Annotated in this window: 57 protein-coding genes and 1 pseudogene (1 of these 58 cut by a window edge); 36 read left to right on the top strand and 22 right to left on the bottom strand. The window is 59.0% G+C overall.

The window, feature by feature from the left end; all coding sequences use genetic code 11:
• Positions 1-1134: the 3' portion of a ubiquinone-dependent pyruvate dehydrogenase gene (gene poxB / locus ACYVJT_RS01340; protein ID WP_343958774.1), read on the top strand. 588 nt of this gene lie to the left of the window's left edge; 1134 of the gene's 1722 nt are visible here — the last part of the coding sequence; its start codon lies off the left edge, out of view; its stop codon occupies positions 1132-1134.
• Between the two features lie 36 nt (positions 1135-1170).
• Entirely contained in the window at positions 1171-1650 is a 480-nt protein-coding gene (locus ACYVJT_RS01335) for a hypothetical protein (RefSeq protein WP_343958776.1), read from the top strand.
• A 23-nt stretch (positions 1651-1673) separates the two neighbouring features.
• On the opposite strand, the gene ACYVJT_RS01330 is transcribed toward ACYVJT_RS01335, so the two are convergent.
• Positions 1674-2162, bottom strand: coding sequence for a nucleoside deaminase (locus ACYVJT_RS01330; RefSeq protein ID WP_343958778.1), 489 nt, complete (start codon positions 2160-2162; stop codon positions 1674-1676).
• Positions 2162-2293, bottom strand: coding sequence for a hypothetical protein (locus ACYVJT_RS01325; RefSeq protein WP_343958780.1), 132 nt, complete (start codon positions 2291-2293; stop codon positions 2162-2164). The genes ACYVJT_RS01330 and ACYVJT_RS01325 overlap by 1 nt, the downstream gene beginning before the upstream one ends.
• Positions 2294-2466: 173 nt before the next feature.
• Here ACYVJT_RS01325 and ACYVJT_RS01320 point away from each other — a divergent pair, with 173 nt between their 5' ends.
• From ACYVJT_RS01320 to ACYVJT_RS01305, 4 genes are all read left to right on the top strand, one after another.
• Positions 2467-3891, top strand: a complete 1425-nt coding sequence (locus tag ACYVJT_RS01320; RefSeq protein WP_343958783.1) for a dihydrolipoyl dehydrogenase family protein — start codon at positions 2467-2469, stop codon at positions 3889-3891.
• A gap of 146 nt (positions 3892-4037) precedes the next feature.
• Positions 4038-4667, top strand: a complete 630-nt coding sequence (locus tag ACYVJT_RS01315; protein ID WP_343958785.1) for a hypothetical protein — start codon at positions 4038-4040, stop codon at positions 4665-4667.
• 72 nt (positions 4668-4739) lie between these two features.
• Positions 4740-5276 carry a hypothetical protein gene (locus tag ACYVJT_RS01310; protein WP_343958787.1) on the top strand — a complete coding sequence of 179 codons (537 nt, stop codon included), beginning with the start codon at positions 4740-4742 and terminating at the stop codon, positions 5274-5276.
• Between the two features lie 184 nt (positions 5277-5460).
• A complete protein-coding gene (locus ACYVJT_RS01305) occupies positions 5461-6669 on the top strand; it encodes a hypothetical protein (protein WP_343958789.1) in 1209 nt (402 codons plus the stop codon).
• Between the two features lie 88 nt (positions 6670-6757).
• On the opposite strand, the gene ACYVJT_RS01300 is transcribed toward ACYVJT_RS01305, so the two are convergent.
• Both ACYVJT_RS01300 and ACYVJT_RS01295 read right to left on the bottom strand, forming a co-directional pair.
• Positions 6758-8389, bottom strand: coding sequence for a monocarboxylic acid transporter (locus tag ACYVJT_RS01300; RefSeq protein ID WP_343958791.1), 1632 nt, complete (start codon positions 8387-8389; stop codon positions 6758-6760).
• Positions 8386-8778 carry a DUF485 domain-containing protein gene (locus tag ACYVJT_RS01295; RefSeq protein WP_343958794.1) on the bottom strand — a complete coding sequence of 131 codons (393 nt, stop codon included), beginning with the start codon at positions 8776-8778 and terminating at the stop codon, positions 8386-8388. Before ACYVJT_RS01295 ends, ACYVJT_RS01300 begins: the two co-directional genes overlap by 4 nt.
• Before the next feature lie 198 nt (positions 8779-8976).
• Here ACYVJT_RS01295 and ACYVJT_RS01290 point away from each other — a divergent pair, with 198 nt between their 5' ends.
• The 6 genes from ACYVJT_RS01290 to ACYVJT_RS01265 all read left to right on the top strand — a co-directional run bounded on the left by ACYVJT_RS01290 (position 8977) and on the right by ACYVJT_RS01265 (position 15703).
• Entirely contained in the window at positions 8977-9711 is a 735-nt protein-coding gene (locus ACYVJT_RS01290; RefSeq protein ID WP_499418014.1) for a sensor histidine kinase, read from the top strand.
• Positions 9708-10472, top strand: a complete 765-nt coding sequence (locus ACYVJT_RS01285) for a LytR/AlgR family response regulator transcription factor (protein ID WP_343958798.1) — start codon at positions 9708-9710, stop codon at positions 10470-10472. Before ACYVJT_RS01290 ends, ACYVJT_RS01285 begins: the two co-directional genes overlap by 4 nt.
• Positions 10473-10475: 3 nt before the next feature.
• Positions 10476-11003: a DUF485 domain-containing protein gene (locus ACYVJT_RS01280; protein ID WP_343958800.1), complete on the top strand. Its 528-nt coding sequence runs from the start codon at positions 10476-10478 to the stop codon at positions 11001-11003.
• Positions 11003-12496: a sodium/solute symporter gene (locus ACYVJT_RS01275; RefSeq protein WP_499418038.1), complete on the top strand. Its 1494-nt coding sequence runs from the start codon at positions 11003-11005 to the stop codon at positions 12494-12496. Before ACYVJT_RS01280 ends, ACYVJT_RS01275 begins: the two co-directional genes overlap by 1 nt.
• Before the next feature lie 420 nt (positions 12497-12916).
• Positions 12917-15178 carry an HNH endonuclease gene (locus ACYVJT_RS01270; RefSeq protein WP_343958806.1) on the top strand — a complete coding sequence of 754 codons (2262 nt, stop codon included), beginning with the start codon at positions 12917-12919 and terminating at the stop codon, positions 15176-15178.
• Between the two features lie 126 nt (positions 15179-15304).
• On the top strand, positions 15305-15703 hold the full coding sequence (locus ACYVJT_RS01265; protein WP_343958808.1) for a hypothetical protein: 399 nt from the start codon (positions 15305-15307) through the stop codon (positions 15701-15703).
• A 10-nt stretch (positions 15704-15713) separates the two neighbouring features.
• On the opposite strand, the gene ACYVJT_RS01260 is transcribed toward ACYVJT_RS01265, so the two are convergent.
• On the bottom strand, positions 15714-16982 hold the full coding sequence (locus ACYVJT_RS01260) for an MFS transporter (RefSeq protein ID WP_343958810.1): 1269 nt from the start codon (positions 16980-16982) through the stop codon (positions 15714-15716).
• Between the two features lie 133 nt (positions 16983-17115).
• Between ACYVJT_RS01260 and ACYVJT_RS01255 the strand changes: the two genes are divergently transcribed.
• The 5 genes from ACYVJT_RS01255 to ACYVJT_RS01235 all read left to right on the top strand — a co-directional run bounded on the left by ACYVJT_RS01255 (position 17116) and on the right by ACYVJT_RS01235 (position 21986).
• On the top strand, positions 17116-18045 hold the full coding sequence (locus tag ACYVJT_RS01255; RefSeq protein ID WP_343958812.1) for a siderophore-interacting protein: 930 nt from the start codon (positions 17116-17118) through the stop codon (positions 18043-18045).
• A 95-nt stretch (positions 18046-18140) separates the two neighbouring features.
• The gene (locus ACYVJT_RS01250) at positions 18141-19190 is read left to right on the top strand and encodes an iron-siderophore ABC transporter substrate-binding protein (protein WP_343958814.1); all 1050 of its coding nucleotides are present in this window, start codon (positions 18141-18143) and stop codon (positions 19188-19190) included.
• 23 nt (positions 19191-19213) lie between these two features.
• Positions 19214-20179: a FecCD family ABC transporter permease gene (locus ACYVJT_RS01245; protein ID WP_343958816.1), complete on the top strand. Its 966-nt coding sequence runs from the start codon at positions 19214-19216 to the stop codon at positions 20177-20179.
• Positions 20176-21207 carry a FecCD family ABC transporter permease gene (locus ACYVJT_RS01240; RefSeq protein WP_343958818.1) on the top strand — a complete coding sequence of 344 codons (1032 nt, stop codon included), beginning with the start codon at positions 20176-20178 and terminating at the stop codon, positions 21205-21207. Before ACYVJT_RS01245 ends, ACYVJT_RS01240 begins: the two co-directional genes overlap by 4 nt.
• Positions 21207-21986 (top strand): ABC transporter ATP-binding protein, encoded by a 780-nt coding sequence (locus ACYVJT_RS01235; RefSeq protein WP_343958820.1) that lies wholly within the window; start codon positions 21207-21209, stop codon positions 21984-21986. The genes ACYVJT_RS01240 and ACYVJT_RS01235 overlap by 1 nt, the downstream gene beginning before the upstream one ends.
• A gap of 18 nt (positions 21987-22004) precedes the next feature.
• On the opposite strand, the gene dctP is transcribed toward ACYVJT_RS01235, so the two are convergent.
• The 5 genes from dctP to ACYVJT_RS01210 are packed head-to-tail and all read right to left on the bottom strand — an operon-like array spanning position 22005 to position 27655.
• Complete coding sequence (gene dctP, locus ACYVJT_RS01230; protein WP_343958822.1) at positions 22005-23018, bottom strand: TRAP transporter substrate-binding protein DctP; 1014 nt, start codon at positions 23016-23018, stop codon at positions 22005-22007.
• A 15-nt stretch (positions 23019-23033) separates the two neighbouring features.
• Entirely contained in the window at positions 23034-24308 is a 1275-nt protein-coding gene (locus ACYVJT_RS01225; protein ID WP_343958824.1) for a TRAP transporter large permease, read from the bottom strand.
• Positions 24305-24862, bottom strand: coding sequence for a TRAP transporter small permease (locus ACYVJT_RS01220; protein ID WP_343958826.1), 558 nt, complete (start codon positions 24860-24862; stop codon positions 24305-24307). The genes ACYVJT_RS01225 and ACYVJT_RS01220 overlap by 4 nt, the downstream gene beginning before the upstream one ends.
• Before the next feature lie 52 nt (positions 24863-24914).
• The gene (locus ACYVJT_RS01215; protein WP_343958829.1) at positions 24915-26756 is read right to left on the bottom strand and encodes a bifunctional sugar phosphate isomerase/epimerase/4-hydroxyphenylpyruvate dioxygenase family protein; all 1842 of its coding nucleotides are present in this window, start codon (positions 26754-26756) and stop codon (positions 24915-24917) included.
• Positions 26753-27655 carry a shikimate dehydrogenase gene (locus tag ACYVJT_RS01210; protein WP_343958902.1) on the bottom strand — a complete coding sequence of 301 codons (903 nt, stop codon included), beginning with the start codon at positions 27653-27655 and terminating at the stop codon, positions 26753-26755. The genes ACYVJT_RS01215 and ACYVJT_RS01210 overlap by 4 nt, the downstream gene beginning before the upstream one ends.
• A gap of 155 nt (positions 27656-27810) precedes the next feature.
• On the opposite strand from ACYVJT_RS01210, the gene ACYVJT_RS01205 reads away from it, so the two are divergent.
• The 3 genes from ACYVJT_RS01205 (at position 27811) to ACYVJT_RS01195 (ending at position 29652) form a co-directional block, all read left to right on the top strand.
• Positions 27811-28563: an IclR family transcriptional regulator gene (locus tag ACYVJT_RS01205; RefSeq protein ID WP_343958831.1), complete on the top strand. Its 753-nt coding sequence runs from the start codon at positions 27811-27813 to the stop codon at positions 28561-28563.
• 43 nt (positions 28564-28606) lie between these two features.
• Positions 28607-29059 (top strand): type II 3-dehydroquinate dehydratase, encoded by a 453-nt coding sequence (aroQ, locus tag ACYVJT_RS01200; protein ID WP_343958833.1) that lies wholly within the window; start codon positions 28607-28609, stop codon positions 29057-29059.
• Between the two features lie 218 nt (positions 29060-29277).
• A complete protein-coding gene (locus tag ACYVJT_RS01195; RefSeq protein ID WP_343958835.1) occupies positions 29278-29652 on the top strand; it encodes a DUF4440 domain-containing protein in 375 nt (124 codons plus the stop codon).
• 6 nt (positions 29653-29658) lie between these two features.
• On the opposite strand, the gene ACYVJT_RS01190 is transcribed toward ACYVJT_RS01195, so the two are convergent.
• Positions 29659-31041, bottom strand: coding sequence for a short-chain fatty acid transporter (locus ACYVJT_RS01190; protein ID WP_343958837.1), 1383 nt, complete (start codon positions 31039-31041; stop codon positions 29659-29661).
• A gap of 229 nt (positions 31042-31270) precedes the next feature.
• Here ACYVJT_RS01190 and ACYVJT_RS01185 point away from each other — a divergent pair, with 229 nt between their 5' ends.
• The 3 genes from ACYVJT_RS01185 (at position 31271) to ACYVJT_RS01175 (ending at position 33511) form a co-directional block, all read left to right on the top strand.
• Complete coding sequence (locus ACYVJT_RS01185) at positions 31271-32533, top strand: sensor histidine kinase (protein WP_343958839.1); 1263 nt, start codon at positions 31271-31273, stop codon at positions 32531-32533.
• The gene (locus ACYVJT_RS01180) at positions 32530-33150 is read left to right on the top strand and encodes a response regulator (RefSeq protein WP_343958842.1); all 621 of its coding nucleotides are present in this window, start codon (positions 32530-32532) and stop codon (positions 33148-33150) included. The genes ACYVJT_RS01185 and ACYVJT_RS01180 overlap by 4 nt, the downstream gene beginning before the upstream one ends.
• A gap of 97 nt (positions 33151-33247) precedes the next feature.
• A complete protein-coding gene (locus tag ACYVJT_RS01175) occupies positions 33248-33511 on the top strand; it encodes a hypothetical protein (protein ID WP_343958844.1) in 264 nt (87 codons plus the stop codon).
• Positions 33512-33600: 89 nt separating this feature from the next.
• On the opposite strand, the gene ACYVJT_RS01170 is transcribed toward ACYVJT_RS01175, so the two are convergent.
• Positions 33601-33801 carry a hypothetical protein gene (locus tag ACYVJT_RS01170; protein WP_343958846.1) on the bottom strand — a complete coding sequence of 67 codons (201 nt, stop codon included), beginning with the start codon at positions 33799-33801 and terminating at the stop codon, positions 33601-33603.
• Between the two features lie 89 nt (positions 33802-33890).
• Here ACYVJT_RS01170 and ACYVJT_RS01165 point away from each other — a divergent pair, with 89 nt between their 5' ends.
• Complete coding sequence (locus ACYVJT_RS01165) at positions 33891-34196, top strand: DUF6480 family protein (protein ID WP_343958849.1); 306 nt, start codon at positions 33891-33893, stop codon at positions 34194-34196.
• Between the two features lie 4 nt (positions 34197-34200).
• Here the strand turns inward: ACYVJT_RS01165 and ACYVJT_RS01160 are convergent, their stop codons facing one another.
• From ACYVJT_RS01160 to ACYVJT_RS01140, 5 genes are read right to left on the bottom strand one after another with little or no spacing between them, the layout of a single operon-like run.
• Entirely contained in the window at positions 34201-34830 is a 630-nt protein-coding gene (locus ACYVJT_RS01160; protein ID WP_343958851.1) for a TetR/AcrR family transcriptional regulator, read from the bottom strand.
• Positions 34827-35642, bottom strand: coding sequence for a tyrosine-protein phosphatase (locus ACYVJT_RS01155; RefSeq protein ID WP_343958853.1), 816 nt, complete (start codon positions 35640-35642; stop codon positions 34827-34829). Before ACYVJT_RS01155 ends, ACYVJT_RS01160 begins: the two co-directional genes overlap by 4 nt.
• Positions 35639-36484, bottom strand: a complete 846-nt coding sequence (gene phnE, locus ACYVJT_RS01150) for a phosphonate ABC transporter, permease protein PhnE (protein ID WP_343958855.1) — start codon at positions 36482-36484, stop codon at positions 35639-35641. The genes ACYVJT_RS01155 and phnE overlap by 4 nt, the downstream gene beginning before the upstream one ends.
• Complete coding sequence (gene phnC / locus ACYVJT_RS01145; protein ID WP_343958857.1) at positions 36484-37323, bottom strand: phosphonate ABC transporter ATP-binding protein; 840 nt, start codon at positions 37321-37323, stop codon at positions 36484-36486. The genes phnE and phnC overlap by 1 nt, the downstream gene beginning before the upstream one ends.
• Positions 37324-37355: 32 nt before the next feature.
• Positions 37356-38282: a phosphate/phosphite/phosphonate ABC transporter substrate-binding protein gene (locus ACYVJT_RS01140; RefSeq protein ID WP_343958859.1), complete on the bottom strand. Its 927-nt coding sequence runs from the start codon at positions 38280-38282 to the stop codon at positions 37356-37358.
• A 221-nt stretch (positions 38283-38503) separates the two neighbouring features.
• Between ACYVJT_RS01140 and ACYVJT_RS01135 the strand changes: the two genes are divergently transcribed.
• Entirely contained in the window at positions 38504-39097 is a 594-nt protein-coding gene (locus ACYVJT_RS01135) for a hypothetical protein (protein ID WP_343958861.1), read from the top strand.
• 50 nt (positions 39098-39147) lie between these two features.
• Positions 39148-40224, top strand: coding sequence for a serine/threonine-protein kinase (locus ACYVJT_RS01130; RefSeq protein ID WP_343958863.1), 1077 nt, complete (start codon positions 39148-39150; stop codon positions 40222-40224).
• A 19-nt stretch (positions 40225-40243) separates the two neighbouring features.
• Here ACYVJT_RS01130 and ACYVJT_RS01125 read toward each other — a convergent pair whose 3' ends face one another.
• Positions 40244-42277, bottom strand: a complete 2034-nt coding sequence (locus tag ACYVJT_RS01125) for a vWA domain-containing protein (RefSeq protein WP_343958865.1) — start codon at positions 42275-42277, stop codon at positions 40244-40246.
• Between the two features lie 212 nt (positions 42278-42489).
• Between ACYVJT_RS01125 and ACYVJT_RS01120 the strand changes: the two genes are divergently transcribed.
• The 7 genes from ACYVJT_RS01120 (at position 42490) to ACYVJT_RS01090 (ending at position 48428) form a co-directional block, all read left to right on the top strand.
• The gene (locus ACYVJT_RS01120; RefSeq protein ID WP_343958867.1) at positions 42490-43020 is read left to right on the top strand and encodes a DNA-binding protein; all 531 of its coding nucleotides are present in this window, start codon (positions 42490-42492) and stop codon (positions 43018-43020) included.
• Positions 43021-43121: 101 nt separating this feature from the next.
• Positions 43122-43388: a hypothetical protein gene (locus ACYVJT_RS01115; protein WP_343958869.1), complete on the top strand. Its 267-nt coding sequence runs from the start codon at positions 43122-43124 to the stop codon at positions 43386-43388.
• Between the two features lie 4 nt (positions 43389-43392).
• Positions 43393-44265, top strand: a complete 873-nt coding sequence (locus ACYVJT_RS01110; protein ID WP_343958871.1) for an aldo/keto reductase — start codon at positions 43393-43395, stop codon at positions 44263-44265.
• 107 nt (positions 44266-44372) lie between these two features.
• Positions 44373-45830, top strand: a complete 1458-nt coding sequence (locus tag ACYVJT_RS01105; RefSeq protein ID WP_343958873.1) for an L-lactate permease — start codon at positions 44373-44375, stop codon at positions 45828-45830.
• A gap of 65 nt (positions 45831-45895) precedes the next feature.
• Positions 45896-46546 (top strand): SatD family protein, encoded by a 651-nt coding sequence (locus ACYVJT_RS01100; RefSeq protein WP_343958875.1) that lies wholly within the window; start codon positions 45896-45898, stop codon positions 46544-46546.
• Complete coding sequence (locus ACYVJT_RS01095; protein ID WP_343958877.1) at positions 46546-47280, top strand: hypothetical protein; 735 nt, start codon at positions 46546-46548, stop codon at positions 47278-47280. The genes ACYVJT_RS01100 and ACYVJT_RS01095 overlap by 1 nt, the downstream gene beginning before the upstream one ends.
• A gap of 458 nt (positions 47281-47738) precedes the next feature.
• The gene (locus ACYVJT_RS01090) at positions 47739-48428 is read left to right on the top strand and encodes an Abi family protein (RefSeq protein WP_425579884.1); all 690 of its coding nucleotides are present in this window, start codon (positions 47739-47741) and stop codon (positions 48426-48428) included.
• 86 nt (positions 48429-48514) lie between these two features.
• On the opposite strand, the pseudogene ACYVJT_RS01085 reads toward ACYVJT_RS01090, so the two are convergent.
• Positions 48515-50162: pseudogene (locus ACYVJT_RS01085) on the bottom strand (ABC-F family ATP-binding cassette domain-containing protein).
• 500 nt (positions 50163-50662) lie between these two features.
• Here ACYVJT_RS01085 and ACYVJT_RS01080 point away from each other — a divergent pair.
• The gene (locus tag ACYVJT_RS01080) at positions 50663-52972 is read left to right on the top strand and encodes an LPXTG cell wall anchor domain-containing protein (protein WP_343958881.1); all 2310 of its coding nucleotides are present in this window, start codon (positions 50663-50665) and stop codon (positions 52970-52972) included.
• Between the two features lie 104 nt (positions 52973-53076).
• Here the strand turns inward: ACYVJT_RS01080 and ACYVJT_RS01075 are convergent, their stop codons facing one another.
• On the bottom strand, positions 53077-53349 hold the full coding sequence (locus tag ACYVJT_RS01075) for a helix-turn-helix domain-containing protein (RefSeq protein WP_343958883.1): 273 nt from the start codon (positions 53347-53349) through the stop codon (positions 53077-53079).
• A 279-nt stretch (positions 53350-53628) separates the two neighbouring features.
• Between ACYVJT_RS01075 and ACYVJT_RS01070 the strand changes: the two genes are divergently transcribed.
• The gene (locus tag ACYVJT_RS01070; protein WP_343958885.1) at positions 53629-54360 is read left to right on the top strand and encodes a hypothetical protein; all 732 of its coding nucleotides are present in this window, start codon (positions 53629-53631) and stop codon (positions 54358-54360) included.
• 202 nt (positions 54361-54562) lie between these two features.
• Positions 54563-55231 carry a 4a-hydroxytetrahydrobiopterin dehydratase gene (locus ACYVJT_RS01065; protein ID WP_343958887.1) on the top strand — a complete coding sequence of 223 codons (669 nt, stop codon included), beginning with the start codon at positions 54563-54565 and terminating at the stop codon, positions 55229-55231.
• A 30-nt stretch (positions 55232-55261) separates the two neighbouring features.
• On the opposite strand, the gene ACYVJT_RS01060 is transcribed toward ACYVJT_RS01065, so the two are convergent.
• Together ACYVJT_RS01060 and ACYVJT_RS01055 are read right to left on the bottom strand one after the other, a co-directional pair.
• Positions 55262-55825, bottom strand: coding sequence for a hypothetical protein (locus ACYVJT_RS01060; RefSeq protein ID WP_343958889.1), 564 nt, complete (start codon positions 55823-55825; stop codon positions 55262-55264).
• Entirely contained in the window at positions 55767-56222 is a 456-nt protein-coding gene (locus ACYVJT_RS01055; RefSeq protein ID WP_343958891.1) for an MFS transporter, read from the bottom strand. Before ACYVJT_RS01055 ends, ACYVJT_RS01060 begins: the two co-directional genes overlap by 59 nt.
• Positions 56223-56395 lie beyond the last annotated feature (173 nt).

Raw genomic sequence — 56395 nt, 5'->3', positions numbered from 1 at the left:
GGTTGCAAGAAAGTGACCATCCTGGCCGGTGCAGGGGTTGCCGGCGCCCACGACGAATTACTCGAAGTTGCCGAACTGCTGCAGGCCCCCATCGTCCATGCGATGCGGGGCAAGGAACACGTCGAATACGACAATCCCTATGACGTCGGTATGACGGGGCTGCTGGGCTTCGCATCCGGCTACCGGGCCATGATCGATGCCGAAGCCTTGTTGATGGTGGGCACTGATCTGCCCTATAAACAGTTCTACCCGCAAGACGTGCCCGTCATCCAAATTGATAGTCGCGGTGAACAGATTGGCAAGCGGACGCCGGTCGAAGTGCCGCTGGTGGGGACCGCAAAAGATACGCTGCGTGAACTCGTAGGGTTGCTGACGCCGGCGAAATCCTCGCGGCATCTGTCCAAAATGCGTGACCACTACACCAAAACTCGTGAACGGCTCGACGATTTGGCACGGCCGTCGCGGGGCTCGCGTCCCATTCATCCCCAGCACCTGACCAAAGTCATCGATGAGCGTGCCACAGACGATGCTGTGTTCATTCCCGATGTCGGCTCGCCAGTCATCTACGCGTCCCGGTACATCACGACCACGAAAGATCGTCGTGTCATCGGCTCGTTTGCCCACGGTTCCATGGCCAATGCTCTGACGATGGGCATTGGGGCACAGGCTAGTGACCCGCAGCGGCAGGTGATTTCTCTTGCCGGTGATGGTGGACTGGGCATGTTGATGGGTGAGTTGTTGACCGTGCGCGAACACAATCTGCCCGTCAAGATCGTGGTCTACAATAACTCGTCGTTGAACTTCATCGAACTGGAAATGAAGGCCGGTGGGTTCGTGCCGTTCGCGACCGATCTGGACAACCCGGACTACGCCAAGGTCGCCGAGGCGCTGGGCATTTGGGGCAGACACGTTGAGCGCAGTAAAGACCTGCCGGGAGCCGTCGACGATTTCCTGGCACACGACGGTCCAGCACTGCTCGACGTCGTCACCGAGCGCCAAGAACTCTCGATGCCACCATCGATTACCGCCGAGCAGGTCAAAGGCTTCTCCCTGTATGCCCTGCGCACCGTGATGAGTGGCAAGGGTTCTGAGCTGGTCGATTTGGCTCGCGTGAATCTGCGCCAGATCCTGTAATATCCGCTGTACTGCCACCTATCGAAGGGACATCCCGTGTCGGCTACACCCATGAAGATCGGCCTCTATCATTACGCCCGAATGATGACGTCGAAGTCCACACCCGTCGTGGTCACGATTTCACCCGCTCGGATCCACGTCGCCTCAACTGATGAGGTGCTGCTCGATGCGGTTCCGGGGCAGCTTCAACTCAAGATGAGTAAGCTCTCCGGTGCCATCACACTGATGGCACCGACCGGCAAACTCATCTTGGCCGGACTGGGTTCTGCCTCAGCCACAGCGCACACCCAACAGCAAGAAGCCGAGATTCGGGAAGCTCAGCAAGTGGTCTCGAACGACCCGCAGGTGCATCACATCGAGTTGAGCCAACTGTTATGGGCCGGACGCACCACGAGCGTGGATGGCACCTACCGGGGCGGCCTGAGCTCAATTCTCGACGGCGACGCCGCAGCGCAGAAACGCATCGGCAAGGTCGTCCGCGATGCCATGCTGGCCGCCGGTGTGCAAGTAGCCTAAACCCGCTTCTATCGGGGATGCGGTCAGGTCTCGTCGATGCCGTGGAGCCGAGCTTGGAGTGCGCGGACCTGTTCACTCAGCTCGGCATCTGGGCCAGCAACCTCAACCTGTGGGGCGATCGTGGTAATGGGCAGCGGTGCGACCGGCCCGGCGTCGACGCCCCATTGGTTGTGCCACTGGCGCAGTTGGGCACTGCTGCTCGCATACACAATACGGCCCAGCCCCACCCAGGCATGGGCTGCCGAACACATTGGGCAATGCTCCCCGGAGGTATATACCGTGGCGTGAGCGCGTTGTTCGGGAGCCAGGTTCTCGGCCGCCCACCGGGCGATGGCAAATTCCGGATGGCGGGTATGGTCGCCACCCGACACCCGGTTGCGATCAGCAAAGAGCTCCTCGCCGTGAGCATCCACGAGTACCGAGCCAAACGGTTCATCACCATATTCAAGAGCCTCGCGCGCTAACTCAACGCACCGCTGCAGGAATCGATGGTCTTGCGAATTGAGAGGCATTAGAAATTTGCGGGCGGATCCGAGGCCGGGAAGGATTCTTCCCCTTGTTCATCGACCACCGCGTCCTCGCGGTCCTCATCCGGGTGCGCGTCGTCAATGTAGTCTTCTTGCTCTTTCTTATGTTTCGTCATGATGATCAACTCCCTTCCCCTTATATTCTCCACCGTGACACGACCAGTGGCTAGTGCCGGTGTCGTACACACGGGCTGCAGGGGTAGACGAATCAACCGAAAGGTGATCAGGATGGAACTATGCAGAACCCTGCCGTCCGCTATCCAACGCGATAGCACTTAAGGAGTGTTTCATGACTTCTGCAACAGCGTCTTCTTCCGAACATCACTACGAACTCATCGTGATCGGTGCAGGCCCCATTGGCGAAGTCCTCGCCCAGGCCGTCGCAGCCGAAGGGATGAGCACAGCCATCGTTGAACACGACCTTGTCGGCGGCGATTGCGCCTATTACGCGTGCAAACCGTCCAAAGCGTTGCTTCACCCCATTCAAGTGGCCCACGAAAGCCAGCACCTGGGCGGTGTGCAATCTGCCAGTGTAGTGGCCGATGATTTGCTGGCCCGACGCAACGCCCAAGTGTCCCACTATGATGACTCGGCACAAAAACAGGCTCTGGAAGAATCCGGGGTCACCGTAGTGCGCGGCCATGGACGACTCACCGGGGAAAAATCCGTAGAAGTCCACGCATCCGATGGTTCAACGCGCTCACTGCAGGCCGAGCGAGCCGTCGTGATCACCACCGGGACCGCACCCAATATCCCGCCGGTCTTCGAAGGTATCCCCGTGTGGGACTCGCAGGACGCCACCGCAGTGCAGGATGTGCCGCCGCGCCTCATCATTATTGGTGGGGGACCGGTTGCTTGCGAAGCGGCAAGCTGGATGTCAGCCCTTGGCTCGAAGGTGACCATGCTGATCCGCGAAGGCTCACTGCTCACCGGTTTTGAGCCATTCGTCTCCGATATTTTGACCGAACAGCTCGAACAGTCCGGGGTAGACATTCAGTTCTACACCGAGGCTGTGCAAGTCCGACGTCCAGAGGGCATGGACCAGGGCCTGGGGATGATCAAAGGCGGACCAATTACGGTGCGCACCGCCTCTGCCAGCATCGAGGCCGACGAATTACTGTTGGCCACCGGACGACGGCCCGCCCTGGACTCGATCAACCTTGCCTCCGTCGGGCTAAGTGTTGACGATGTGCTGGAAGAACGCACGCCGGACTGGCTGCACGCGTTGGGCGATGCCGGTGGGAAACACCAGCTCACCCACATGGGCAAATACCAATCACGACAATTCGCCGCACGGTTCATTCACAGCGCCGAGGCTCCCGATGCCGATAATACCGACACTGAACCGCCCACACCGCAGGTGGTCTTCACCGATCCGCAAATCGCATTCGTGGGACTCAGCGAGGAGGCCGCGCGCGAAGCCGGTTATGACGTCATCACGGCTGAGGCTAATTTCGCAGATGTCGCCGGGGCGGCACTGTTGCGTGACGATGTTGTTGGGCGAGCCAAAATCGTGGTGGATACGGCAACCGATTGCCTGATCGGCGCGACGCTTATGGGCCCCGAAACCGCAGAGATGTTGCATGCCGCGACCATTGCGATCACTGCCGACGTGCCCGTGTCGATCCTGCAGCATGCCGTCCCCGCATTTCCAACAGCATCAGAAGTCTGGTTGGGTCTTTTGCAGCAGGTTGCTGACTCAGCGGGTCGGTGACGTGGTAGCGCGTGAATGATTTGGCAGTGGAAGCATCAGTGTTCTACTGGCAAATATGAGGATGTCGGCGAGTGTGCAGCGAGCACGAGCCTGGTAGCGCATACTGGAGCTAGAACGCGTGTTTTAGAAACGACTCGGGAGACCGTATGTACACACCAGGCGATAACAGGATGCACCCTCGAAGCACTCCACCGCCGCCACCGCCGCCTGGTCTTGTGTGGCAGCAACCGAACGTCGCTGCACTGAACCGCTTCACCTGGAATATCTGGCTGTGGGTCGTGTGGGGTGTGCCCCTGGTGACCACAGCGATAAAATATCTTGCCCCGGGCGGTACGGAAAAACTCTTCTTCATGGTCTTCACCCCGTTCGTCATCGTGGGTGCTGGATGTTTGGGGTGGTTACCGCGCTTCATTTTGAAAAAGCGCGGGTTCCGCTATTCTCCGAGCGCCGTGAGTGCGGTTTTCCACGTCCACTGGTGGGCATTTGCCATGAGCATCTTGGCAATCAACGGCTCGGTGGTGACCGTTGATGTGACACACGTGCCGTCACCGCTGGGCCAGGTTTTGCCGTTCATTGCTCGAGACGCCAGCAATGCGATATCAGGTATAGGTTTCTTGCTGGTCGTCGTGAGTTACATTGTGCTGATTTTGCTGGCGAGTATGACGGAACGACAAACGCAAGCGCGCACACGTTCGTGGGTTACATTGTTGACGATGCTGACGACACCCGTCGCCATGATCACTTTGGGGCTCGTCGTACAAGCACTGGGGAATTAGCGGTCACCGGAGGAGACAATGTCTTGAATGATCAATACTTTGGCCCAACTCACCCCCCTGGAAGGGTAGAATATGCATGACCCAACTGACGCCAGGACGTATCCGGATGGCGCCGCGCCACCACTGTCGGCAAATACGCAGCGTGTAGCCGCGATAAACCGGGGGACCTGGGTTCTTTGGCTATGGGTCGTATGGTTGTTGCCGATAATCGTGATCACGACCAAAGCCGCACTACCGGGCGGTGCGGAAAGGCTATTTTTGATGCTCTCGGCCGTGATCGTCATTCCGCTGGCTGGGGTCCTGGGGTGGTTGCCGAGATGCATCCTCAAAAAACGAGGGTTCCGTCATTCGCCCAGTGCTGTGACCGCAGTATTTTCTGTGCACTGGGTCGCGTTTTCGCTGAGTGTCCTCGCCATCGGTGGAGCCACCCAGCAGGGCCCGGTGCCGTCCCCGTTAAGTCAGGTTTTGCCTTTTGTGGGTGATACAGCCTCAACCAACGTGGTCATGATCAGTTCTTTACTGGTTGGAGTCAGCTACGCCGCCATGGTGCTGCTCGTTGCGTTCCTTCCACGGCCGCACTACCCAGGGCCGGTGGGCGGCACCGGGTAACGAGGGCGGCTAACGACGCGCCAACCAATCCAGTGTGCCATTGCGTGACGCTGCCCACTTTGGCGTCATAGTCTCGTTGAGACCGGGTCGTTCACCGCAAATTTGCGCAGTATTTTTGGTACCGTCACCTTAGACCCATGCCGATGTAGCGGTTAACCGATAAAAATTTGGAGCTGATATCCCCGTGAGTGATGAACGCGCACGCACCATGAATACGCTGCGAGAAATTGCCCAGGCAGTACATGCCCAACAACATCCCGCAGCCGAGGAGCTTCTCGGATCCATTGGCCCTGAGGCCACCGAGAGTATTCCTAGCAACCAACAGCTGGCCGGAGTGGCTCTGGCGCATCTCGATGCGTGGTATGCCCGCAATGAATTCCAGCATGGTGCAGCCCGTGTCGTCCAGAGCGAGATCCCGAGCTCAGCAGGCAACCTCACCCCTACGCTGGAAGCGCTGGCCCGCAAAGGTCGCGCACTGCGCTCCGCCGAGAGCCTGTTGCGCCGCAACCCTGAATCCGCAGTAGCACGTGCCGGTGCGTACATGGTGACCGCAACTCTGACGGCATTGGCCGCCCACCGTGACGAGTCATTCGAAATCGTCATGGATGACCTGTTGCCCGGCAAGAAAGTCAACACACCGGTAGCCCCCGCAGCGCCTGCTACACCTTCCGACGCCGCAGAAGAAGCCCCCGAACCAGTCGTTGAAGAAGCACCTGCCGAGCCCACGTTTTCGGCTGACGAAAGCCAGAATGATTCGAGCGCACGCTATAGCGCGATCGTCGAAACACGATTCATGGCCGCAGTGAAAGAATTTCAGCAGTGGATGGGTCAATCCCACCCGGTGACTGGGACCGGTGCACCGAAACGCGCAGATATCAAAGATGTTGCGACAACCATCGGCATTGACGCGGAGGGTGTCGCCAAGAAGCCAGATCCCGTGGATCCGCCCGCCTCTGACACTGACCTGAGCGTGCCAGCCGAGCCGCAACCAACGCGCCACGTGCCCTCTGCCCAGGGCATCCCCGAACTGATGGCATTTCTGGCGGCACTGCAAGAATTCGAGTTTGTCGAAATGCTCTCGACCAAAGTCCAACCCGGGACTCGGGCGCTGGACTTTGGATTCGAAGACGTCGACCAGCTCGAGGCGGCCGAAGAACTCGTGGCCACCTACGTGCACCAGACGCTGACCTATGATGCCGACTCCGATGCAGCCGTCCGCACCGCGCAATTGGTTCTGGGTCAGGCATCAGACACCGATGCAGATTCAGTCCTGATTCCACGCTTGCGCCAGTTAGAAACCATGGACCTCATCGAAATCAACGACGGCACACCAGTTATTCCTGACTTGTTGAGCGATGCCGTGCGCAACGGCCTGGAGCGGGCCGCTGGGTAGACCCCTTTGCTCGGGCATGTCGAATATACAACCAAAGTCCCCGCAATCGTCACATGACTGCGGGGACTTCGGCTCGATGGTGTTGGGTTTAGTGGTCGGTTGCTTTTTCAGCACCGACACCTGTGAGCGAGCGAACTTCCATCTCGGCCTGTTTGACGGGATCCTCGCTGGTCTTGGACGTGAGCGAGCCCAACCAGCCCAACAGGAACGACAGCGGAATCGAGATGATGCCCGGGTTCGTCAGTGGGTAAAGCGCCAGATCGACATCCGGGAAGAATGAGGTCTCTGCGCCCCACAGCACCGGCGAGAACAGGATCAGCAGGATCGATGAACCCAGCCCACCGTACATAGACCACAGGGCACCGCGAGTGGTGAACCGTTTCCAGAACAATGAGTAGAGAATCGTCGGCAGGTTCGCAGAAGCCGCCACGGCGAAGGCCAGCGCGACGAGGAAGGCAACGTTTTGCCCTTGGGCACCAATGCCACCGAGGATGGCCAAGACACCAACGACGACGACGGTGACACGGCCCGCACGCATTTCGCCTTTGGCATCGAGTTTGCCCTTCTTGATGACCTGACCGTAAATATCGTGGGCGAAGGATGCTGAGGCGGTGATCGTCAGTCCGGCAACAACCGCCAGAATCGTGGCGAATGCGACCGCGGCGATCACACCCAACAGCAGTGTGCCACCGAGTTCATATGCCAACAGTGGTGCCGCCGAGTTCTGGCCGCCGGGTGCGTTGGCAATCGTTTCTGGACCAACCAGTGCTGCTGCGCCGAAGCCCAACACCAGGGTGCACAGGTAGAAACCACCGATGAGCCAGATGGCCCAGACCACGGATTTGCGTGCTTCTTTAGCGGTTGGCACGGTGTAGAACCGCATGAGCACGTGCGGCAGTCCAGCGGTTCCAAACACCAGGGCAAGTCCCAGTGATAGGAAGTCGAGTTTCGTCAGGGTGCTTTCACCGTATTGCAGGCCCGGGTCCAGTATGGCCGGGTTGTTAGCAACGGAAACGGCGTCGCCGAGCATCTCGGAGAAATTGAAACCAAACAGTGCCAGCAGCCAGATACTCATGATCCCCACGCCGATCAGCAGCAGGGTGGCCTTGATGATCTGCACCCAGGTGGTGCCCTTCATGCCGCCGATGAACACGTAGAAAATCATCAACAGACCAACAATGGCGATGACCAGCGACTGGCCGACACCAGAATCAATACCCAGCAGCAATGACACCAGGGCGCCTGCCCCCGCCATCTGCGCCAGCAGGTAGAAAATAGAGACCATTAGGGTCGAGGTCGAGGCCGCAATGCGTACCGGACGTTGTTTCAGTCGGAAACTCAACACATCGGCCATCGTGAACTTGCCGGTATTGCGTAGCATCTCGGCCACGAGCAACAGGGCGACAAGCCACGCAACCAAAAAGCCGATCGAATACAAGAAGCCATCGTAACCATAAATGGCGATGGCACCGACGATGCCCAAAAACGAGGCCGCCGAGAGGTAGTCACCGGCAATCGCGGTACCGTTTTGGGTACCGGTGAAGGAGCGTCCGCCGGCGTAGAAGTCGGCGGCTGTTTTGGTTTTGCGTGACGCCCGCAAGACAGCGAACAGGGTGATGGCCACAAAGACCAAGAAAATGCCGATGTTGGCCCACGGGTTGCCGACTTCGGTTGTGAATTCTCCCGTGGTGTCGGTGGGGAGCACAGCGAGGTTAATCATGGTTGTTCTCCTGACGCTTGCGATGAGCCTGCATAGTCGGTGTCATCAGGTTGTTCTTCGGCAACCCCCGCGCCAGCAGCTTCCATGTCTTCACGAAGCTGCGAGGCCAGCGGGTCGATCTTGCGGTTAGCGTAGGCCACGTAGGCGCCCGTAATGACGAACGTCGTGATGAACTGGGCCAGCCCTAAGACGATGCCCAGGTTGATATTGCCCAGGACTTTGATGGCCATGAACTCTGGAACGAAAGCCGCCAGAACCACGAACAGCAAGTACCAGACCAAAAAGATGACGGTCATGGGGAAAACAAAACTGCGGTGTGTGCGGCGCAGCTTTTGGAAGGTGTCGGATTTCTGGACCTGGCCGAAATCCGAATAGTCGAGGGTGCTCATGATGATCCTCCATAACGGAGCGTGTTTGATGTCCTCATGAACGAAACGGTAACGAGTGTGAACTGCATCACGGAAGATGGGTTGCGCCATCCTGCGATAAACGGCTGCGTCTATGAGTTGAACGGTCTTCGAGGTGTAAAAGTGATAGCAGTCACCTACGATGGTGAAGTAACCGGATCCGTCAAGGAGGTGTTGTGCATGAAGTTAGGAAAGAAGTCCCGTCGGCAAGCGGCCACGTCCGAGCCGGATTATCAACAGCTGGTCGAGCTAACGCGCGAGCAACTCGTTGACGCCCAATTGCGCAGCCTCAGGGCCCAGATCTCCCCGCACTTTACCTACAATTCGCTCAACGCCATCGCCGGTCTCATCCCAACCGAACCCGTCAGAGCCCGTGAGCTACTCATCGACTTTGCTGACTTCACCCGGTACTCACTGGGCACCGAGGGGGACTTCACCACGCTGGAAGATGAGCTGTCCGCCGTCGAGCACTACGTGGTCCTCGAAAAAGCCCGGTTCGGGTCGCGCTTGCAAGTCAGCCTCGATATCGCTCCCGAGGTGTTGGGGCTACAGATCCCGTTTCTCAGTGTGCAACCGCTCGTCGAAAATGCGGTACGGCACGGGATGTATCAGGCCGAGCAGGATGGCCACGTTTTCGTGCGGGCCAAGGATGCCGACACCTATGCAGAACTCAGTATCGAAGACGGCGGCGTCGGGGCTGACCCCGACTACATGGCCCAGGTGATGCGCGGTGAGGCAGAAGGCTCCCACGTCGGCCTGCGCAACGTCGATTTGCGGCTGCGCCAGGCCTACGGGGCGGGCCACGGACTCCAGATCGATACCGCGGTCGATGCCGGCATGAAGGTTTCGATGCGCATTCCCAAATTCACCGTCCCCGCCCGTATCATCTCACCAATCGGCGGTGGACGGTCATGACGGCGCTCAACGGCACTGGCCTGCACGTCGTTGCCGTCGACGATGAGCTCCCGGCCGTCCAACAAATGCAGTGGCTGTTGGAGGCCGACCCCCTGGTGGCCACCGTTCACACGGCAACCGACGTCGCCCAGGCCAAAGCAGTGTTGGCCGAGCACACCATCGACGTCGTGCTATTAGATATCCACATGCCCGGCCCCAGTGGAATGGACCTGGCCCACGAGCTGCGACGTGCCAACAGCGCCCATGCGCCACACATTATTTTTGTGACTGCCGACGCCCGGCCCGCCGTCCACGCTTTTGAACTCGATGCTCTGGACTATCTGCTGAAACCCGTCCGCCCCGCGCGTCTCCACGAGGCCCTGCGCAAAACCTTGGGACGCGTCGACACCGGACCGATCGAACAGATTCCTGACCAGGGACGCGTCGCCGTGCAACAGGGTTCCCAGCAGATGCTCATCCCCATCCACAGCATTCGATGGGCCCAAGCACAAGGCGACTACGCCAGAATTTATACCGCCGACGAGTCATATCTGCTGCGCATCTCGCTGGCCGGCATCGAGGAAGAATGGGCGGTCTATGATTTCGTGCGCATCCACCGATCCCACATTGTGAACCTGAACTTCGCCACCAAAATTGTGCAGCAGGATGGCCGCATGTGCATCCACATCGATCACGCCGAGCTGCCCGTGAGTCGACGACTCATGCCCCAGGTACGACAACGACTCAAACAACTCAACTTTCGTTCCGTCTCCCGGGGGTGATCGATGACCGACAACCAGGATCCTGACGAACAGGATTTTGTACTGGATCTGGTTCGGGCACCCGAAAACGCCCGGCCCGAGGAAGCCGGGCAGGAACGTATCGCACCAGAAGGGCCCGTTCAGGTACCCGAAAATATGCTCGCGATGCGGGCGCGCCGCGTCAGAGTCGCCACGCCCACCGATGTGCCCAGCGTCCAAGAGGTCTTGCTGAACCCCGCAGGTCGCGCGTCCGACGGGCAGCCATCAACCCGCACCGTCCGTCGGCTCATGCGCGCCCAACTCAGGCTCGCCGTGAGCCTGATGGCCTGGTTCTTCGGGCTCATCGTCGCCGTCAACCTCGCCTTCCACTTCAGTCCGGCCCTGGCTGCAACCACGGTCGTCAGCATCCCGTTGGATTGGCTGTTCCCGGCCGCGGTGTTCATCCCGCTGCTGATCTTTTTGGGCTGGTTCTACACCCGGCGCGCCGGGCACAATGAGCGACTCGTGCAAGACGAACTCGCCGACTCCGAGTCGGAAGCGGTGCGCCAATGATGCACACTTCGTTCTTCGCGCTGGGCGCCATCGGCTTGGTGTGCGTGGTGACCATCCTCATCAGCGTCCACGGCCTGCGCCGCAGCCGAACCACCCGCGATTTCTACGTCGCCTCGCGTCGCGTGCCACCCTGGATGAATGCGTCGGCCATCGCCGGAGAATACCTCTCAGCCGCCAGTTTCTTGGGCGTTGCCGGGCTCATCATGGCCTACGGCACCCACGGCCTGTGGTTTCCGGTGGGCTACACCGCGGGATTCTTGTCGTTGCTCGTCTTTGTCGCCGCGCCATTGCGCCGTTCCGGGGCCTACACGATCCCCGACCTCATGTCCCTGCGCTTCCCTTCGCGAACCCTGCGACTGCTCACCGCCATGATCGTCGTGTTCACCGGGTGGCTCTACATCATCCCGCAACTTCACGGCGCCGCCATTGCGCTGAATGCCACCACCGGGCTGCCCGCCTGGCTCGGCCCCGCCATCGTCATTATTGTCGTCTTGCCCACCGTGGTGTCGGGTGGCATGCGCTCCGTGACCCTGGCTCAAGCCGTCCAATACTGGTTCAAACTCTCCGCGCTGCTTATCCCCACCGTCTTCATTGTGTTGCGGCTCGGCGCCGGCGAGACCGATTTCATCCCCGAACTCGCCAACGCTTTCCAAGTCCAACTCGTCAACGATGCCCATGCCAGCATGTATCGCACCGTCTCCCTGGTCGCCGCGTTGATGTTGGGGACGGTCGGATTGTCGCATGTGCTCGTGCGGTTTTATACCAATCCCGACGGCGCAACCGCTCGACGCACCACCGTGCTGTTGCTCGGTCTGCTCGCCGGGTTTTATACCCTGCCGATGATCTTGGGGATCGTCGCCCGGGCCGTGCTGCCCGAACTCGCCGATGCACCGACAACCGACACCGCCCTGCTACAACTGCCATCCGCACTGTTCCAAGGCATCACCGGTGACTTGCTCACCGCGCTCGTGGCCGGAGGAGCTTTCGCCGCGTTCTTGTCCACCGCCTCCGGGCTTGTCGTGTCTATCTCGGGCGTTGTCTCGCAGGAATTTTTCGGTGGGACGGTTCGCGGCTTTCGCATCGGTGCGGTGCTCGCCATGGTGCTGCCCATTGTCGCGGCCGGGTTGACCACCGATCTGGCACTCGCCGGTGCAGTCGCCATGGTGTTTACATTTACCGCCTCGTCCCTGGCACCCATCGTGCTGTTGGCTATTTGGTGGCGCGGGCTCACCGTGCCCGGTGCGCTCGCGGGCATGATCACCGGTGCCGTCATTTCTTTGGGTGCCCTGTTGGTCGGGCATTTGGTGGAGTTCAACGGGATCACCGCGACCTTCTTCCAATACCCAGCGCTGTGGACCGTACCGTTTGTTTTGGTCGTCACCATGTTGGTGTCAGCTTTGGGAACGCAACGACCGCCTGCCAATACCGATGCAGTCCTGGCTCGGTTGCACTTGCCCGAACCGGTCAAAAATTCGTTGGGACGGGATTCCTAACCGGGTGTAATCGCTGTAACCGGGTCTAGTCGATGCTGTCACCGGGGCGTAGTCGCTGCTGGGTTCTCTTGTGCTGGTCTGGACGGTGTTCCGGCCAGCTTCTTTGCTGTTGCAACGCTCTGGAACCAATATTTTTCTCGAAAAACCGAGCGCATTATCCGGATTTTTGGGTGTTCTGCAACCGTGTCGCGTGGGGTGTGGAAAAGTCTGAACACGCAATGCGGTTATCCACAAAACACGAGACACAACAGACACAAAAGATCAACATATGTTACACCACATTCTTTAACATTAAAAGCTCTTAAATCGTCAAACAAACAACGCCAAAGTATTGCTAACAATAGGGGTGGCAGGTAGAATAGAGACCAACACCACCGGCTAATGAACACCCAACGCTTTCAGAGTTGAGAGGAGTCTGTTGTGGACCACACCCCGATCTTGCCCAACATTGGTATCCCGTGTCCCACCGATCTGCTCAACCCCGAGAAACTCGATAGCGCTTCCCTGGGTGAAGCCCTGCATGCAGCAGCGTTTATTCTGCAATATGCTGGCAAGAAAATGGCCAACCCCAGCACGTTCACCGAGGTCCCCACGTTCTCCCAGGGCGCCGGCTCTGACTGGTCGGGTTACCAGCCCCAAACCGGTGATGAAACCAGCCACGACGATACAGACAGCGCTGGAGATTCGAAGACACCAGCCACCGTGGTGCCACCAGAACGCTATTACGACTCGCTACCCGCGATTGGGGACATGCTGTCGCAAGTCACGCAGTCTACGGATGTGATGATGGCCAACTACGCCCGCTACTTCCAAGCCGCTGAACACGACCAAGTCACCTACTTCGGTGCACCCTTTGCCACCAGCGGCTTCACCGATGCCAAACACTATCTGCGTGACACGATGAAACTCTCCGCGGCCACCGCGGCCAAACACATCGACCGGGCAGCGTATGTGACCCTGGCCCCTGGTAAGAACCCGGAAGAAGCCGCCAACCTACCAGTCTTCGCACGCATGGCCGCCGCATTTATCAACGGACGAATCCCGGCAGAAAATATCGACCGATTCATCAACCTGGATCAGGACCTTACTGACTACGCCGCCAAAACCGGCCAAACCACCGACTATAAAAACGCGGTGTTGCAAGCCTTTGAACCCACCCTGGTCGAAACCGCTGAAACCTCCACCCCCGATGAAGTCTCCAGGGTGAAAAAGCGGTGGGTGGACCGTATTGCGCATGCTATGAACGCTGATGGGCCCTCACCCTCCCAAACGCTACGCAAACAGCCCGATAATGCGATCAAAACCCGGGACAACGCCGATGGCAGCGGCCACATCAGCATGCACGCCACCCCAGACCTGTATGCGCAATTCAAAAACTTCAAACTCCACATGCTCAACCACCACGGCACCACACCAGACATCCCCGACGGAATCGCCGCACTGTTCCCCACAGGCCACCCTGGCGAGCCAACCAACGAGACAGCACTCGAAGACGAAACCGGTGCAGATCCCAGCACATCGGAAGTCGCCGCAGTCGATCACAATGAAAACGCCGACAACGCACAGCCGGCAAACTCAGCAGAACCGACAAAAGATGCCAACGCATCAGACACAGCCTCGATCGACCGTGATGAGCAACAGACCACAGCCGCTAATAACCTCTCGGGCTCAACGCTGGAAGCCACTACCGACAGTGATCCTGGCGATGCACCCGCCGACTGTGAGCCGCTCTCGGAGACGGGCACGGCATCGCATGACGGGAATCCAATACATCAGCCGGATATGGCTCCGTTGGGGCTCACCCCTGACAGTGAGCCACCGTTACCCAACCCGGATGCCATTGTCGCCGAAGACGAGCACGGTAACCCGATCACCGCCCAGCGGGTCAATGCCATTGATCAGATGAGCAACGGTCAGAAACTCGGGGCCATGCTCATTGGCATGTTCAATACCCTGTTGACCATGGACCCCACAGAGGTGGGCATCAAAAAATCCCACGGCTCCAGCGCACAACTAGTGCTAGTCCAAGATATCCAAACGGCTCACCACACCCTGGGCCTACCAGAACTACCGGCCGCAGCACAGCGGCCACCCGGAGTCGACGGCATCCTGCCGCCAGTGATCACCGCACCCAACCCCAACAATCCTAGCCCACCAGACTGCCACAAATCCTCAGCCGATCATGATGATTTCGAACCACCACCCGATGACGATTTCACCTCACCACATGATGGGTACGTGAAGCCAGTGCACTGGACCCCATATCAGTCAGAGGTCATCAACCACGGACCAATGCACCCCAAAGACGCCGAAATCCTGGCCTGCAACGCCGAACTCGTAGGCCAAATCTGGAACGGACCAGACACCGTGCTCCACCAGAAACGCACCCACCGACTCTTCACCCCCACACAACGCCGCGCCATCCTTGCCCGAGATCGAGGATGCCAGGCGCCTGGGTGTACTGTGCCCGGCATCTATTCCGAGATTCACCACATCAAAGCATGGGAACACGGCGGCACCACCGACGAACCCAACGCCACCACGCTATGCGCTCATCACCACGGGGCCATCCACATCGGCAAATGGCGCATCGTCAAACACCACGGCATGACATTCTTCCAACCCGCACCATGGCTCGACCCCTACCAACCCCTACTGCGCAACGTCTACTGGAACACCTAAAAGTCGTCGGAGTCCTGTGACGTCAGAGCGTGATTGATCCCGCGGTCTCGCTGGTATCGTCGTTGCATGACTGAGTCACATTTTTCGTCTGAAGTCCGCGCATGCACAATCAGTACGATCCGAGATATGGCACAGGCACTCCGCCAGGAAAAGACAACAGACTTTCACCAGCTGTTTGAATCGATTGGGGCGACACCAACGAAGCATCGGCCTAGCCCCGGAGAGCTCACCGGCATCGGATTAGAAATCCTCGATGGGATTTACAGTGATAAGACCCTGCGTTCTGCCCTCGGAGTCGTCCGACTACCAGATGTATCAGTCCCAACGAAAGCCGCAGCACAAGATATTCAAGGGCTCGCAATCACAGCCCAAGCCGCCAACTCGATCGACACGTTGGAAGCCGAACATGGCGAAACTGAACTATCGCAAGCAGGGATATGCCTGATTTATGCAACGGTGACGGCCATTGCAGAGCACACCAGGACCACATTCGACACCGTCCTGGGTGAAATAGTTCCGGCGTAGTTGCACATCGTCATGCCGACTCTGTCGTAGGCTCTGTAGATTCTGCACGTCGAGCAAGTTGCCGACGCCGTAAGAAGAACGTCGGGCCCCACACGAGAATAGCGGCCAACGCCAAAGCGGTGCCCGCCAATGCTGGGGCCGAGTAGCTAAAGCCAGCAGAAATGACCATGCCACCAATAGCTGCCCCTGCAGCATTCGCTAAATTCAAAGCAGAGTGGTTCAAAGCTGCCGCTAACGTTTGCGCGTCGCCAGCAACATCCATCAGCCTGATCTGCAAACTTGGCACCAGGCTCGTGCCAAAGAAACCGACCAACCCAAAATTGACCACACCCAACACCGGATGCATTGACGTGAAATAGAACGAGGTCAACACGGCAGCGATCATGATCAGCGAGAACAAAATCCCGAACTCGAGGTTGCGGTCAGCCAGACGACCACCGAACCAGGTGCCAGCGACCGAACCAATGCCATAGACCATCAACACCAACCAGATCCAAGACGGATCTAGCCCCGCCTGTTCCGTCATCGTCCACGAAATATACGTGTACACGGCGAACATACCGCCGAAACCAACGGTCCCCATGGCAAGCGTGAGCCACACCTGACTCCGTTTCAGCGCACCCAATTCCGTCCGCGGATTGGTCGGCCGCATCTGCGTCATATGCGGCATCAAGAACCACAACGCCGCGATAGTGATCAAACCGATGACGGCGACCAGTCCATAGGCGGTATACCAACCAAGAGCAGACCCGAGGGCCTGGGCAGCCGGTACACCAATCACAGTGGCGATGGATAATCCCATACTGATGAACGCAACGGCCCGACCGCGCTGAGCAACTGGCGCCATGGACGCTGCCGAGAGACCGGCAACCGAGAAATACGCGCCGTGGGGCAGGCCGGCAATGAAGCGTGCCACCAAAAGCACCTCATAATCACCGGCAAATACCGAGAGTCCGTTGCCAATGGTGAAGGCGGCCATCAAGATGAGCAGCAGTCGACGACGTGGAATCATGCCGGTCAGTGCGGTGATGAGCGGGGCACCGACCACCACGCCGAGTGCGTACGCCGTAATCACGACGCCGGCGGTATCTTCGGTGATCTGGAAGTCTTCAGCGATCATGCTGAGCAGGCCCATCGAGACAAACTCGGTGGTGCCGATGCCGAAAGCGCCCAACGACATCGCAATCATGACGATGAGACGACGCTTTTCGCTTATTTCGGTTTGACGAGGACGCGGACGACGCCGCAGGAGACCAGATGTGGAAGAACGTTTTTGCACAACGAGATAGTGTAACAGCGGCAAGCAACAAAAGCATTGCTTAGGGTAGGCTAACCACATTATTGTTGAGGGGCTTGAGCTATATCGGCACGTCGAGAGTGTGCCACCCCTACCCATACTGCAAGGAGCCGCCATGTCGCACGCCAGCCACGGCCCGGTCCGCGGAGTCGTTGAATCCGTAGAAGACGTGTCCCCAACTTTCCGCCGAATCGTGTTCTCGGGCGAGGAGCTCAATCACCTGGCCGTCGAGCCGCCGTTCTACGACCAGCGGATCAAGCTCATTTTGCCCAATGTGGCCGGTGACCTGCCCCAGGTCGCTCACGCGTCCGACTGGTATCAACAGTGGCTCGCACTGCCCGATGCGCAGCGCGGGGTCATGCGCACCTACTCGATCCGCGAGTTAACCCGAGTGGGAAACATCACGCGGCTCACGGTGGATTTTGTGTTGCACTTTGCCGATGACGGCTCCACCGGTCCCGCGGCCGCATGGGCTGCAGCGGCCGATGCTGGTTCGGAGTTGCTCGTGGTCGCACCGCGGCAAGGACAGCAGCAAACCGGGATCGAGTTCGTGCCGGGAGAGGCCGACGAGATCGTGTTGCTGGGGGACGAAGCCGCCGCGCCGGCGATTGCACGCATTCTCGAAGATCTGAAGGTCGCGGGTTCTTCGGCGAAGGTGTGCGCCTACATTGAAGTGCCCACGGAACAAGACCGGTTAGCCATCGACGTTGACGACCATGCCGACGTGCACTGGTTGCCGCGCGGCGATGAGCAGCTCGGCGAACCGTTGGCGGCGGCACTTGGGTGGCACGTGCAAGAAGATGAGCCGGTGCCAGCCGTTGAGTCGGTCGATGAAGATCTGCTGTGGGAAACGCCGGTATTTTCTGCATCGGGTGAGGATCTCGGGCCGGCGATCGAGCCGAGGGCGGGTATGTACTACTGGATTGCCGGTGAAAGTGGCGTCATCAAACGGTTGCGGCGGTTTTTGGTACGAGAGGTCGGCGTTGACCGAGCGCAAGTTGCATTCATGGGGTATTGGCGTCTCGGGGTTGCCATGCGCGGCTAAAAAAATCTGCCCAACGTGCTGACCGCAGCGACGAGTTAGGGTAAGTTAACTTAACGCAATTAGGTAAGCCTTACCTGTCTACTCAAGGAGAGTCAATGTCAAAGCTCAAGGCACCACGGGCCAAGTTGCGCTGGAGTACAGCGCTGGCCATCGGTTTCACTGCGACCCTGGCGCTCAGCGCGTGTTCGGGCGGCGACTCGTCGGATGACGGTGGCGAGGCCGGCGGTGATTGGGACCCGGTGACCATCGACAGTGCCCTGGGCACAGCGACCATCGAAGAAGAACCGGAGCGCATCGTCACGCTGGGGCAGGGCTCAACGGAAACCGCCATCGCGCTGGGCACGACCCCGGTAGGCATGGAGGAATACACCTGGGGCGCTGATGACACCGGCTACTTGCCCTGGATTCACGACGAAGTCACCGAACGGGGCGATGAATTACCCGAATTGGTAACCGGCGGCACCGAGCTGGACGTCGAAGGGATTCTCGAGCTGGAGCCCGATCTCATCTTGGCCCCGTGGTCCGGTGTGACACAGGAACAGTACGACTTGCTCTCCGATATCGCCCCGACCGTGGCCTATCCCGAACAACCCTGGACCATCGAGTGGGAACAGCAAATCGAGATCATCGGTGAAGCGATGGGCCAAGAAGACGATGCCCAGGGCCTGATCACCGACATCAACACGCAGTTCGACGAGGCCCGCAACGAAGATTACGAAGACGTCACGTTCTCCTATGTTTATAACGACGGGCCCGGCACGCTGGGTGTGTTCTACCCCGAAGAACAGCGCGTGGCCATGGTATCGGCGCTCGGTCTCACCCCCGATCCGGTGGTCGATGAACTGCGCGACGAATACGATGCGCCGGGTACCCAATCCGCACTGATCGGATTAGAAAATGCCGACCAACTGGCAGATTCGGATCTGTTGTTCACGTTCTACATGGATGAGGCTAATCGCGAAGAAACCGAGGCCCAAGAGCTCTACGCGAGCATCCCCTCGGTGGAAAATGATGCGGTCGTGGCAGCCGAAGACCAAGCGTTTGTGACCGCATCGTCCATGATTAACCCGTTGACGGTGCCCTACACGTTGGAACGCTACGAACCCATGATTGACGACGCGATCGCCAACGCTCAGCAGAACTAACCTGAAGGATGCGCAAACCGCTGATGATCGTTCTCCTCGCAGTGCTGCTGGGGGCCACGTGCATCCTGAGCCTGTTTTTGGGGAGCCGGCCCAATGGCATCGCCGATGTCGTGGCGGCCCTGGGAGGCAACGGCGACGAGTACCTGACCAGCGTGGTGGATTCTCGCATCCCGCGGACCGTGATGGGTGCGATTGTGGGGGCCGCGCTGGCGGTCTCGGGCACCTTGATTCAGGGCATTACCCGAAACCCGCTGGGCGAACCCGGCATTTTGGGTATCGGTATGGGGGCTTCGGCCGCGGTGGTGACGGCCACCGCGGTGCTCGGTGCGCTGGGCGGGACTCAAACCATGCTGTTCGCGATGCTCGGCTCGGTCATCGCGGTGGCGGTTGTGCTCGGGCTGGGCGGCAAATCCAGTGCGCGCGGAATCGTCCCGCTCATTCTTGCCGGAGCCGTCGTGACCGCGGTGCTACACGCATACATTAATGCGATGGTGCTGCTGCGCCCCGACGTGTTTGATTCCTATCGGTTCTGGATGGTCGGCTCACTGGCCGGGGTCCAACTCGGTCAGCTGGCCCAGATGAGCGTGCCGCTGCTGCTCGGGGTAGTCGCAGCTTTCGCCGCCGCACGCGGGATGAATGCGCTCGCACTGGGCGATGAAACCGCCATCTCACTGGGGTTTCGCATCGGTTCCACACGGCTGGTGGGCATCGTTGCCGCCGCACTGTTGGCCGCGGTTGCCACAGCCATCGCCGGGCCCATTAGTTTCATCGGGTTGGCCGTGCCGCACATCGTGTTCGCGCTGTTCGGTGAGGACTTTCGCTGGCGTATCCCCGCGGCCATCCTCGGTGGCGCACTCGCGCTGGTGGCCGCCGATATCCTGGCCCGTGTGCTGCTGCGGCCTCAGGAACTCATGGTCGGCATCATCACAGCATTCGTCGGGGCACCTTTCTTATTGGCGGCCGTCCGACGCGGGGCGGTGATGAAGTGAGCCAGACACGTCTGTTTCGCCTCGGTAACCGCGTTGCGCTGCCGTATCGACGTCGCAGCGCACTGATTTGGGGTGCCGTGGCCGTGTTGATTTTCTCGCTCGCGGTGGCCACGCTGATGCTGGGCGACCTCGGACTGGGCCCTCACGATCTGCTCGAGCTGGCACGCGGCGAGGCCAGCACCACCACGCAATTCGTGCTCGAACGGGTGCGGGGCCCGCGCGTCCTCATTGCCATCTTGGCCGGTGGTGCATTCGGGCTGTCGGGGGCGCTGTTTCAAAACGTCACACGCAACCCGCTGGGTAGCCCGGATGTGTTGGGCCTGGCCGCCGGAGCCGGCACGGGCGTGGCGCTCACCGCGTTGTTTCCCATCGGCATCCCGACGCCAATTGGGGCACTGGCCGGTGCAGGTATCGCCATCGGGCTCGTCACGCTGGCCACGGGCAGCGGGCTGTCATCGACGTCGCGCGTCATCATCGCGGGCATTGCGGTGGCAGCGATGGCGACGGCGGTCACCCAGTTCGTGGTCACAGCCACGCTGCGGGATGAGGCCAGCCGGTTGGCCGCGTACCTGGTGGGCAGTTTGAACTCGCGCGACATGGGCCAGGTTGGCATTATCGCGGCGACATTGGTGCTCGCGGTGCCGGTGCTGTTGTGGCTGTCTCCGAGGCTGCACCTGATGGAACTGGGCGATGAACTCACGACGTCGCTGGGTGGTAGGGCCCCGGCGACTCGAACCCAGGCCATCCTGTTGTCGGTCCTGCTGGCGGCGATGGCGGTCGCGGTGGCCGGGCCCATCGCCTTCGTCGCGTTGATGAGCCCGCACGCTGCTCGCATGTTGACGTGCACCGCCGGCCCAAATTTGCTGGGCAGCGCCCTGATCGGCGCGTTGTTGCTGGTCGTCGCCGATCTCGCGGTGCAACAGGTGCCATTTCTTGACGGTCTGCCCGCCGGCGTGATCACCGCGGGTTTTGGTGGCGTCTTTTTGGGCTACCTGCTGGTCACAGCTTTTCAGAAGGGACAAGCATAATGTCGCAAGGACTTTCCGCTACGCAGCTCACGGTCGGCTATGGTGGCGCACCGGTGCTCAACGACCTGGATTTCACCGTGCCCCAGGGGCGCTTCACCGCGGTCATCGGGCCCAACGGGTGTGGCAAATCCACCCTGGTGAAATCGCTGGCCCGTGTCTTGGCCACCGAACCCGGCATGGTCACGCTCGCTGAGCAGCCACTGCAAAAACTGCGCCCGAAACATCTGGCCCAGCGCATTGCCTTGTTGCCACAACATCCGGTGGTGCCCGACGGCGTCACTGTCCGCGGACTGGTGGCTCGGGGCCGCTACCCGTATCACCGGCCGCTGCGTCAGTGGTCTGCCGACGACCCGCAGGCCATCGCCCAAGCGCTCGAGGATACCTCGATGACGGCGTTTGCTGATTTCCCGGTCGCCGAGCTCTCGGGCGGTCAACGCCAGCGCGCCTGGTTGGCGATGGTGCTCGCCCAGCAAACCGAGTACGTGCTGTTGGATGAACCCACGTCGTTTTTGGATATTGCGCACCAGATCGACGTGTTGCGACTGTGCCGGAGCATGACGGCCAACGGGCGCACCGTATTGGCCGTGCTGCACGATCTCAATCAGGCGGCCCGGTATGCCGATGAACTCGTGGTGATGCATCATGGCAAGCTGGTAGCCCAGGGCGCGCCCCACGAGATCCTCACCACACAGCTGGTCACCGAGGTCTTTGGGCTGGCTTCGATGATCGGGGCGGATCCGTGGTCGGGCTCGCCGATGGTGGTGCCGGTGGCCGACTGACCACCGGCACATTCCGCGCTAGTTCTGTTCTGAAACCGAACGGATGCTCTCGAGTGTTTCGAGTTCGCCGTCGCTGAGGTTTTCTTCGAGATAGCTCAGTGCTTGCTCACGGAAGGCGTCACGATCGACGTCTTCGATGACGACGGGGGAGCCTTGCTCATTCCAGCGGGTCAAAACCTCTTCTTCCCCGGCTTCGGCACACGCACGGTTTTCGCTGCGCGTTTCTGTCACGGCGGTCTGCAACTGCTCTTGTTGGTCCGCGGTCAAACGTTCCCAGGTTTCACCGGCGACCACCACGAGCTGACTGCCCACCGCGTGACGCGACAGGCTGACGTAATCTACGACCTCATCGAGACTGTTTTCCGCGGTGTAGGCGATCGGGTTTTCCTGCCCGTCGGCGATCCCTTGCTGCAACGCCATGTAGACCTCTTCGACCGCGATGCTCACGGGTTCGACACCCATCGCATCGGCCGACATGAGGTGTGCTGGCGAGCCCGGGTACCGCAGACGAATCCCGTCGAGATCCGAGGGTTCGCGGATGGGCTGATTGGCTGAGAATGTCCTATCACCCTGATACCAGACGTCCAACACCTTGGTGCCGGTGGCCTCTTCGAATCCGCCGATCACCTCATCAGACGCGTCGCTATCGAACCAGCGGAACAGGTGGTCGGGATCATCAAAGACGTAGGCCATATCCATCACCCCGATGGGCTCATAGACCGACGCGAGCGCCGAGCTGCCCTGCAGATCGAGATCGATGTCGCCATTCATCATCGAGGTGAACCGGTCGGTGTCGCCGCCCAGTTGGGATGAGGGATACGGCTGGATTTGCACATCGGTGTCGTTCATCTGTTGTTGCACCAGGGCGGTGCCACACGTGTTGTGCGGGTGGCTGAGCGTGTACGAACTGGCAAATGAGAGCTGTTCGGAGCCTTCGGTTGCCATGTTGTGCAGGCTCGGTATGCCCAGCAGCGTGCCGCCAACCAGTGCCGTACCGAGACCAAACGCAATCCAGCTGTGCTGTTGTTTCATGGGAAGTTCCGCCTCTCAGAAGCCAAGCAAATTTGGAACGATGGTAACGATGCCCGGGACGAACGTCAGCAGTAGCAGCACCGCGACCATTGGGATGAGGAATGGTGCCACACCCTTGAATACTTGTTCGACCGGGGTTTTGAGTACTGAACTCATTACGAACAGCACACTGCCCACCGGCGGGGTGAGGAGGCCGATCATGAGGTTAAGAATCATGATGACGCCGAAGTGTACCGGATCCACGCCGAATTCGGTCGCGATGGGTAGCAACACGGGCACGGTAATCAAAATGACGGCCGTCGCATCGATGAACGCGCCGAGGATGACCAGCAGCACGTTGACGACGAGCAAAAAGACGATCGGACTGGAAATATTCGACGTCATGAGGTCGGCCAGTGTTTGTGGCACTTGTTCGCGGGACAGGACCCAGCCCAGCAGGGCAGCGGCGGCGATGATGAGCATGATGGATGCCGTGGTCACCGCGGTTTCCCGCAGCGCATGAAGCACACCTTTGACGGTCAGCGTACCGTAGATAAACCCGAGAATCAGAATGTAGACGGCACCGATGGCCGCAGCTTCGGTCGGGGTGAAGATGCCACCGAGGATCCCGCCGAGAATAATGACGGGGGTCAAGATGGGCCCGATGACCCGGATCGAGGCCGTTTTGATCTCTTCGCGGGACCGCGGGGTTTTCTGTAGCTGGCTGTTCTTGCGTACGTAAATGTAGACGGTAATTAACAGTGCTGCGGCCAGTAACAGCGCCGGTAATACGGATGCGGCAAACAGTGCACCGGTGGAGACGGTGGCGACCGATGCGAAGATGACCGCGGGAATCGACGGCGGCATCACGGGTGAAATCAATGTCGACGAGGCGGTCAGCCCGATCGCGAAGTCGCGTTTGAAACCGTTTTTCACCATGGTCGGTACCATAATTTTGCCCAGCGCGGCTGAGTCGGCCAGCGCCGAACCCGACATCCATGCAAAGCCGACACTCGAGGCGACGTTGATGTAGGCGAGGCTCCCGCGGACGCGGCCCAGGATGGCCAGCGCGAAATCGAAGATGCGATCGGCAATCCCGGCGTGATTGGCTAGCGTACCCAGCAGGATAAACAGGGGCACGGCTAGCAACGGGAAGCTTGCGGTGCCCTCTGCGGCAATGCGCATCGCAAAGCCGGGCGAGTTGCCCGCCGTCAACATATAAATCAGCGATGGACCGAGGAACGCGAGTCCGACGGGAACACGAATGGCCAGCAGTGCGGCGATCGCAAGGGCGAGAATCAATAGGCTCATGAATGGTCCTTCAGCTCAGCGTCGGAGGCGTCTTCTACCGGTTCGAGGTTTTCCTCGGGCGCGTAGACGATATTGAACAGTGCCTGGATGGTGGCCGAAATGAAGGCCAGCAGGGGGATCACGTACAGCACCCAGAGCGGGATACCGGTGATGGCCAGCGTCTGTTCGGTATCAGCGGTGACCAGGGAAAAGGACTCCTGGGCGTAGGCTGCCGTGCACATTGCGACGATGATCGACGAGATGATGATCACCAGGCGACGGGTTTTGTCCGTCCCGACTTTGAGGATCACGTCGATGCTGATGTGGCGTCCTTGGCCCACCAGTGACCCGATCATCAAAAACGTTAGTGCTAACAGTGAGTAGCGGGACAGTTCGCCGATCCAGGGTGACGTGGCGACCGGCAGATACCGTTGGACAACCTGGATGCTGAGTAGGACGAGAATAAACAGCACCAGGGTGGCGCCGAGGTATTCTTCGACCTTCTGTAACACCTTCAGGGGTGTGGGCCGTGGCCGCTTCCCCATGAAGTCGAAAGGCTCGACTGCGTGCTCCATAGCACGGCCTCCTTGTGAGAATGATGGGCTGTGTGAAAATGTTGGCTGGTTTTTAGCCGCCGAAGGCGCGGGTGAGTTGTTCGTGCTGCTGTTGCGCGGCCAACCGTACTGCGGCATTGCCTGGACCGTAGTCGTTGTAGGCCCCCACGCGTTGGACGAGCTCGAAGAACAGTCCGCCGATGGTTTCGGAGTACAAGTGCAAAAACTCGCCATCGGCATTGCGGTCATACAGGATGCCTAGCTCTTGCCAACGGGTGACCGTGGCGTCGTCGAGGCCGAACCGTGCTTTCAGGTCGGCGTAGTAATTCGACGGGATGGGCAAGACCGTCAGGCCGGCACTGGTGGCCTCGCGGGCGCGCTGTTCGAGATCATCGACGGCCAAGGCGATGTGCCCGGGGTAGCGGACGGGTTGGCCGGCACGGTCGGTGTAGGTGCGCGGCACGCGGTTGAAGTTCCACCGAATACCGCCTTGAGGAGACTCGAGTACCTGGGAGTGGACGAGTCCGCGTGGTGAGGCCACATTTTGGGCCTCTAACGGTTCCATGCGCAACATGGCTAATGTGAACAGTACGGAGGCCCCGAAGTGATCCCAGGCTTCGGGCACGTTGAGGTGATCCAGCCGCATCGTCGCCGAATGCTGGGCGAGTTTATCAGGATCCGAACCGAATTCGGTGGGCCAGCTGGCCGCCTGCTCGTCGACGAAAAACAGTTGTGTGCCGCCGGGGCTGAAGACGCCCGGCAGCCGGACTTCATCGGCGGTGACCGGTCGTGAAACCAATGGTGCGCCCAGTGCTCGTGCGCGGGCGAATGCCTTTGCACTATCGGCAACCTGGACGGCGACCGATGCGATGGAGGTGCCACCGCTCTGGGTGGGTGACAACACGACTTTGACCCCGTCGGCGACGAACAGTTGGGGGGCCTTGCGACGATGCTGACCGGCGAACCGGAATCCCAGCGCGCCGAGCAGTGCACCGCATTCGTCGGGGGAGTCGGTGCTGATTTCGACGTGGTCGATTGTCTCGACGGGATCGATTTTGGGCATGGTCGCCAACTCGACGCGTGCCGCGGCGGCCTCGGTGACCCGGCCACGTGCGCCTTGCTGAATCCAACGCAGTGACCGCAGCCCGTCGGCAGCCGTCAGAACCGGATCAGTTTCCCGGAAGACGTCGTTGAAGATTTCCAGCGACAAGGGGCCGTCGTAGCCCGTTTCGGTCAACTTCGCCATGAAACCAACCATGTCGAAACTGCCTTCGCCGGGGAATACGCGGTGGTGGCGCGACCAGGGCAGTAGATCCATCCCCAGGTCAGGTGCATCGGCGAGCTGGACGAAGAAGATTTTGTCGGCGGGGATGTCGGTGATGCGCGCTGGATCATCATCACGCGAGAGGATGTGAAACGAGTCCAAACAAACGCCAAGATTCGGGTGGTCGGCGGCCTCCACGAGCTCCCAGCTGTGCCAGTACGTGTTGACAAACCGACCCCAGGCCAGGGCCTCGTAGGCGATGCGCACGTCATAGCGTTGGGCCAGCTCGGCGGCGCGGCGCAGCTGATCGGCGACCACGGCATCGTCGTTGACGGTCGCGGTGCCCGCATTGGACGGCACCAACACCAGATCCATACCGAGTTCTTGCATCAGCTGGAACTTGGCTTCCAAACGGCGCAGATTGTCCTGAAACTGTGCTTCCTCGACACCTTCGAAGTCGCGGAAGGGCTGGTACAGATCTAATGTGAGCCCTAAACGATCGGCGAGGGCCTTGATTTCGGCCGGTGATGACGGCGAGACCACCAGGTCCGCTTCAAACACTTCAATGCCGTCGAAACCGGCTGTGGCGCAGGCCTGCATTTTTTCTTCGAGGGTGCCGGAAAGGCACACGGTCGCAATGGAGGTTTTCATGTGTGATCCTTCAGGTCGCCGGTGAGTTCTTCTTCGGCAATGAGCCAGTCGAGATGGCTGCGCATGCGGTCACGATCTGGTTGAAGGCCGGTGACCAACTGGAACGTATCGGCTGCTTGGCCCACCGCCATGGCCTTGCCCGGCATGACTGCGCAGCCCAGTGCCGCGGCGGCCTCGATCAGCGCAGTCCGCGCTGGACGATACACAATGTCTGCCACCCATAATCCCGGATGCAGGATGGTCGCATCGACGGGCAGCCCGGGGTGCGAAAACATGCCGATCGGGCTGGCGTTGACCAGCCCCGTGGCCTGCGGAATCCACTGCGCCGCCTGTTCAGCCTCGCCCGTGCGGGTCACGAGCTCGTGACCCGCGGGAGCTGCTGCGTTCAGTTGAGCGATGAGTGCCTCGGCGCGCTGCGGGTCGGGGTCGATGATCGATAGCCGCGCGACTCCGGCACCGGCCAATGCATCGGCGACGGCGGAACCGGCCCCACCGGCACCCAACAGCACGACGTCGCTGAGATCAGCATCGGGCAGTTCGCGGGCCAGACCCGACGCGAAACCCGAACGATCGGTATTGAAACCCACGAGCTTGCCGTCATTGATGAGCACCGTATTGCAGGCTCCAAGACGCTGCGCTGCAGGATCGATCTCGTCGAGGAACTCGAGCACGACCTGCTTGCAGGGGTGGGTGATGTTGAATGCATCGAAACCCAGCTCGACGCCGGTCGTGAGTAAGCGTCCGACCTCGGTGGCGGGCAGCCCGAGCTCGGTGAGATCAATGGGGCGATAGACGTAGCGCAGCCCGTGAGCGGTAGCCTCGTGCTCATGCATCGGCGGGGTGAGTGACGGTCGCACCCCGTCACCGATCAATCCCATGAGATACCCGTGTTCTGCCATAATTTTGCCCGTCTCGCCGTCTCCATTGCCAATATATGGCAATCGTTGTTGAATAATGGTAACTTATACTATGTGACATCCCACACGCACGTGTCAAGGCGTACAGCGAAGTTCCGGGAAGTGTCGCACGTGGTAGCGCTTTTGAGGAGTCGAGTATGAGTAGCAGTTCAACATTGACGAAGGGTCTGGATATGCTCCGATTGATGGGGCAGTACCCGCATGGTGCTCCCGCCGCGGTGTTTGCCAAGGAGTCCGGGCTGCCGTTCTCCACGGCATATCGGCTACTCAATACGCTGATCGAGGCCGGCTTCGCTGAGTTTGAACCCGCGACCAAGCAGTATCGCATCGGGCTGCAGGTCTTTGAACTCAGCCAGAAGATCTCGGCGTCACGGGGCTATGACGGCGCGGTGCTTCCCGTGTTGAAAGAATTGTCTCGCGTCACCTACGAATCGTGTCTGTTTTCTGTTCGCGACGGCACTGACACGGTCACCGTCCACACTGTCGATGGGCCAGAGTTTCGCCAAACCACCGATCCCGGTGACCGGTTGCCGCTGCATGTGTCGTCAATGGGCAAGGCCATTCTTGCCGCACTGCCCGCCGAGGAAATGCGCGAAGTCGTCGCCGAGTTGCATCTCGAGGCTCGCACCGTGCACACGATCACGGATCAAGACGAACTGCTGGCACAGTTGGAAGCGGCACGCGTCGAGGGCTGTGTCTACCAGCGGGAAGAAGTCGACCTGGGGATGAATGCCCTGGCCACCGCGGTGCGAAGCCCAAGTGGTGCAGTGCTTGGTGCAGTCGCGATTGCGGCACCCTTATTCCGCGCGGATCAGGACGGGCTCTTGGTGCACCGGCAGGCATTAGCCGACGCGGTCCAACGATTAGCAGCTACCCTGCCCGCAGCATAGTTACAGTATGAACAGTGTCCTACGAAGAAGAGAAGGAAATTTTATGACGACTGTCTACGTGCTCAACGGTCCAAACCTGAACCTTTTGGGCCTGCGCGACCCGAATACTTACGGCACCCAAACGCTCGCTGATGTCCAAGAGCGTTGTGACGTCGTGGCGAAAGAATCCGGACTAGAGCTGATCTTTCGACAGTCCAATCACGAAGGTGAACTTATCGACTGGCTCCACGAAGCCGGCCGTGCCGTCGCCGATGGTACCAGTGCGGGCGTTGTGCTGAACGCCGGAGCCTACACCCACACTTCGGTTGGGCTTGCCGACGCAATTTCAGGGGCGTTCGTTCCGACCATCGAAGTCCATATTTCTAACGTGCACGCCCGCGAGTCGTTCCGTCACCACTCCTACATTTCGCCGGTTGCTGCCGGTGTCATCGTGGGATTAGGAACCTACGGATATGACGCAGCTATTCAAGCCCTCGCGCACCGGGAGAACTCATAGAACTGGTTTTGGCTGTGTAGATGCCCTGAAATATTGGGCACATCAAAACTGCGCTCATTGCCGGAGTTATTGCCTCAGGGAACGACAAGTCGGTAGCGAGGTCTGCCTCAGCCGTTTCTGAAAATCAAAATAGAGCGTGAAGTACAAAAATATGCACGTATTTTTGTCTGGTAATCGGGAGTGCCAAAACGTCATCTTCTCATTGGTACGCTCGGACCATGAACGATGAGCTGCTGTACGAATTGCTTGAACTCGAGCATCAGGGATGGCAATCGCTGTGCGATGGCACCGGTGCCGATTTCTATGGGCGCATCATGACTGATGAGGGTGCCATGATCCTGGCCCACGGGTTCGTATTTGACCGCGATGCCGTGATCGATTCCCTGGCTCAGGCACCGACGTGGGACGGCTACGAGATTGATGCACCAGAAGCTATCGCACTGGGCGAAGATCAGGCGATCTTGCGCTATACCGGCACCGGTCACCGAGCAGGGGAATCCGATTTTCATGCGCTGATGGGCAGCGTCTATGTTCGCACAGACGGCGTCTGGCGGCTCGCGCATTATCAGCAGACCCCGATCCCAGAACGATAACCACGGTTATATAGACACCAGCAGTAAGGTGGCCGCGAATACGAGCCCGGACGCGATGAGTACGACCGTCGTGTACCCGAGGATGTCACGCATTTTTAGGCCCGCAATAGCCAGGAGCGGGATGGCCCAAAATGGTTGGATCATATTGGTCCACTGGTCACCGTAGGACACCGCCATGATCGTTATTTCTGGATCTACGCCTAGCTCAGCGCCGGCTGACAACATGATCGGACCTTGAACAGCGAATTGTCCGCCGCCGGACGGGACGAAAAAGTTCACCAGCCCGGCCGCCAAAAATGCCAGCATGCCGAAGGTGACCGGGTTGGAAATCGACACGAACGCATCTGAGAAGATCTGGACGAGACCCGAACCGACCATCAGCCCAAGAATGCCCGCGTACAGTGGGAATTGCAACAGGATTTCGCCGACATTTGAGGCGGCGTTCTTGGTGAGTGCGATGAGTTCAAATGGGTTGCGCACCAGCAGCATAATCAACGCCAGGAAAGACCAGTTGACGGTATCTAGAGTCAGGGTGCCGCCGCGGCTGAAATGTAAGACCAGGTAGGTAACAAGTAACAACCCGACCAATAGGGTTGCGATGCGGCTGGCATCGAGCTTATCGGCCGGCGTGACAATGTCTTCTTGGCCGTCGTCGACCGTTTCGCGAAGGTCGACTTCGAGTTCGTCAATTTTGTCGCCTTTGCGCGGTGCGATGAGAAACAGTGCGAGTCCGACGACGAGAATCGTCGCGGCGGCGGCCAACATGTTCCAGCCGGAGAACACGGTTTCGCTGATCGGAATGGTCTGGCCGTTCAGCGATTCTGCAAGGAATGAGTCCGGGGTGGCAGCCGTGAGCGGCCCGGAGGCCGAATAGCCCATATGCCAGACCACAAACCCTGCGAATCCTGAAGCTACCAGCATGGGGAAGTGCAAGCGAAGACCCCTGGCCTTGCCCTGGTAGGCGACTTCGCGGGCTAACAACCCACCAACCACCAGCCCGAGTCCCCACGTGATGAGACTGGCGAGGGCTGCGACAACAAATACGAAAACGTAGGCCATCAGTTCGGTGCGGGGCACGTTGCCGAGAAATCCGAGTGCTGCTCGAACCGGTCCGGTGTTCGCCAGAATGTGGCCCAGCAGCAGGATCAGTGCCATCTGAGTGATGAAATCAAGAAGCCCGGCCAGGCCATCACCCCAGTGCACGATCAGATCGCCGGGTGCGGTCTCCGTGAGGAGTAACGCCAAGACGACGACTATGAAGGTCAGGAGGATCGAAAAGACCAGAGACGACGGGATGAAGCGTTCAACGACGTGGTTGACGGGCCGCATGGCACGGGAAAGCGCGGTGCCTTCCTTGTGTTCTTTAGTGTCTGTGTTCGAGCTGGACATGACAGCATCTCCTCAAGGTCAGGACGGCAAGGAGAGTGGCCAATTATGATGCAGATCATACTGTATCAATCAAAAGTTGTATGCCGACTACCGTCGCGTTGGTGATGACCAGCACCGGCGCCGACTGTTGTACTGAGGGTATGTCTTTAACAGCACCTTGCCCACCTATGCCCCGGACTGGCCACAGCGCCATTGGAAAACTCGCGGTAACCGTTGCATAATGAGCGCCATGGGCATCGTCAATACACCACTCCAAGATCCCGGCGCTCCGGTAGGTCCCGCGGTCGGGGCCACCCGCCGTGCCATGTCGATCGGCCAGCACGTCATTGCCGTGGTACTGACCATCATCGGCATGGCACGAGGTATTGACACGACCGACGCACCGATCTGGCTGGTCATCGGGGTCGGCGTGGTGTACCTTGCTTGGCATACCGCGGGGATCTGGATTCCCAAACGCACCGATTCCATCACCCCGATGCGCTGGTGGCTTATCGGGCTGGCCGTGCTGTGGGCGGGTGCCGTTGCGACGACTGCCGAATACATTTGGCTCGCATTTTTACTGTGGTTGCTCGCCGGGCACTTGCTACCGGGCCGCGGCGCAGTGGTCTTCTCGGTGCTCGTGTATGCACTGACCGCGGCTGCGCCACTGCTACATCACGGCACCACGAGTTACCCGAATCTTATCGGCCCGCTCATCGGCGGGGTGTTTGCGCTCGGCATCTCGCGAGGCTACCTGGAGCTGCTGCGTGAATCCGATGCTCGCCAACAACTCGTGGAACATTTGACCCGCGCACAGGATGAGACCGCACGACTTCAGGATGAACTCGCCCTGGCCCAACGCCACTCCGGTGCGCTCGCAGAACGCACACGCATCTCACGCGACATTCACGACACCGTCGCTCAAGGGCTGTCTTCCATTCGCCTCATTGCCCACGCGGAACAAGGGCGCATCGCCGACGCGAGCACTACAAAAACACTAGCGCACCTGGAATCGGTCGCCACCGACGCGCTGGCCGATGTGCGCCGCATTATCGCCGCGTTGGCCCCTGCAGAACTCGATGATGACGGGTTGGCCACCGCGCTGCAGGGTATGTTGGAACGACTGAGCACAACCACCGGCATCCGCACCGAACTCCGCGCCGATTCCGCACTGCCCGCACTGAGCCCCGATGCTGAAGTCGCACTGCTGCGCGCTGCACAGTCTGCGCTGGGCAACATCCGGGAACATTCGCAAGCCACTCTGGCCGTGATGAACCTCATCGACGCGAGCGACGCTATCCGGCTGGATATTGTGGACGACGGGATAGGTTTTGATCCCGCTAGCCTGGATGCCGGTACCGAACGCAGCGCCACCAACTCGTATGGGCTGCGATTTATGCGCACCCGCCTTCGCGAACTCGGTGGGGGCCTCGACATTGAGACCGCACCGGGGGACGGCACCAGACTATCCGCCTACCTACCCATCCGCGCCGCATCCAAGGAGACTCCATGACCATCACCGTGCTGCTCGTCGATGACCATCCCGTGGTCCGTACCGGTTTGCGCGCCGTGCTCGACACCGGTGGTCAAGTATCGATCGTGGCCGAGGCCGCCAGTGGGGAAGAGGCCCTGACGCTTGCCGAACATTTTCAGCCCGATGTGGTGCTGTGCGACTTACGGCTGGGTGACGGCATCGACGGCATCGACACCACCAAGGCCCTGCGGGCCATGGAACCCGCGCCCCACGTCCTGATTCTGTCGACCTATGATCGCGACGCAGACATCTTGGGGGCCATGGATGCTGGGGCGTCGGGCTATCTGCTGAAAGAAGCGACCCCCGAAACGATCACCGACGGTATTGCACGGGTCGCGGCCGGCCAGACGGTCCTGGCTCCAGAGATGACATCGCGAGTACTGGCCGGAATGCGCAACCCACTACCAGAGCTGACCGAACGTGAACGCGAAGTCTTACGACTATTGTCCACCGGGGCCACCAACAAAGAAATGGCACAACAGTTGTTTGTCGCCGAGGCCACCGTTAAATCCCACCTCGTCCATATCTTTACCAAGTTGGGCGTCGACAACCGCGCTAGAGCCGTCGCACTCGCCAAGGAAACCGGGCTGATCTAGCCTGCCGGGTTCCAACCCTTTCGCTGCTGCACACCGGGCACTACCGTTGAGGGCATAACATCCTGTGTATTGAAGGGGTGAAAGGAGAGGAACGTTCATGACTCCTCGGAAAACTGGAACAGACCAGCAACCTCAACAACCCGATCCCGAACATGGAAAATCTCCGACGCGCATGGGCTTTTTCATGGTGCCAGTAGAACTTGTCGGCACCGTGCTGCTGATCGGCATGGGTGTACGGTTTATCACCGTGTCAGGCCAATCCGACATCATCGGTTACGTGCTGTTCGTGCTCGCTGCGCTCCTCGTATTTGATGCGGTTCGTCGCCTGAGAAGACTCTCGACGGGTCGCGACAGGTACTAGCAAGTTCATCGACACAGGCAAGATTTTCACAAGAATCAGCGGGCTCCTGGGTGACCGGGATGTCCGCTGATTCTTTTGTTTAAGCCGCGCTAGTCCAAGTGGTCCAGCGCCTGACAGGGATCAGAATTCGGATCCGCACGGTGAATATTCATCGCCAGACGACTCACCAGGTCCCGGAACACTTCCGCGTTGTCGTGCTCGCCATTGAGCCCGGCCAAGAGTTCGGCCTCCGCGGCAGCCACGCGCTGTTCGTAATCGGCAAGCAGCGTTCTGCCCGTCGGGGTAGACACAATTTTGCGCGAACGACGATTCCTTGTACTCAGGGGTGGGCGCCTTTAGTGTCAAAGGACATTCGTTTGCTCATCGGAGGTGAGTTGTCGTGACCGACCGAAACCCAGACCATCACGAGCAAGATCCCAACCGTATACCTGACGAAAAACCATTCGAGGTACCGCACGAGAATCCGAATCTCGATCCCAACCCTGATGGCGATCCTGACCTCGAAGGCGGCGGTGGCGTGCGGCCAGGCAGCACGCCACCAGATTCCCAGTCAGCATCTGCGACACCGTCGCATACCCCAAGTGCCAGTCCACCGCGGTCCAAAGCGATGTTGATCGTAATCGGCATCGTGGTGCTGATCCTCGTCTTTGTTTTTGTCGCCTACGCCATTGGCCTCTGGGACTAAACCCTCAGGCTGACACTTCCATGCCGCGCCAGACGATGTCGAAGGCTTCGCGGCACCGGCGGTGCGTGGCCGGGTCAGTGAGTCCCGTGCCGCGCACCACCATCTGGTAGTAAAACATGCCGTTGATCGCATCGATGGCAGCATCGATATCGAGATCGGCCCGGAGCTCGCCGCGTTCGATGCCCGTTTCAAGTGCTTCGACCATGCTGCTGCGACGTCGATGGACATGTGATGCCCAATAGGCTTCCTGGACATCAGGATGTCGCATGACCAATTCGAGGCGTTTCCGAAAGCGTTTGTGCGAGTAATCCTCGCCTACGGCGCGCTCGAGCTGATCGAAGATCGTCTCAACCAGCGCATCCTTGACGGTGGCGTGGTCATCCAACTCGAACTTCACCACTGCGCGACCCCGATCCAAGGCCGTGGCGATGAGCTGGGTCATGCTGGACCAGCGACGATATAGCGCTGCACGGCTGACACCACTGGCTTCAACCACCGCGGTCACCGTGATGTCTTCATCGCGATCAACCATGGCGGTCACTGCGTCGAGAATCCGCTCATCATGGTTCGCAATCCGGGGACGACCGGGCCCGCGAGACACCGCGCGCTGAGACCTGGTGGCTACCTCTGTCATGCAATCACCGCGCGCTCGCGCAGGGCGTCGATCAGTGCGGTCGATAGGCCAGCTTCATATAGTGGCGTCAGCGGGTCGCCGTAGCGTGCACGCAGGGTGGCCAGCGTGTCCGCCATGGACGCTTGGTCTTTCGCGAGCCGTTCGTCCGGGTCATCCGTACTATTTTGGTAGGCCTGAAGGTCGAAACCAGCCAGCGCCATGACGTGATGCATGTAGCTGCCGGTGCGTGTCATGATGGCCTCCAGATTTGGGTAGGTTGCGCGGTAGTCGGCAATGATCGTCTCGTCGTCGGCGCCCAGTGCCAACAGCAGTGCGGCTGCCAGCACGCCGGTCCGGTCCTTGCCTGCAGCACAGTGAAACGCGGTAGCACCTGGTGAATGCGCCATGATGGCCAACGCGCTCACGAGGGCGCCAGGTGCGGTTTCGAAGCGGGACACATACAAGTCGTGCATCGACGGCATGTCATTCATGGTGCGCAGCGGGGCAGCCGCGGCCACCGCTGCAAGGTCACGATGCGGTGTGGTGGCCGAACCAATCGTGGCCATCAGCGGGACGTGGTGGTAGTTCACGACACGATCCAACAGTGGTCCGCGCCCGGTGATAAAAACTTCATCCCGAGATCGCAGATCAATGACGCTGCGTAGGCCCTCGGTCACCAGGGCATCGGCGGCGTCCTCGGTGATGGTCGCCAGGTCGTCGCTGCGCAGCGCAAATCCGGTGGCGATGACGCCGTCTGCGACCGGTGTCCCACCAAGGTCCCGTAGGTTGACGGGAGCGGAGAGGTCGATGGTTGGTGCTTGGGTAAGTGTCATGTAATTTTCCTTCGGATGATGGCGGATACCTGATCGATCACGGTGACCAGCAGGATAATGCAGATGACCATGGCGGCCAGGTGTTCATATTCGTAACGGTTCATGGCGGTGGTCAGTTCTAGACCGATGCCGCCGGCGCCGACCAGACCCAGAATGGTTGCCCCGCGGACGTTGCCTTCAAACAGCAGCAGCGTGTAACTGGTGAGCATAGGCATGGCCTGGGGCAGGATGGCGTATTGCACGATCTGGCGTTTCGATGCGCCAACAGATTCCATCGCGACGATGGGCCCGCGATCGACGGCTTCCATGGCTTCGGCGAATACCTTGCCGATGGAGCCGATCGATCCTACGGTCATGGCCAGGATGCCCGCGAACGGGCCGAGCCCGACAGCCGAGACGAACATCAACGCGAACACGAGATCCGGCAGGGAACGGATGACGTTCATCGTCCAGCGGCATGCGTAGTAGAGCCAGGTTGGGGCAATATTACTGGCGGCCCCGAAGGCCATCAGCAGTGACAGCCCGGCGCCGAGCGCGGTTCCGACGATGGCCATCTGCAGGGTTTCGATGAGGAGCAGTGAGAATTCCGGAAATTCGCTGAAGTCGGGCGGGAACATCCGGGAGATGAAATCCGCCATGTTCACGGCGCCTTCGCCGAGCTTTAAGAAATCGAACTGGGCACCATTGGCCGACCAGATGAACAAGGCGATGGCAACAACCGCACCGACCATGAACCGGGCCCGCGGCACCGTGAAGGCTTTTTCGAGGCGTTCGCGCTCGCGGTGTTTGAGTTCTTGCTCGGAGGAGGGTTGCTCTGTGGTCTTCTCTATCGTCGCAGACATTATTCGTCCTCCTCGTCTTCCAGTGCGTAGACGCCGGCAAGCTGTTCGGCGTCGAGTGCAGGTGTTGGGCCGGAAACGATGATTTCGCCGTGCCGCAGCCCGATGATTCGGTCTGAATGCTCAAGTGCTAGGGGTAAGACGTGCAGGCTGATCAGGACCGGAATGCCTTCGTCGTGGGCAATTGAGCGCAACAGTTCCAGCACACTTTTGCTCATGCGTGGATCAAGCGAGGCCACGGGTTCATCGGCCAGAATCACACGTGGGTTTTGCATCAGGGCACGCGCAATCGCCACGCGTTGCTGTTGCCCACCGGACAGGGTGCGGGCTTCCGCATTGGCTTTGTCTGCAATGCCGACGCGTTCCAGCAATGCCAGTGCCCGTTTGCGATCGGCGCTGCGGAAGGAACCGAACCAATTTGATGGGCCAGCGTTGTGCAGGCCGCCGGTCAGCACGTTGGTGATGACCGAGAGTCGACCGATCAGGTTGAACTGTTGGAAGACTTGGCCGACCTGGGACCGTAGTTCGCGCAGTTGTTTTTGACGCAGCTGAGTGACGTCGTAGCCGGCAGCGTTGACGTCTCCGGATGTCACCGGTGCGAAACCGGTGAGTGCTTTCATCAGGGTTGATTTCCCCGAACCGGAAGAACCCAACAGTGCCACGGTTTCGCCCGGGTAGAGGTCTAGGTTGACGCCGTCGAGTACCAGTGGTGCGTCGTCGGTGTAGCGAACCTTGAGGTCACGGACGGTGACTAACGGTCTTGCTCGACGATCCGTAGAAGTATCTGCGGGTTGAGTGGTAGTGGTATTGGTCGTCTCAACGGGCGGAGTGTTGGCTGTCATGCTCATCTCTATGCTCCTGTTGTCCTGCTGGATTAGCCCAGGTCTGAGATATCGACGTCGGCGACCGAAGCGATATCAACGAATGGTTGGAACAGTTCGTCATCCGGTTCGATGATCGGTTCGATGCCTTCTGGCATGCTGTCCATGTAGATGCCCAGCGCGTCACGGTTTTCTTCGGAGAAGAGTTTCGGTACGGCGTCGAGCAGCACCTCGCGTTTGGCGTCGCTCATATCGGGGTTGGTGAGTGCACTCATGCTGACCGGCATACCAATGGACTCGCCGATTGAGCGGGTTTCACCTTCCTCGAATGGAAACATGGGGCTGCTTTCGCCTGCCATTTCGGTGAAGATTGGGGAGGTACATGCGACATCGGCTTGCCCCTCATCGAGTGCCATGAAGCTGCGGTCGTGGCCGCCCGAGAAGAGTTCCTCGAAGTCTTCACCGGCGACCAGACCGGCTTCGGAGAGCATGTGAGTCGGCATGAAGAACCCGGAGCTCGAGGCGGCGTCGGCGAATGCGATGGTGGTTTCCGGGGTGATGTCGTCGAGTGATTCGATCGGGGAGCCATCCAACACGAGGCAGGTGGATGCGGGTTCGTCAGAGCCGGGCCAGGCGACCAGCGAATCAACTTCACCTGTGTTGACCGCAAGTGCGGATGGGAAGCCACTCATCAGACCGATGTCTTCGTGACCTGCGCGAACTGCTTCGATGACTGCTGAGTAGTTTGGTACTTCGGTGACGATGACTTCTTTGCCGGTGTACTCTTCGAGCAAGCTGACGATTTCGTCGACGGGAACCTCGGCGTTGGGGTCATCAGACAGTGGCAGGGTTGCATAGCGAATCACGTCGTCGTCGGTGGAGGAGCCGTCTGATGCTTCAGAGGAGCCGCCGCAACCGGTCAGGACAAGTGCGGAGCCGATGGCGAGTGAACCGAGAATTTTTGGTAGTGGAGAGCGCATTGATCTATTCCTTCACAACGAGAAAAAGAGGGGATGTCTGTGATGGCGACACTCTTAGTAGAGCGCAGAGAGGTAACCGCGAATTACGAGACTGCCGGTACGGTCGTGAAAGTTTCGATGAACTCTGAGTGACATAGGTGACCTGAATAACGAAACCGGTAGTTCCGGAACTCTGCCGAGTCAACAAGCGGAAAATGCTGTCAACTAAAAGTTGACGCCTGGTGTCAACCTTTGGTTTACTGGTGCTCATGGAAGCAATACTCAAAGCACAGCGCAATCTTGACTGTGCAAAGCAGCAGCTACAGATAGCTGTTCAGGAGGCTCGGAGTGCCGGGCGAACCTGGGCAGAAATCGGCGAGACGTTAGGCATTAGCCGCCAGGCTGCGTTCAAGCGTTTCGGAGAAGTCATTAACCCGGTCAACGGCCAGAAAATCACAGGAGCACCAATGTCGATGCACACCATCCGCGAACTGACTGAACGGGTCTTCGACCTCATCAGTACCGCGGACTACCAGCAGTTAGAACAGCTGATCCATCCAGATGTTCGTGAAGAACTCACCGCCGAATTGATCGCCGACACCTGGCAGCGCGTGTTGACCGATATCGGAGCCAAGGAAACCTACGACGACACCCACGTCGCGCTTCCCGCGGGTGAGCGAATCGACGACGATGAGCAGCTGCTAGGAACCGTTGTCGGTGTGACGACGTTGCACCACGAGGCGGGAGAGGCGATGGGCAGGGTGGCGGTCGACGACCAGCAGAAAGTGGTCGGCATCCTGATCCTGCCACCGGATCACGGGCCGGTACCGTTCTAGAGCAGCATCTGCGTCCGGGCGACTCGGGTTTCGGTACGCTGGGAAGCATTATGGGTGATGTGTTTGCTGGACGTTATGAACTTGTCGATCCGCTCGGGGAAGGCGGCACCGGTGTGGTGTGGCGGGTGTGGGACCACCGTCACCAGCAGTACGCGGCGGCGAAAGTGCTTCGTCAGGTTGATGCATCCTCGTTGTTGCGGTTCATGCGCGAGCAATCCCTGCGACTTGAACATCCACACATTCTCACGCCCACCGGCTGGGCGGGTGAAGACGATAAAGTCCTGTTCACTATGCCCATTGCCTCGGGCGGATCGGTGGCCACACTGATCAGCGACTACGGACCGCTCCCGGTGCGATTGACGGCCGAATTGCTGGACCAGCTATTATCCGCCCTTGAAGCAACGCACGCCCAAAATGTTATTCACCGCGATGTAAAACCTGCGAATCTGCTTCTGGACGCGACCGGCACGGGCCACCCGTGGCTGTGGTTGGGTGATTTTGGTATCGCGGCAGGTGGCGATGCGCCGCGTCTGACACAGGGTCCCTATACAGTTGGCACGCCAGGATACGTGGCGCCCGAAGCTTTCGAGCTCGGCTGGCAGCCGACTCCAGCCGCGGATCTCTATGCCGCCGGAATGTGTGCCGTGGAAATGTTGACGGGTGCCCACCCCGCGCCTGATGCTGATATTGCCACGCTGCTTGCAGCGGCACACCGCGAAGAACCGGTCCCAGATTCGCTGGTTGCAGTCGTCGCGCAACTGGGCCACGCTACTGTGAATGAACGATACGCGCATGCTGGAGAGGCTCGGGCCGAATTGCGTGCGACCGGTTTACTCGAACCACTCGAGGCCCACAGACTGCTCGGGGACGTCGAAGTCTTTGACCACACCCCGGCGCTGCCGCACGGGTGGAGTGAGCACGGTCCGACTGAAGTCGATGACGCTGACCCGTCAATTGCGGCGCCACCGATGGCCGCAGCCCCAACGGTGTCCACGATGCCGCCACCGCCCCCACCACAGCAACGCCACGAACCGGCCCGAAAGATGAGGGCCGTGGCGCTGGCTGCGATACTGATGGGTCTGGGGGTTGTGCTCATCGCGGTAAGCCTGTTCGTAGTGTTCGGCTGACTCGACGGTGCCCGGTTTTTTAGTATGAGGACCTGTTGCGGGTTTTCAATACGCGGTAGAGCACGAATGCGCCGATGACGAGGAGTAAGAGTCCCGCGATGCCGATACCAAGGAACACCGTTTGGGTCGTCGAAAGCCCGGTCCGTTCGGCATCTCCCACATTCGGGGTCACAGCTTCTGCTGGCTGGGTGGGCTCGGCGGCCACCGCGTCGTCGTCATCTTCGGTATTCGTTGCAGACGCCGTCGCGTACTGTGGCTCGCCTTCAACCTCGCCAAACGTATCGACGACCAGATCAAAGGGCACTGCGACCTGTTGGTCGGAGTTCACTTCGCTCTGGCTGACCAAAATGTAGTAGTCGCCTGCGGTGGAGGCAAATTCCATGTCGTTATGCCCGGCATTTGGGCTCGCGCGGTTTGCCCAGCGCACCGGATGGGTCATGTTTTGCCAGAGTTTTGGTTCATCGTAATTTGTCAGTCCGTAATACTTGCCCTCTTGGCCTTGTGCCTGCGTCGTGTGCTGAATGAGGCCTCGGTGAGGCGAATAGATCTGCAGTCGAAAGCCGCGGTCAACGGTCAGGTCTGGACCAAATTCGGCGCGGCCTGGGGTTTCGAGTTGGGCCTGAAGATGCTGGCCCCATTCGACCGGTATTTTGTAGACAAGTGATTCACCGGGGTAGATCTCGGACGAGTAGGCGCCGCCTGCTTCTAATGTCGGTGCATTATTGAACGAGTTTCCGCCGAGTAGTTCCTCGGACTGCTCTTGGTCAACCTCCAGCGACTGCCACTGATACTCACGAATACCCCCTTCGGCTACTGACGGCAGCTCAGTCATGTTGGCGACTTCGGGCTCTTCGGTCACGACAAACTCAACCGGCTGGCCGACATAGGCGTTAGGGTCCTCGTTGCTGATCGCCTCGAGTTGCAAGATGAGCTCGTCTGCACTGTTGCAGTCGGTCTCCTCTTCCTCAGGGTCGGGGAAGACGGTCACCTGGTCGGAGCGCACCCTCAGTGCTGCATCATTGGTGCCTTCATAGAGGTTGACCTGTGAACACAGTTGGTCATTGGTTGAGTAGGATCCGCCGCGGTAGGTTTCCCAGCTACCGGCATCTTCGGTGCCCAGTGCCACGGTGAGCGGGTCGAAGCTGCTCGTATCATTGTGAATCGCCGAGGCGCCGACGTGCAGCGAGGAATTTTCCATCGTGCGTGGGATGCGGTAATACTGTGGGCCCTCTTTCCACGTATCGACGTACTGGCCGGGCTCGAGTGCCGGCGCATCGGCGATGTCGGCTGCGCCCTCCACGGGCTCACCTTCTAACTGGAATGGTTGAAACGCGCGCAGCGACAGGCGCTGCAGGGTATTGTTCAGCGTTTCGGCATCATCGGCATCAAAATATTCACCATTGCCGGCTTGCGCGATGCATTCCAGATCTTGACGGGCCTCGTCGTCTACGCTGTAGCCGACCGTGTGGATTGCCAGATCAATGCCCTTGTCGGTGATGGTTTGTGCGACTTCGCACGGGTCTGGTGCGCAGTTCTCTTGACCGTCCGATACCAGTACGATGGTGCGGTTGCCTTCAGCTCCCAGGTCACCGGCGGCTTCTTCGAGCGCGTAGGCGATGGGTGTTTTGTCACCGACGGCATCATAGGAGTCGATCGCGTCGCGGAGGTCGTCGCGGTTGTCACTGCCGATTTCCACGGCGAGATCCGAGTCTTGGCACGCAGCGTCGTTGCTGGTCTCACCTTGTGCAGAGAAAACGCGGAGTCCAACACTGAGGTCATCATCGAGATCGTCGACCACGGAATGCAGGGCATCGCGAGCGGCCTCAATGCGAACCGTGTCAGAATCGTCCGATTCACTCATGGATCCGGAAGCATCCATGACTAGTAACAGTTCATTGTCTTCGGGGTTCGTCTCGACCTCTTCGAGGCTCGACATCAAGGTGGTGTGGCTTGGTGAAAGCGGAGGCGCTGTCTGGGTTGCGGGGGTGAAAGCCGCCATGAGAGCAGTGGCCAGCCCCATACCGGTGATGGATCGAAGTGTGCGAGGTGTCATGAGCTGCTTCCTCGTGGTGAGTAATCTATGCTTGCAATCGCAAATTTATAATGTTGCAACTGCAAAGTCAATGATGGTTCTGTGCGAACATTTTCTAGGATAGGGCAGGATTCTCCTCGGTTCGTCTCAAAACCGCTGCGTTACGGTATTTTCGCGTAGAATTTACTTCAGCAAATTGTTGTTTACTTGCGCAACGTTGGGGATGGGACTGTATGAGTGACAAAGTCGAGGACAATCGGCAGGCGCAAAGTGCCGCATATGGCGAACCGCTCAGTGACACTTTCGACCGGATCAAAGCCGCCTTCGGGTTGAACCAAACCTCCTTGGCCTCAGTCCTTGGACTATCTGCGCCCATGCTTTCCCAGCTCAATAGCGCCCAGCGCGTCAAGATTGGCAACCCCGCAGTGCTCAACAGAATGTATCAACTCCACGAGCTCGTGGAGCAACTCTCGAGCGGTCAAGTGGCGGCCCAGAATATTGCCGAGCGGCTCGAGGAGATCAAAACATCGCAGGCAACCATGGGTCGCACCACACAAATGATGGCCAGTCAGGCGCCAGATACTGCCGTGGTTGCAGGTATTCGAGGCCTCTTGCGCGCGGTGGCCTCCGGCACGGAGCTGCGGGACGCAGCCGAACAGTTAGCTGACACGCATCCCGACCTCGCCGAAGTGCTTCGCCTGTATGGCACCGGTCCGGCGCACCCGGCGCTGGAGCACTACGTCGCGCACAAGGACCTCTTTTAGTTATCACCTTGGTGTCAACGGTGGTCTCTTCATTTCGAAATGCCAGAGGGTTACGGTGGACTCAACGCAACCTTGTATTGCAAGGGTGAAAGGAGCGACAGATGAGTCCTCATAAATACACGAACTCACCCCAAAAACCCGAAGCCGCAAAGTCAGCAACCCGCCTCGGCTTCTTCGGACTCTTGGCCGAAATTGTACTGTTTGTCATGGCCGTCATTATCGGCGTCAGATTCCTGATTATGGGCAGCCAGCCCGGCATCGTGGCGTGGGTGCTCTTCGCCATCGGCGCGGTTCTTGCGGTAGACATGGTCCGTCGGGCCATCCGGGCGGTGCGCAGAAGCCGTGCTGCACAACGATTGGATGAGTAGGTCCATGGAGTACACCTTAAATAACGGTGTTTCGATGCCGGCCCTCGGTTTTGGTGTTTACCAAATTCCCGCTGATGAAACCAAAGCTGCCGTGACCGAAGCCCTGGGGGTCGGGTATCGCCTGATTGATACCGCCGCATCTTATGGCAATGAGCGCGCCGTCGGGGAGGCCATTCGCGAATCGGGTATCGCCCGCGAAGATCTCTTTGTCGAGACCAAAATCTGGATCAGCGACTATGGCTACGACGAAACACTGCACGCCTTCGACAAAAGCGCCGACAAGCTCGGCGTCGACGTCATCGACCTGCTGTTGTTGCACCAGGCCATGCCCGGTGAGTTTGCCCAAACCCTCGAAGCCTATCGCGCACTAGAAACACTCCTTGCCGATGGACGAGTCCGCGCCATCGGCGTCAGCAATTTCATGATCGAGCACCTCGATGCCCTTCGCGAGCACACCGACATCACCCCGGCGGTCAACCAAATTGAGGTCCACCCGTATTTCACGCAGTCGCAGGTGCGCCAGCACAATGCGCAATTGGGCATCCTGACCCAGGCCTGGTCACCGATCGGCGGGATCACCGACTATCTGGGCACCGGCACAACGACCTTCGAAGACGAGACAATCGGTCAAATCGCCACGGAATTGCATCGCACGCCCGCCCAGGTGATGCTGGCCTGGCACCTGCAGCAAGGCCGCGCCGCGATTCCAAAATCCGTCACACCCCACCGCATCGCCGAAAACTTTGACGTCTTCGACCTCGAACTCAATCCCGATCACCTCGACGCCCTCGACGCGCTGGATACCGGTGTGCGTGGCGGCCCGGAGCCTGATGACGTCACCCACGAAACCTTCGGTAAAACCATCCCCGAAGCCTGAGCTGGAATCCTCCCGTTCAACGGGATCACCTGGGCTTATGATTCAGCCGGCCGGCGCGCTATGCTGGGAGTTTGTGATTCAATACCCCCGGGTGAAGGAGCAACAGCTTGGGTCTGTTCATGGCCATCTTGCCGGTCCTGCTCACGCTCGGACTCTTAGCACTGCCCCGCATTCAGGCAGCGCTGCCGCCACTGCTTGGCACCATCGGCGCGGCCATCATCGCGCTGTGGTATTTCGGATCGCCCGCCAACGATCTGGTCACCGCGTGGAATGACACCTTCTGGACGCTCGTCAAAGTCTTGGCCATCATTGGCGGTGGCGTATTGCTCTCCGGGGTCATGGACCGCACCGGGGCGCAGCGCAAACTCGCCGATTGGCTCTCCGCCGGCGGCCCCACCGTCGCTTCGGCGCTGCTGATGGCCCACGGGGTGGTCCCGTTTTTAGAAACCGTCACCGGCTTCGGCGTCTCGGTGTTGATCGGGCTGCCGCTGTTGCTGTCATTTGGTTTCACCGCCTACCGCGCGGCATTGCTCACGCTACTCGGGCTGATGATTGGCCCGTGGGGTTCCATGGGCCCCGGCACACTCGTCGCCGCCGACGCTGCCGGGGCGCCACTGACCGATATGGGATTGGTCTCCGGTTGGATGAACCTCATCCCATTCGTCGTCTCCGGGATCGCAGCCGCCACGGTTGCCGGTAACGGGTACACAACCACGAAGCTATCTCGTGGCCAAAAATTCATGTGGGCCGGTATTGGTGCGGCGTCCGGCATCGTCGTCTGGGGTCTCACCATGACGGCCAACCTCCTGCTCGGAACACCCGTTGCAGGTGCCGTCGCCACACTTCTGATGGCCGTGCTGTGGTTGCTAGTCATCCGGCGCGGACGCCTCACGCCGGGCCCCGGCCGCTCGCTGATCCCGTACCTCATCCTGCTACTCGGCACGATCGCAGGCCAACTCATCTATCGATCCACCGACCTGGGGGCGATGGGGGAAATCCTCGCGTCGCCGGCGCTGTGGTCCACAACGGGTGCACTGACGGCGCTAACCTTCCTGACGATGTCGGACGAAGACACCCGCACCCTGCCGAAGGCATCACTGGTCATGTGGTGGCATGTTGCCATCCCCACCGCGCTCTACCTGTTATTCGGCGTCATGATGTCCGGTGGCGGGTTGGCCGACGTCATTGCAAGCAGTCTGGCGGAACTGGGCTCCTTCTATTTGTTCTTGATGCCCTTCGTCGCGGGGCTTTCCGGCTACATCACCGCCTCGGGTACCGGCGCGAACGCCATGTTCGGCGCCACACAGGTTGCCGCAGCCCAACAGTTGGCTGTCTCACCCCTGTGGACGATGGGCCTACAAAACTCTGCTGCCGGGTGGGCTATTATCGCAGGTCCAGCCCGCATCGAATTAGCATTCCGCATGGCCCAGCCCTACCAACGTGCAGATACACCCGGCCCCGCGGTCACACGCGGTTCGCTCATCAAGGTTCTGTTGCCGATCGTGCTGGTCAGTCTGGCGCTCTGGGGCATCGTCGCCGTCGTCTTCTTGCCGATGACGGGTTAACCTTGACCGCAACCTGTTCATAAAAAACCTTATATTCTCGTGTATATAAGTGATATTGTGGTCACATGGCACACGCAGTGGGAATCATCGCAGATATCGTCGGATCCCGCGCGATGGCCGATCGAGCCGCGGCGCAACGAGCCATCCTGGCAACCTTTGAGCAGGTCGAGCGGGCTGTGCCGCCACGCCGATCCGCCTGGGCCACAGTGGGGGATGAGTTCCAACTTATCTGTGACAACTGGCAGGACGCTCTACGGATCACCCTGCGCACACAAGTATTGCTGCCAGACGACATCCAGCTGAGGTACGGCATCGGGCTGGGGCAGATCAACACCGTTGACGAAGGCGAGGCCGGCCCCATTCAAGACGGCACCGCCTGGCTGCATGCCCGCGACGCGATCCAGGACGTCGAAGCTAGGCAAGAGCGCCTCGATGACTCGCGTACAGGTTTCCGCACCGATGACGACGATCTGACCGGCGCACTGACCACACAACTGTTGTTGCGCGACCACGTCGTGGCACGCATGAAAGCCCGAGAACGACGTCTCTTGGCCGCACTGCTCTTCGGCGCGACGCAAAAGGAAGCAGCCCAGGCCGAAAAAATCTCGCAGGCAGCCGTCTCGCAAGCACTCCACAGGTCCGGGGCTATGGCATTATTGGATGCCGACGACGCGCTTTCGATCACCGACGCCAATGCCCACAAGGAGGGCGCCTGATGCTTGCGGTGCTCACCATCCTCGCCGTAGCCATGACCGACCTCATCCGGCTGACGAAAGCCCACGTGTCCGCGCGGGCCGTCCAATTTGTGCAATTGGGATGGTGGCTGGCGGTTATCTTCGCTGCGGCAATCTGGGTCCGACCCGAAGCGTGGGTGGGAGCAGTCGCCGCAATCGTGGCAGCCGCGTGGTACTTCGGCGCCGAACGCATGGACCGGCCCAAGCAGGCAGACGATAGCGCACCGTCCACATCGGAGTTGTACGCGTGGACGGCGGTCGCGCTGGTCGTTGTAATTGCCGGATTCGCCTGGCTCGACGTCGTGGTCTTGCAGTCGTTCGTGCCCGCCGGACTCATGTGGCTGGCACTTGCCCTGTTCTTGACCCAGACCAGTAACCGGATCACCCGCGCCGTCCTGCTCCTTTCGGGACGCGGAGCCGACGAGGCTCCTGCCGCACCGGGGTCGATACCGGCCAGTCGGCTCAAGGGCGGGCGCGTGATCGGCCCGCTGGAGCGGATCTTCATCATGGTGCTGACCGTGGTCGGTGCCTATCACGTGGTTGCAGCGCTCATGGCAGCCAAAGGCATCGTGCGCTTCCCCGAGATCTCCGCCGAAGCAAAACGCGACGATGCGCCTGCCGAAGTGGGATCCAAGGCTGAAGAGTTTCTCGTCGGCAGTCTCGCGAGTTGGGGCTTGGCCGGCGGCGCAGGACTGTTGGCGTGGATGTTTGTTTAGCGAAAGGTGTCCGCAAAATGCGTTATACCTTGATGGATATAAGATGTTCTGTTTTGAAAATTTGGGTCAGGTACATGGAAACCCGGTGATCAAAATTTGAGTTTCGCTCCTGTAATCGAATATAGTTGTGGTCAATAGCTCCCCCGAAGCCTCTCAGCGATGCGCAACTCGGGGGTCCTTTTGTTTTCAGGTGCTTGATGGTAGTTCCTTTTTTGTCGCTGGATGAGCGAGTCGAGTACTTATACGACCGTGGGTATTTTCGCGTCGGAAGTATCCAAGATAAACATCGGAGGCGTCTTGAGGAAATCAACTTTCACTATTTTCTCGGGTATGCTAGAAATTTTCGCTATCTGGTCGACAAAGGAAGCATTTCTTCAGCAAAAGAACCTGACCTAGTATTTCAGCTTATCGATCTTGACCATACAATATCGGCGCATGCATAGGCGGGGCTGCGGAAGATGGAATGGGCATTACGAAACTCGGTTACGAAGCACTACTGTCAAAAATTCGATCCGTATGGCTCGTTCTTGGACGGCGCCCAGTACCGAGAACTGAGCCGTGAATATACCCATGAAGATCTCATCAAGAATATCTTGGATAATACCCTTAAGCATAGAGAACCGTTCGTCAGGGATCATTTAAGGAGTCGCGCGGATGAAGTAAATGGTGGGGTGATTCCAAGGTACTGTGATCATACAAATTTCGATCGTGTAAAAGACTTGGTCTCGGGCCTCCCGCTTTGGGCGGTAGTCGACAGCTTCTCACTGGGCGTGCTAATTAACTTCATTAACATGTGCGATAGAGGGACGGGCGATGATCAGATTTGGAAACTTGTAGCCAATGATTTTGATGTGCGACACCGTCTGTTGGGATCAAGCCTCAGCTCGGCTCGAACGCTGAGGAACATGGTCTCTCACCACCAGCGTTTATGGATGCGCCCGACCCCTAACGTCCCAGCGATTCCAAAGAAATTGCGGCAACTATCGAGAAGGGTTACAAATAACTCCGTGCTCGCGCCGCTAATTAACATTAGTTTGTACCAGGGTAGTGGTGAGGAACGAGCCAACTACCTGCATGATCTTTTAGGGGTTGCTGAGAGCGACTCCAACTATTGGTTCGGGTTAGCAAAAGTCGACAATCGGGCATAGTTATATCTCCGGGGTGGATCTGTAAAACCAGGACCACCCCCGGAGCACCTCTATGCAAACAGGTCAATGCGGGGTCTTCGGGCGCGTCACGACACTTTCACGACATGCTCCTGCAAACGCAGCTGCGGCCAGTGATCGGTATCGCGCAGCAGCTGGCGATCATGCGTCGCAAGGACCACCGCGGCGGCAGTGGCCCCCAGTGCTTCAGTGAGCTCATCAATCAGGCGGATAGACAAGTGGTTGGTCGGCTCATCCAGCAGCAACACCTGGGGACGGCTCGCCAACACCAGGGCCAATTCCAGTCGCCTCTGCTGACCCATCGAAAGCTCACCCACTCGTAGCTCTAACTCGTTCGAGCCCAACAGACCGAGCTCCTGTAAATCCACAGTTGATCGTGACGATATAACGTTTCGAGCGACTAACCTCTGCACATGCGACTCGAACAGCTGACCAACCCGCATTTTGGGTGGCAGCTCAGATTCCTGTTGCAGAAACCCGATCCTCGCATCATTCCGGCGATGGATTGTGCCGGTGCTTGGTTCGATATGCTGAGCAAGCACATTGAGCAGAGTCGACTTGCCGGCACCGTTCGGCCCGGTGACCACCAATCGGTCGCCGCCCGAAAATTCTAACGACACGGGAGGCGTCAGTCGATCGTCGACGGTCACCTTTTCTGCAGAGACGAGCGTGACGCTACTGCGGGAAGACAGTTCGGGAAGCTTGAACGTCAACGGTGGTTCCGGAACCGTGAGCGCATGAGCTTCCAGCGCATCTTGCCGACGCCGCACATTGCCCACGGTTGATGCAGCACGCGTGGCACGACGATGTTTTCCCGAGCCTTTTGCGGGACGCCACCCGCTGATGAGGCGATCCTGCGCTGCTTGCAGATCATCTTGCAGCTTGGCATGTTCCACCTGCTCGCGTGCATACTCTTGTTCCCACTGGATGCGTTCTGCTTGCGACCGCTCGCGATAGCCCGCGTATCCGTCGCCGTAGAGGCGGGGTCGACCATCCGGTGTCGCGTCGAGGCTCACCACGGTTTCGGCAACATCGGCCAGCAGTGCTCTGTCGTGACTGACAACAACCACTCCGCCATTGCGATCACGGAGTCGCGCAGTCAAAAAAATCCAGACCGCTGCGGTCCAGATGGTTGGTTGGCTCATCTAAGAGCAGGAAATCGTGGGCGCCACCCAATAGGCAGGCCAACCGGACACGATAACGCTGCCCAACCGAGAGTTCCGATAGTAGGACCGTGCCGTCGGTTTCGGCTTCGAGCGCTTCGAGCGCCAGTTGAACCCGACGCTCGGCGTCCCAGGCATCAATCGCTTCCGCACGTTCAAGTGCGACGGCAAAGCGCTCCTCAGCGTCGGTGTCGCCGTCGGCTAGCGCCTGACCCGCGGCATCGAGTTCAGCCAGTGCATCGACCGATGGAGCAATGGTTTCGGCTACCGCATCGCCGACGGTTCGATCATCAGCGATCGACATTTCCTGTTCGGCGACACCGATGGTGCCATGGCGTGCCACGGTTCCGGCATCGGGCGTAAATCGACCCATGAGTAGATGAAGAAGGGTGGTCTTGCCGCGTCCGTTCTCACCGACGATGGCGATGCGTGATGTTGGCGTGACGGTTAGGTCCAGGTCGTGCAAAACCTGTTGTGTTCCGAGAGTAAGTTCAACGTTATTGAGCGATAAATGGGCGCGCGAATGCGCCGAAGAAGGAGTTGTGGAAGGCATATACATTCCTTGAAAAAGTCGCGTCAAGACGCGAAAAAGTAACAGCGACCAAAATGGCCTTGGATACACGGAAACCCCGGCTCGGATCAGAGACCAACGAGCGCAAAAGGGCCTGTCGGCTGTTAAAGGAACAAAAGAATTTGCATAGCCATGCCCAAAGTGTAACCGACACGCATTTTGTTGACCAGTCGCCTAAATGTAGGGAAGCCCGCATTTTCTATAGCAGCTGGTGAGTAGCTAAAGGGTGCTTGAGGGGCGTTGTGTGGCATCTGGCATAGGAAGGGCAGCTTTATGCAATTTTGAAGCACTTCGGCCCCTAAGTGCGATTCGGGCTCGAGGATGTATGAAGCTTTGAGTATTAGCTACCAAAAGTGATCTATGCCATGTTATCCTTTTCGCGGTCCACTCATAAGTGTGCCCAAGTATGTTGTATGAATCGTTTGTGCCTCATGTCAAAAGGACCGAGCACACGGATTCCTCACTCTCGAAGGGAACACCGCATGACGGAAGAAGAAAATAAAAAGAAGGGTCGGCTAGCCACGGCCGTGCTTGCCGGCTCTGCTCTTGCGTTTAGCTCGTTTGCAATAGGAGCACCTGCTGCTTTTGCTACCGCAGCGCAATCTCCAGAAGCTACTGAGTCCAGTTCAGCTGCTCCAGAAACTACTGAGAGCCGCGAAACGCCGGTCGAGTCAGATAGCGGAGAGACTTCGGACGAAGAAACCAGTCCGGAGGAAGATCCGACTGCGACCGATGCAGCTACCACGGAGGATCCCACTCCGACAGATGATCCATCGGAAACGAGTCAACCAGAATCTGCTGATGATGGGTCGACCGAAGTTGATTCGACGTCGGATACTGTCTCACCGATGAATCAGGAATCTCCTGACGCTGACTTAGATGTTAGGGAAGGAGCTGTCGGAGATACCGTTACGGTGACAGGTTCCGGGTTCGAGCCGAACACGAGTGTTGACCTTGTGTGGGCAGCCCAGGCTGCAGACGCTGAGCGGATCCAGCTCGGCGAGGTTGAGGTTGATGGTGATGGGAATCTAGCTGACGGTGCTTCCTTTACCGTTCCAGACGGTTCGCTTGTTGGAACGCATTGGGTCTATGTAGGTGAAGACGGGCCGACGCTGAGCTTCAACGTTGTTTCCGACGATGACGAAGCTGAACGACTCGTCTCACTGCGTACTAACCCAGGTGCAGGTGCTGCGGGTGCCAACTTTGAAGTGAATGGGAGTGGCTATTCCCCTGAGGGTGACGTAGAGCTGGCTATGGTTTCTGAAGATGGAACCACCATCCTTGAGCACACAGCTGAGGCGAACGAGTCAGGTTACTTTGAGGCTGAATTTGCGGTCCCAGAAGATGCAGTGAACGGCGTTTATGACATCACCGCCAGGGATGTTCAGAGCGATTCCACCACGAGTGGCCAATTTAACGTTACCAATGCGACACTGACGATTGCCCCTGAAACGATTGACGAAGACGACTTTCAGGAGACTGGCGTCACCCATACGGTTGATGGCCTAAGAGAAGGCGATGAAGTCCAATTCAGCGTCGGAAACGCCTTTAGCCCGATGGAGCACCTCTCTGATACAGCTACAGCCGATGAAGATGGCGTGGCCGAGTACATTGTGCAGCCTGATGAGGAAGACGTCTTCATCGGTAACTACAGCACCCAGGTCTCGTATGTGGACAGCGGAGCTGAAATCGCATCGGGTAACTTCGAGGTAACGAGCGAAGAACTGCAGCTCAACTTATCTGCAAGCCAAGTACCACAAGGTGGCTCGATCATGGTCACAGGTGAAAACTTCACCCCTGAGGGTGATGTCACATTGACCTGGGGCCCAGACGCAGAGAGCGTGGAGTTCCAAGCCTATGAGAACGGCGAGATTAGTCATTCACTGGAGATTCCCGAAGACGCTGCGCCCGGCACGAACGACGTCACTGTCACTGATGAAACCTCGGGTGACTCGACCACTCGAGAGCTCACCGTTACTGGCGACCCAGTGCTGGACCCAGACATCGATTTGAATGTCGATAACGCGTACCCGGGTGACACCGTATCCGTTTCCGGGTCGGGCTTTACCGAAGATGGTGACGTTGAATTCAGCATTAACCCACCAGTGGGCGAGGCCGTTGCAAACGCTGACGGCGAGTTCAATGCTGAAGTCACGATCCCTGAGGATCTTGAGCCGGGTGATCACACGTTCACTGCGCTTGATGTCGAATCTGGTGAAGAAGCCACTGCCGACTTCACGGTCAATGATCCAGCCGACCAGGTCACTGAACCGGCTCTGTCGATTGATCCTGAACGCATCGAACTCGACGACTTCATCGGTGAAGAAGACGATGACAACGGCGTCGTACACACGGTCGTTGGACTCGAAGCTGGCGCTGACTACACCTACGCGGTGAGCGGTCCTGAAGGCGTCAACGACTTCGAGCAGACTGAGACCGCCAATGACGAAGGCGAAGCTCAATTCGTGATTCACGGTTACGAAGTAGCGAACCCAGCTGTCTACCTCGGTGACTACACCACTGTGGTCACTTCTGTTGATCCAGACGGCAATGCTGTAGAACTCACCGGCAACTTCTCAGTTGTAAGTGATGATGGCAGCGCTGGTGACGGCTCCGGACCAGACGGTTCCGGTGATTACACTGGCGACCCAGTCGACATGAACGGTTCCGCACTGGCTCAGACCGGTGCAACTTCCGGTCAGCTGGGCCTCATTGCAGGTGCCCTGCTGCTGATGGGTGGCGCGTTTGTTGTTTTCGCAAACCGCGGTCGTCTCTTCGGACGGAAGCACTAACGAGATAAGAACTCTCTGAGTTCTCTATAAATAGAAGGAACCGCTTCCTACTCGAACACACGAGTAGGAAGCGGTTCTTTTATGCCCAACAGGAAACCGCGCTGCTAGCCGGAACCGTGCCCATACTCGTCATCGGGTACCGGCAGTGCCATCGGCGCAATGCCTGCTCTGCTTGCCAGCTCTTCGAGCGATTTCAACGTGATATTTCGAACCCCACGTTCGATATCTCCCATATAACTTCTTGCGTAGCCGAGTTGTGCTGCGAATGTGTCCTGGCTGGTACTGCTCTCGAGTCTTACCCGGCGTAAGTTCCGGCCTACGAGGCGTTGTAGCTCCCCGCGAGTATCGCCGTGCGTGACTTCAGTGTTAGGTTGCATTGTTGTGAAAATTCACCGCTCAATCCTTCAGTCGCATTGTGCCTGTGCTGGCACTCCCGTCACACTCTAGCTGTTCAGAAAAGTGGGGTTGATATGGGAAGATTCTATGTTGACTGACCAACACCTGTGAATCTGCCAATTTGCTAGCTCCATAGATTTTCACCGTGTTAGCCTGACCTTGTCTCCACTTCATGAGGTGTCCATCGCACAGCGATGGGTTGAAAGTCTCCATCACTCTTCGAGATACAAAGGAACTAACCTTTCCGAAGGGAGCACCACATGACGGAAGCACAAGTCACCAAAAATGGCCGCCGAGTCACCGCTATGCTCGCCGGCTCCGCTCTGACCGTTGGTACCATCGCGATGGGCGCACCCGCTGCGTTCGCAGACAATGACGAACAGCAAGGCGATGTCGCCACACAAGACCAACAATCCGGTACCGAAGTCAACCACACTTTTGAACTGGAAACCAAAGAAGCAAAACCTGGTGAGACCGTAGGGATCACCGGTGAAGGTTTCACCCCGAACGCTGAAGTCATGATCGACTTGGGTAACGAAATGATGGTCACCCAGCACGCCGATGAGCAGGGCAACCTGGACGGCGAATTTACCATCCCTGACTCTGTCGATGACGACACCTACAAGCTCGCCGTGGAGGAAAATGGCCACATCGCCTACTCCCAGTTAGAAGTCCTCGAGGATGACCGAGATGACGGCGAAGTCGAAGTCGACCTGGAGTCGGATACCCTCCTCCACGGTGACTCAGTCCAGGTTTCGGGTGAGAACTTTACCCCGCGGGGCGAAGTGACCGTCAATTGGAACCGTGAACAGAACATTGCAGCTGACGAGGACGGCAACATTCTTACTGAGATCTCCATCCCTGAAGACGCCGAGGTCGGCGAACACGATCTGACGGTCGCGGATCAGGAAACCGGACAGGAAGATGTTGAAGAGTACACCGTCAGTGACAGTATAGAATCCGACGATGGTGAAGATCGCGACGACGACTAACCCCGTCGTACATCAGAACTGAATACTGAACCGAACACGAATCAGGAACCGGCATCTGGTGTCTATACATCGGGTGCCGGTTCCGCGCGTTGGAGCGGGTGGCCGACCGCCCGAACTCTCGACACTACCGAGTGCAGCTGACACACTTGAAGTGGAGCCAATGTCGGTTTAAATCGACACCACAATGTTTAGGAGGCCCACCATGACTCAAGTGACCTCATCTGAAGCTCAAGAACAACTCCCCGGCTGGACGGTCGTCGACGGACGCTTAGAAATCAGCGTTCGCGCCAAAGACTTTGAAGGTGCTATCGAATTCGTCAACCGTTTCGCCGACGTCGCTGAAGCCCAGGATCATCACCCAGATTTTGATATCCGCTACAACACCATTCGGATGCGTGTGGTCAGCCACGATGTCGGCGGCCTGACCGATCGCGACGTAAAATTCGCCGCCGAACTCGACAAACTGATCGAAGAGCTGGAACTCAAACGCCAACCGAAAAAGATCAGCCGCACCCACCTGGTCGTTGTCAGCCCAGACATTGAGGCCATCAAACCGTTTTGGAAAGCCGTCTTCGACTTTAAAGACGCCTCGGGTGCCGACGACGCCGAGATGCTCGTGGATCGTTCCGATGTGCTCGACCCAATCCGGTTCCACCAGCGCGCCGATACCACCATTCCGGCCGATGACGTGAATCCATCAGCGGGCCCCATGAGCATCCACGTGGATGTTTTTGTCCCCGCAGAGTTGGTCGAGGAACGAAAAGATGCAGCCATCGAAGCCGGTGGGAAACTTCTGAGCGACGCCGATGCACCCAACATGTGGGAACTTGCCGATGTTGATGGCAACCGCGTGTATCTGCGCAGCGAGTAGGAAATGTTGTGCTGCACGACCCGACGCAGGTTAGGCGATGTCGCGAACCTGTGTTGGCACGTCTGTACGTGTCCTTGAACGTCGAGCCGAAACCGGTTTGATAAAAGCACCAATGACCGCAATGCCCGAGGCAAATAGAAATGCGACTCGAAGATCGAATGCCCCCGCGATCATACCCATCAGCGGCGAACCAACCGCTTGACCCAGGGCAATGACGAGAAACGCGATGCCCACACCAGAGGCAGGGCTGTAGGGGTACACATTCGTCCCCCAAATTAGCAGCAGGCTGGTGAGCTCGATGTATGTGAGTCCAAATGCTGCGGCACCAAACCATGCAATGCCGGAGGAGTGCGGGAACACGGCGAAGAGGGCTGTGCCAAGTGCCATGAGAAGCATGGCGAGGCGCCAGGATTTCCGCAGCCCGAAGCGGTGGCCGACGTCTCCAGCCGCGGCACCGAGTGTGCCCACCGCACCGAGGAACACCCAGGCCACGGCGGAACCGGTGTCGCTGAGCCCGCCCACCGTCGTCAACAGGTCACGGCCGAACGTCCAGATTGCGGTGCTGGCCCAGACCCACCATGCCCGCGGAGACAATCAGCAACCCGGACCCTTGGGGAAACAGCGGCTTAGGAATGAGATGCTGCAGTACTCCTGGCGTTTTGCCCTGAGCTGGTTGCCGTGGCACACTGCGTGCCACCCACATCGTGGCACCGGCGCAGACGAGTGCAAAGGCGAGCCACGCAGCTCGCCAGTGGTCAAATGTCAGCAATGCGATCGGCACGGCAACCGCAACGCCCACACCGGTCCCGGCGTTGATAATCGTCTGGGTGCGATTGCGAATGTGATGTTGGACTGTATTGGCGACGGCGTGCGCTAATGGGGGAGATGCAATGCCGGTACTGGTTCCCGCAATGACTACACCCAGGGCGAGTATGATGGCGTTGGGTGCCAAGCCCACCGTCAAGGTGCCCAACGTGGCAATGCCGGACAATTCCCCGGAATGACAATCCTAAGGACGTCAGTGTGCTGGTGAGTCACAAACAGTCGATATCGGACGGCCAGTACCTATCCTGCCTGTGAGACTTAGTAGTAGCTGGTCTGGGACTAGCTGGCAGTATGGATGTCGGCCGTTGCTACCACCGGACGTGACTCGTATCCTGCTTG

The sequence above is a fragment of the Yaniella soli genome (assembly GCF_054782375.1).
This window is presented reverse-complemented; position numbering and strand designations above follow the sequence as displayed.

Bases quoted from the DNA above. Each gene is read 5' to 3' on its own strand.
- ACYVJT_RS01330 (WP_343958778.1), bottom strand. From the start codon at position 2,162: ATGCCTCTCAATTCGCAAGACCATCGATTCCTGCAGCGGTGCGTTGAG.
- ACYVJT_RS01325 (WP_343958780.1), bottom strand. From the start codon at position 2,293: ATGACGAAACATAAGAAAGAGCAAGAAGACTACATTGACGACGCGCAC.
- ACYVJT_RS01320 (WP_343958783.1), top strand. From the start codon at position 2,467: ATGACTTCTGCAACAGCGTCTTCTTCCGAACATCACTACGAACTCATC.
- ACYVJT_RS01315 (WP_343958785.1), top strand. From the start codon at position 4,038: ATGTACACACCAGGCGATAACAGGATGCACCCTCGAAGCACTCCACCG.
- ACYVJT_RS01310 (WP_343958787.1), top strand. From the start codon at position 4,740: ATGCATGACCCAACTGACGCCAGGACGTATCCGGATGGCGCCGCGCCA.
- ACYVJT_RS01300 (WP_343958791.1), bottom strand. From the start codon at position 8,389: ATGATTAACCTCGCTGTGCTCCCCACCGACACCACGGGAGAATTCACA.
- ACYVJT_RS01295 (WP_343958794.1), bottom strand. From the start codon at position 8,778: ATGAGCACCCTCGACTATTCGGATTTCGGCCAGGTCCAGAAATCCGAC.
- ACYVJT_RS01290 (WP_499418014.1), top strand. From the start codon at position 8,977: ATGAAGTTAGGAAAGAAGTCCCGTCGGCAAGCGGCCACGTCCGAGCCG.
- ACYVJT_RS01285 (WP_343958798.1), top strand. From the start codon at position 9,708: ATGACGGCGCTCAACGGCACTGGCCTGCACGTCGTTGCCGTCGACGAT.
- ACYVJT_RS01280 (WP_343958800.1), top strand. From the start codon at position 10,476: ATGACCGACAACCAGGATCCTGACGAACAGGATTTTGTACTGGATCTG.
- ACYVJT_RS01275 (WP_499418038.1), top strand. From the start codon at position 11,003: ATGCACACTTCGTTCTTCGCGCTGGGCGCCATCGGCTTGGTGTGCGTG.
- ACYVJT_RS01265 (WP_343958808.1), top strand. From the start codon at position 15,305: ATGGCACAGGCACTCCGCCAGGAAAAGACAACAGACTTTCACCAGCTG.
- ACYVJT_RS01255 (WP_343958812.1), top strand. From the start codon at position 17,116: ATGTCGCACGCCAGCCACGGCCCGGTCCGCGGAGTCGTTGAATCCGTA.
- ACYVJT_RS01250 (WP_343958814.1), top strand. From the start codon at position 18,141: ATGTCAAAGCTCAAGGCACCACGGGCCAAGTTGCGCTGGAGTACAGCG.
- ACYVJT_RS01245 (WP_343958816.1), top strand. From the start codon at position 19,214: ATGATCGTTCTCCTCGCAGTGCTGCTGGGGGCCACGTGCATCCTGAGC.
- ACYVJT_RS01235 (WP_343958820.1), top strand. From the start codon at position 21,207: ATGTCGCAAGGACTTTCCGCTACGCAGCTCACGGTCGGCTATGGTGGC.
- dctP (WP_343958822.1), bottom strand. From the start codon at position 23,018: ATGAAACAACAGCACAGCTGGATTGCGTTTGGTCTCGGTACGGCACTG.
- ACYVJT_RS01225 (WP_343958824.1), bottom strand. From the start codon at position 24,308: ATGAGCCTATTGATTCTCGCCCTTGCGATCGCCGCACTGCTGGCCATT.
- ACYVJT_RS01220 (WP_343958826.1), bottom strand. From the start codon at position 24,862: ATGGAGCACGCAGTCGAGCCTTTCGACTTCATGGGGAAGCGGCCACGG.
- ACYVJT_RS01215 (WP_343958829.1), bottom strand. From the start codon at position 26,756: ATGAAAACCTCCATTGCGACCGTGTGCCTTTCCGGCACCCTCGAAGAA.
- ACYVJT_RS01210 (WP_343958902.1), bottom strand. From the start codon at position 27,655: ATGGCAGAACACGGGTATCTCATGGGATTGATCGGTGACGGGGTGCGA.
- ACYVJT_RS01205 (WP_343958831.1), top strand. From the start codon at position 27,811: ATGAGTAGCAGTTCAACATTGACGAAGGGTCTGGATATGCTCCGATTG.
- aroQ (WP_343958833.1), top strand. From the start codon at position 28,607: ATGACGACTGTCTACGTGCTCAACGGTCCAAACCTGAACCTTTTGGGC.
- ACYVJT_RS01195 (WP_343958835.1), top strand. From the start codon at position 29,278: ATGAACGATGAGCTGCTGTACGAATTGCTTGAACTCGAGCATCAGGGA.
- ACYVJT_RS01190 (WP_343958837.1), bottom strand. From the start codon at position 31,041: ATGTCCAGCTCGAACACAGACACTAAAGAACACAAGGAAGGCACCGCG.
- ACYVJT_RS01185 (WP_343958839.1), top strand. From the start codon at position 31,271: ATGGGCATCGTCAATACACCACTCCAAGATCCCGGCGCTCCGGTAGGT.
- ACYVJT_RS01180 (WP_343958842.1), top strand. From the start codon at position 32,530: ATGACCATCACCGTGCTGCTCGTCGATGACCATCCCGTGGTCCGTACC.
- ACYVJT_RS01175 (WP_343958844.1), top strand. From the start codon at position 33,248: ATGACTCCTCGGAAAACTGGAACAGACCAGCAACCTCAACAACCCGAT.
- ACYVJT_RS01160 (WP_343958851.1), bottom strand. From the start codon at position 34,830: ATGACAGAGGTAGCCACCAGGTCTCAGCGCGCGGTGTCTCGCGGGCCC.
- ACYVJT_RS01155 (WP_343958853.1), bottom strand. From the start codon at position 35,642: ATGACACTTACCCAAGCACCAACCATCGACCTCTCCGCTCCCGTCAAC.
- phnE (WP_343958855.1), bottom strand. From the start codon at position 36,484: ATGTCTGCGACGATAGAGAAGACCACAGAGCAACCCTCCTCCGAGCAA.
- phnC (WP_343958857.1), bottom strand. From the start codon at position 37,323: ATGACAGCCAACACTCCGCCCGTTGAGACGACCAATACCACTACCACT.
- ACYVJT_RS01140 (WP_343958859.1), bottom strand. From the start codon at position 38,282: ATGCGCTCTCCACTACCAAAAATTCTCGGTTCACTCGCCATCGGCTCC.
- ACYVJT_RS01130 (WP_343958863.1), top strand. From the start codon at position 39,148: ATGGGTGATGTGTTTGCTGGACGTTATGAACTTGTCGATCCGCTCGGG.
- ACYVJT_RS01125 (WP_343958865.1), bottom strand. From the start codon at position 42,277: ATGACACCTCGCACACTTCGATCCATCACCGGTATGGGGCTGGCCACT.
- ACYVJT_RS01120 (WP_343958867.1), top strand. From the start codon at position 42,490: ATGAGTGACAAAGTCGAGGACAATCGGCAGGCGCAAAGTGCCGCATAT.
- ACYVJT_RS01115 (WP_343958869.1), top strand. From the start codon at position 43,122: ATGAGTCCTCATAAATACACGAACTCACCCCAAAAACCCGAAGCCGCA.
- ACYVJT_RS01110 (WP_343958871.1), top strand. From the start codon at position 43,393: ATGGAGTACACCTTAAATAACGGTGTTTCGATGCCGGCCCTCGGTTTT.
- ACYVJT_RS01100 (WP_343958875.1), top strand. From the start codon at position 45,896: ATGGCACACGCAGTGGGAATCATCGCAGATATCGTCGGATCCCGCGCG.
- ACYVJT_RS01095 (WP_343958877.1), top strand. From the start codon at position 46,546: ATGCTTGCGGTGCTCACCATCCTCGCCGTAGCCATGACCGACCTCATC.
- ACYVJT_RS01090 (WP_425579884.1), top strand. From the start codon at position 47,739: ATGGAATGGGCATTACGAAACTCGGTTACGAAGCACTACTGTCAAAAA.
- ACYVJT_RS01080 (WP_343958881.1), top strand. From the start codon at position 50,663: ATGACGGAAGAAGAAAATAAAAAGAAGGGTCGGCTAGCCACGGCCGTG.
- ACYVJT_RS01075 (WP_343958883.1), bottom strand. From the start codon at position 53,349: ATGCAACCTAACACTGAAGTCACGCACGGCGATACTCGCGGGGAGCTA.
- ACYVJT_RS01070 (WP_343958885.1), top strand. From the start codon at position 53,629: ATGACGGAAGCACAAGTCACCAAAAATGGCCGCCGAGTCACCGCTATG.
- ACYVJT_RS01065 (WP_343958887.1), top strand. From the start codon at position 54,563: ATGACTCAAGTGACCTCATCTGAAGCTCAAGAACAACTCCCCGGCTGG.